This window comes from Acinetobacter sp. SW-226 (genome assembly GCF_055632855.1).
Map to the genome: position 1 here is coordinate 1,491,216 of NZ_CM145752.1, position 57,671 is coordinate 1,548,886.

Annotated in this window: 54 protein-coding genes and 1 pseudogene (2 of these 55 cut by a window edge); 30 read left to right on the forward strand and 25 right to left on the reverse strand. The window is 41.1% G+C overall.

Annotated features, from left to right (window positions below; all coding sequences use genetic code 11):
* A protein-coding gene (locus ACZ8ZH_RS07225; RefSeq protein WP_010326969.1) for a LysR family transcriptional regulator crosses the window boundary here: on the forward strand, positions 1-832 show its 3' portion. It extends 59 nt beyond the left edge of the window; 832 of the gene's 891 nt are visible here — the last part of the coding sequence; its start codon lies beyond the left edge, outside the window; it ends in the stop codon at positions 830-832.
* A gap of 68 nt (positions 833-900) precedes the next feature.
* On the opposite strand, the gene ACZ8ZH_RS07230 is transcribed toward ACZ8ZH_RS07225, so the two are convergent.
* Entirely contained in the window at positions 901-1,299 is a 399-nt protein-coding gene (locus ACZ8ZH_RS07230; RefSeq protein ID WP_119062816.1) for an internalin, read from the reverse strand.
* Positions 1,300-1,525: 226 nt separating this feature from the next.
* Here ACZ8ZH_RS07230 and ACZ8ZH_RS07235 point away from each other — a divergent pair, with 226 nt between their 5' ends.
* The 6 genes from ACZ8ZH_RS07235 (at position 1,526) to rodA (ending at position 7,744) form a co-directional block, all read left to right on the forward strand.
* Positions 1,526-3,166 carry a CTP synthase gene (locus ACZ8ZH_RS07235; RefSeq protein WP_086208223.1) on the forward strand — a complete coding sequence of 547 codons (1,641 nt, stop codon included), beginning with the start codon at positions 1,526-1,528 and terminating at the stop codon, positions 3,164-3,166.
* Between the two features lie 31 nt (positions 3,167-3,197).
* Positions 3,198-4,055, forward strand: a complete 858-nt coding sequence (kdsA, locus tag ACZ8ZH_RS07240) for a 3-deoxy-8-phosphooctulonate synthase (protein WP_086207586.1) — start codon at positions 3,198-3,200, stop codon at positions 4,053-4,055.
* A gap of 60 nt (positions 4,056-4,115) precedes the next feature.
* Positions 4,116-5,405 (forward strand): phosphopyruvate hydratase, encoded by a 1,290-nt coding sequence (gene eno, locus ACZ8ZH_RS07245; protein WP_110974122.1) that lies wholly within the window; start codon positions 4,116-4,118, stop codon positions 5,403-5,405.
* 7 nt (positions 5,406-5,412) lie between these two features.
* Entirely contained in the window at positions 5,413-5,814 is a 402-nt protein-coding gene (locus tag ACZ8ZH_RS07250) for a septum formation initiator family protein (protein WP_086207584.1), read from the forward strand.
* Entirely contained in the window at positions 5,783-6,493 is a 711-nt protein-coding gene (gene ispD / locus ACZ8ZH_RS07255) for a 2-C-methyl-D-erythritol 4-phosphate cytidylyltransferase (RefSeq protein ID WP_395578789.1), read from the forward strand. The genes ACZ8ZH_RS07250 and ispD overlap by 32 nt, the downstream gene beginning before the upstream one ends.
* Positions 6,494-6,607: 114 nt before the next feature.
* Positions 6,608-7,744, forward strand: a complete 1,137-nt coding sequence (gene rodA, locus ACZ8ZH_RS07260) for a rod shape-determining protein RodA (RefSeq protein ID WP_086207582.1) — start codon at positions 6,608-6,610, stop codon at positions 7,742-7,744.
* Positions 7,745-7,835: 91 nt separating this feature from the next.
* On the opposite strand, the gene ACZ8ZH_RS07265 is transcribed toward rodA, so the two are convergent.
* The 6 genes from ACZ8ZH_RS07265 to betI all read right to left on the reverse strand — a co-directional run bounded on the left by ACZ8ZH_RS07265 (position 7,836) and on the right by betI (position 15,729).
* Complete coding sequence (locus ACZ8ZH_RS07265; RefSeq protein ID WP_119062814.1) at positions 7,836-8,321, reverse strand: hypothetical protein; 486 nt, start codon at positions 8,319-8,321, stop codon at positions 7,836-7,838.
* Positions 8,322-8,377: 56 nt separating this feature from the next.
* The gene (locus tag ACZ8ZH_RS07270) at positions 8,378-9,652 is read right to left on the reverse strand and encodes an MFS transporter (protein WP_119062813.1); all 1,275 of its coding nucleotides are present in this window, start codon (positions 9,650-9,652) and stop codon (positions 8,378-8,380) included.
* 73 nt (positions 9,653-9,725) lie between these two features.
* Positions 9,726-11,360: a malate dehydrogenase (quinone) gene (gene mqo / locus ACZ8ZH_RS07275; RefSeq protein ID WP_119062812.1), complete on the reverse strand. Its 1,635-nt coding sequence runs from the start codon at positions 11,358-11,360 to the stop codon at positions 9,726-9,728.
* Between the two features lie 492 nt (positions 11,361-11,852).
* Complete coding sequence (gene betA / locus ACZ8ZH_RS07280) at positions 11,853-13,517, reverse strand: choline dehydrogenase (RefSeq protein ID WP_470247892.1); 1,665 nt, start codon at positions 13,515-13,517, stop codon at positions 11,853-11,855.
* 120 nt (positions 13,518-13,637) lie between these two features.
* Complete coding sequence (gene betB / locus ACZ8ZH_RS07285) at positions 13,638-15,110, reverse strand: betaine-aldehyde dehydrogenase (protein WP_119062810.1); 1,473 nt, start codon at positions 15,108-15,110, stop codon at positions 13,638-13,640.
* Positions 15,103-15,729: a transcriptional regulator BetI gene (gene betI, locus ACZ8ZH_RS07290; RefSeq protein ID WP_470247893.1), complete on the reverse strand. Its 627-nt coding sequence runs from the start codon at positions 15,727-15,729 to the stop codon at positions 15,103-15,105. The genes betB and betI overlap by 8 nt, the downstream gene beginning before the upstream one ends.
* A gap of 536 nt (positions 15,730-16,265) precedes the next feature.
* Between betI and ACZ8ZH_RS07295 the strand changes: the two genes are divergently transcribed.
* Together ACZ8ZH_RS07295 and ACZ8ZH_RS07300 are read left to right on the forward strand one after the other, a co-directional pair.
* Complete coding sequence (locus ACZ8ZH_RS07295; RefSeq protein WP_119062809.1) at positions 16,266-18,326, forward strand: choline transporter; 2,061 nt, start codon at positions 16,266-16,268, stop codon at positions 18,324-18,326.
* A 12-nt stretch (positions 18,327-18,338) separates the two neighbouring features.
* Positions 18,339-18,953: a MarC family protein gene (locus ACZ8ZH_RS07300; protein ID WP_086207574.1), complete on the forward strand. Its 615-nt coding sequence runs from the start codon at positions 18,339-18,341 to the stop codon at positions 18,951-18,953.
* Positions 18,954-19,001: 48 nt separating this feature from the next.
* Here ACZ8ZH_RS07300 and ACZ8ZH_RS07305 read toward each other — a convergent pair whose 3' ends face one another.
* From ACZ8ZH_RS07305 to ACZ8ZH_RS07340, 8 genes and pseudogenes are all read right to left on the reverse strand, one after another.
* Complete coding sequence (locus tag ACZ8ZH_RS07305; protein WP_086207573.1) at positions 19,002-19,304, reverse strand: cyd operon YbgE family protein; 303 nt, start codon at positions 19,302-19,304, stop codon at positions 19,002-19,004.
* A gap of 3 nt (positions 19,305-19,307) precedes the next feature.
* On the reverse strand, positions 19,308-19,409 hold the full coding sequence (cydX, locus tag ACZ8ZH_RS07310; RefSeq protein WP_002120988.1) for a cytochrome bd-I oxidase subunit CydX: 102 nt from the start codon (positions 19,407-19,409) through the stop codon (positions 19,308-19,310).
* Between the two features lie 24 nt (positions 19,410-19,433).
* A pseudogene (gene cydB, locus ACZ8ZH_RS07315) lies at positions 19,434-20,580 on the reverse strand (cytochrome d ubiquinol oxidase subunit II).
* Positions 20,577-22,157 (reverse strand): cytochrome ubiquinol oxidase subunit I, encoded by a 1,581-nt coding sequence (locus ACZ8ZH_RS07320; protein WP_110974113.1) that lies wholly within the window; start codon positions 22,155-22,157, stop codon positions 20,577-20,579. Before ACZ8ZH_RS07320 ends, cydB begins: the two are co-directional and overlap by 4 nt.
* Positions 22,157-22,348: a cytochrome oxidase putative small subunit CydP gene (gene cydP, locus ACZ8ZH_RS07325; RefSeq protein WP_086207570.1), complete on the reverse strand. Its 192-nt coding sequence runs from the start codon at positions 22,346-22,348 to the stop codon at positions 22,157-22,159. Before cydP ends, ACZ8ZH_RS07320 begins: the two co-directional genes overlap by 1 nt.
* 545 nt (positions 22,349-22,893) lie before the next feature.
* Positions 22,894-23,511 carry an OB-fold-containig protein gene (locus ACZ8ZH_RS07330; RefSeq protein ID WP_086207569.1) on the reverse strand — a complete coding sequence of 206 codons (618 nt, stop codon included), beginning with the start codon at positions 23,509-23,511 and terminating at the stop codon, positions 22,894-22,896.
* Positions 23,512-23,529: 18 nt separating this feature from the next.
* Entirely contained in the window at positions 23,530-23,841 is a 312-nt protein-coding gene (locus ACZ8ZH_RS07335; RefSeq protein WP_171264395.1) for a Rieske (2Fe-2S) protein, read from the reverse strand.
* Between the two features lie 14 nt (positions 23,842-23,855).
* Positions 23,856-24,860: an adenosine kinase gene (locus ACZ8ZH_RS07340; RefSeq protein ID WP_119062808.1), complete on the reverse strand. Its 1,005-nt coding sequence runs from the start codon at positions 24,858-24,860 to the stop codon at positions 23,856-23,858.
* 138 nt (positions 24,861-24,998) lie between these two features.
* On the opposite strand from ACZ8ZH_RS07340, the gene ACZ8ZH_RS07345 reads away from it, so the two are divergent.
* The 4 genes from ACZ8ZH_RS07345 to ACZ8ZH_RS07360 all read left to right on the forward strand — a co-directional run bounded on the left by ACZ8ZH_RS07345 (position 24,999) and on the right by ACZ8ZH_RS07360 (position 30,691).
* Positions 24,999-25,451, forward strand: a complete 453-nt coding sequence (locus ACZ8ZH_RS07345) for a GNAT family N-acetyltransferase (protein WP_086207566.1) — start codon at positions 24,999-25,001, stop codon at positions 25,449-25,451.
* Positions 25,452-25,629: 178 nt separating this feature from the next.
* A complete protein-coding gene (locus ACZ8ZH_RS07350; protein WP_110974111.1) occupies positions 25,630-26,421 on the forward strand; it encodes a COG4705 family protein in 792 nt (263 codons plus the stop codon).
* A 173-nt stretch (positions 26,422-26,594) separates the two neighbouring features.
* Positions 26,595-29,534, forward strand: coding sequence for an insulinase family protein (locus ACZ8ZH_RS07355; RefSeq protein ID WP_470247894.1), 2,940 nt, complete (start codon positions 26,595-26,597; stop codon positions 29,532-29,534).
* Positions 29,535-29,551: 17 nt separating this feature from the next.
* Positions 29,552-30,691, forward strand: a complete 1,140-nt coding sequence (locus ACZ8ZH_RS07360; protein WP_086207563.1) for a phospholipase A — start codon at positions 29,552-29,554, stop codon at positions 30,689-30,691.
* Between the two features lie 62 nt (positions 30,692-30,753).
* Here the strand turns inward: ACZ8ZH_RS07360 and ACZ8ZH_RS07365 are convergent, their stop codons facing one another.
* Entirely contained in the window at positions 30,754-32,103 is a 1,350-nt protein-coding gene (locus tag ACZ8ZH_RS07365; protein WP_110974109.1) for a TrkH family potassium uptake protein, read from the reverse strand.
* Entirely contained in the window at positions 32,100-32,753 is a 654-nt protein-coding gene (locus tag ACZ8ZH_RS07370; RefSeq protein WP_086210236.1) for a potassium channel family protein, read from the reverse strand. The genes ACZ8ZH_RS07365 and ACZ8ZH_RS07370 overlap by 4 nt, the downstream gene beginning before the upstream one ends.
* Before the next feature lie 148 nt (positions 32,754-32,901).
* Here ACZ8ZH_RS07370 and ACZ8ZH_RS07375 point away from each other — a divergent pair, with 148 nt between their 5' ends.
* Positions 32,902-33,270, forward strand: coding sequence for a hypothetical protein (locus tag ACZ8ZH_RS07375; RefSeq protein ID WP_228199355.1), 369 nt, complete (start codon positions 32,902-32,904; stop codon positions 33,268-33,270).
* 65 nt (positions 33,271-33,335) lie between these two features.
* Entirely contained in the window at positions 33,336-34,283 is a 948-nt protein-coding gene (locus tag ACZ8ZH_RS07380; protein ID WP_470247895.1) for an IS30 family transposase, read from the forward strand.
* A 203-nt stretch (positions 34,284-34,486) separates the two neighbouring features.
* On the opposite strand, the gene ilvA is transcribed toward ACZ8ZH_RS07380, so the two are convergent.
* Positions 34,487-36,025, reverse strand: a complete 1,539-nt coding sequence (ilvA, locus tag ACZ8ZH_RS07385) for a threonine ammonia-lyase, biosynthetic (RefSeq protein ID WP_119063367.1) — start codon at positions 36,023-36,025, stop codon at positions 34,487-34,489.
* 106 nt (positions 36,026-36,131) lie between these two features.
* Here ilvA and rpiA point away from each other — a divergent pair, with 106 nt between their 5' ends.
* The 8 genes from rpiA (at position 36,132) to ACZ8ZH_RS07425 (ending at position 44,064) form a co-directional block, all read left to right on the forward strand.
* Positions 36,132-36,803, forward strand: a complete 672-nt coding sequence (gene rpiA, locus ACZ8ZH_RS07390; protein WP_086210234.1) for a ribose-5-phosphate isomerase RpiA — start codon at positions 36,132-36,134, stop codon at positions 36,801-36,803.
* Between the two features lie 127 nt (positions 36,804-36,930).
* Positions 36,931-37,614 (forward strand): M48 family metallopeptidase, encoded by a 684-nt coding sequence (locus tag ACZ8ZH_RS07395; RefSeq protein WP_110974107.1) that lies wholly within the window; start codon positions 36,931-36,933, stop codon positions 37,612-37,614.
* Between the two features lie 182 nt (positions 37,615-37,796).
* Positions 37,797-38,909, forward strand: coding sequence for a GGDEF domain-containing protein (locus ACZ8ZH_RS07400; RefSeq protein ID WP_162900259.1), 1,113 nt, complete (start codon positions 37,797-37,799; stop codon positions 38,907-38,909).
* Between the two features lie 107 nt (positions 38,910-39,016).
* Entirely contained in the window at positions 39,017-40,072 is a 1,056-nt protein-coding gene (argC, locus tag ACZ8ZH_RS07405; RefSeq protein WP_171405790.1) for an N-acetyl-gamma-glutamyl-phosphate reductase, read from the forward strand.
* A gap of 79 nt (positions 40,073-40,151) precedes the next feature.
* Entirely contained in the window at positions 40,152-40,898 is a 747-nt protein-coding gene (locus ACZ8ZH_RS07410) for a DUF6776 family protein (protein ID WP_119063369.1), read from the forward strand.
* A gap of 17 nt (positions 40,899-40,915) precedes the next feature.
* A complete protein-coding gene (gene clpS, locus ACZ8ZH_RS07415) occupies positions 40,916-41,332 on the forward strand; it encodes an ATP-dependent Clp protease adapter ClpS (protein WP_086210230.1) in 417 nt (138 codons plus the stop codon).
* Between the two features lie 9 nt (positions 41,333-41,341).
* Positions 41,342-43,618 carry an ATP-dependent Clp protease ATP-binding subunit ClpA gene (gene clpA / locus ACZ8ZH_RS07420; RefSeq protein WP_086210229.1) on the forward strand — a complete coding sequence of 759 codons (2,277 nt, stop codon included), beginning with the start codon at positions 41,342-41,344 and terminating at the stop codon, positions 43,616-43,618.
* A gap of 92 nt (positions 43,619-43,710) precedes the next feature.
* Positions 43,711-44,064 carry a YnfA family protein gene (locus ACZ8ZH_RS07425; protein WP_086210228.1) on the forward strand — a complete coding sequence of 118 codons (354 nt, stop codon included), beginning with the start codon at positions 43,711-43,713 and terminating at the stop codon, positions 44,062-44,064.
* Positions 44,065-44,093: 29 nt separating this feature from the next.
* Here the strand turns inward: ACZ8ZH_RS07425 and ACZ8ZH_RS07430 are convergent, their stop codons facing one another.
* From ACZ8ZH_RS07430 to ACZ8ZH_RS07440, 3 genes are all read right to left on the reverse strand, one after another.
* On the reverse strand, positions 44,094-44,567 hold the full coding sequence (locus ACZ8ZH_RS07430; protein WP_086210227.1) for a hypothetical protein: 474 nt from the start codon (positions 44,565-44,567) through the stop codon (positions 44,094-44,096).
* Positions 44,568-44,657: 90 nt separating this feature from the next.
* On the reverse strand, positions 44,658-45,578 hold the full coding sequence (gene argF / locus ACZ8ZH_RS07435; protein WP_119063370.1) for an ornithine carbamoyltransferase: 921 nt from the start codon (positions 45,576-45,578) through the stop codon (positions 44,658-44,660).
* A 120-nt stretch (positions 45,579-45,698) separates the two neighbouring features.
* Complete coding sequence (locus tag ACZ8ZH_RS07440; RefSeq protein ID WP_086210225.1) at positions 45,699-46,349, reverse strand: TetR/AcrR family transcriptional regulator; 651 nt, start codon at positions 46,347-46,349, stop codon at positions 45,699-45,701.
* A 248-nt stretch (positions 46,350-46,597) separates the two neighbouring features.
* Between ACZ8ZH_RS07440 and prpB the strand changes: the two genes are divergently transcribed.
* The 4 genes from prpB (at position 46,598) to ACZ8ZH_RS07460 (ending at position 50,460) form a co-directional block, all read left to right on the forward strand.
* The gene (gene prpB, locus ACZ8ZH_RS07445; RefSeq protein WP_086210224.1) at positions 46,598-47,482 is read left to right on the forward strand and encodes a methylisocitrate lyase; all 885 of its coding nucleotides are present in this window, start codon (positions 46,598-46,600) and stop codon (positions 47,480-47,482) included.
* Positions 47,483-47,484: 2 nt separating this feature from the next.
* The gene (prpC, locus tag ACZ8ZH_RS07450) at positions 47,485-48,621 is read left to right on the forward strand and encodes a bifunctional 2-methylcitrate synthase/citrate synthase (RefSeq protein WP_086210223.1); all 1,137 of its coding nucleotides are present in this window, start codon (positions 47,485-47,487) and stop codon (positions 48,619-48,621) included.
* A gap of 204 nt (positions 48,622-48,825) precedes the next feature.
* Positions 48,826-49,287, forward strand: a complete 462-nt coding sequence (locus ACZ8ZH_RS07455) for a DUF2147 domain-containing protein (RefSeq protein WP_086210222.1) — start codon at positions 48,826-48,828, stop codon at positions 49,285-49,287.
* Between the two features lie 258 nt (positions 49,288-49,545).
* Complete coding sequence (locus tag ACZ8ZH_RS07460; RefSeq protein WP_119063371.1) at positions 49,546-50,460, forward strand: alpha/beta hydrolase; 915 nt, start codon at positions 49,546-49,548, stop codon at positions 50,458-50,460.
* A gap of 69 nt (positions 50,461-50,529) precedes the next feature.
* On the opposite strand, the gene ACZ8ZH_RS07465 is transcribed toward ACZ8ZH_RS07460, so the two are convergent.
* Positions 50,530-52,167, reverse strand: coding sequence for a long-chain-fatty-acid--CoA ligase (locus ACZ8ZH_RS07465; protein ID WP_119063372.1), 1,638 nt, complete (start codon positions 52,165-52,167; stop codon positions 50,530-50,532).
* Positions 52,168-52,767: 600 nt separating this feature from the next.
* Here ACZ8ZH_RS07465 and ACZ8ZH_RS07470 point away from each other — a divergent pair.
* Entirely contained in the window at positions 52,768-53,004 is a 237-nt protein-coding gene (locus ACZ8ZH_RS07470) for a hypothetical protein (RefSeq protein ID WP_086210247.1), read from the forward strand.
* Between the two features lie 69 nt (positions 53,005-53,073).
* On the opposite strand, the gene bioB is transcribed toward ACZ8ZH_RS07470, so the two are convergent.
* A complete protein-coding gene (bioB, locus tag ACZ8ZH_RS07475; RefSeq protein ID WP_086210219.1) occupies positions 53,074-54,063 on the reverse strand; it encodes a biotin synthase BioB in 990 nt (329 codons plus the stop codon).
* 301 nt (positions 54,064-54,364) lie between these two features.
* Positions 54,365-55,459 (reverse strand): tRNA epoxyqueuosine(34) reductase QueG, encoded by a 1,095-nt coding sequence (queG, locus tag ACZ8ZH_RS07480; protein ID WP_119063481.1) that lies wholly within the window; start codon positions 55,457-55,459, stop codon positions 54,365-54,367.
* Positions 55,460-55,481: 22 nt separating this feature from the next.
* On the opposite strand from queG, the gene ACZ8ZH_RS07485 reads away from it, so the two are divergent.
* Together ACZ8ZH_RS07485 and ACZ8ZH_RS07490 are read left to right on the forward strand one after the other, a co-directional pair.
* Positions 55,482-56,951, forward strand: a complete 1,470-nt coding sequence (locus ACZ8ZH_RS07485; RefSeq protein ID WP_119063373.1) for an NAD(P)H-hydrate dehydratase — start codon at positions 55,482-55,484, stop codon at positions 56,949-56,951.
* On the forward strand, positions 56,948-57,226 hold the full coding sequence (locus ACZ8ZH_RS07490) for an acylphosphatase (RefSeq protein WP_119063374.1): 279 nt from the start codon (positions 56,948-56,950) through the stop codon (positions 57,224-57,226). Before ACZ8ZH_RS07485 ends, ACZ8ZH_RS07490 begins: the two co-directional genes overlap by 4 nt.
* A gap of 64 nt (positions 57,227-57,290) precedes the next feature.
* Here the strand turns inward: ACZ8ZH_RS07490 and ACZ8ZH_RS07495 are convergent, their stop codons facing one another.
* Positions 57,291-57,671, reverse strand: partial view of an FKBP-type peptidyl-prolyl cis-trans isomerase gene (locus ACZ8ZH_RS07495; RefSeq protein WP_058951812.1) — the 3' portion only. The gene runs 102 nt beyond the window's last position; the window shows 381 of its 483 coding nt (coding positions 103-483); the start codon falls outside the window, past its right edge; its stop codon occupies positions 57,291-57,293.

The window sequence follows — 57,671 nt, forward strand, 5'->3', positions numbered from 1 at the left end:
TGTCAAAGCTGCGCAGCAGTTGGATCAAACCACATCGGGTGTTAGCCGTGCATTGCAACGTTTAGAGTCGAAGTTGAATGTGACTTTGCTGGAGCGAACGACACGGAAGCTCAAGCTGACTTATGAAGGGCAGCAGTTCCTGCTAAAGGCGCGTAAGATTTTACTCGATCTGACCGAAGCTGAAGAGAGTCTGCAAAATACTGATGCGGAGGCGTCTGGTTTGATTCGGATTGATTCAGCAACGCCTTTTGTACTGCATGTGATTGTGCCGCTGATTGAGGAGTTTATGCAGCGTCATCCAAAAATTGATATAGAAATTACCAATCATGATCAGGTCATAGACTTACTTGAACATAAAACCGATGTCGCGATTCGGTTTGGTGAGTTGGCAGATTCAAGCTTACATGCCAAGCTGCTTTGTAAAAGTCGTTTATATATAGTGGCAAGCCCTGAATATATCCAAAAACAAGGAATGCCGAAAAAGACCGTAGAATTAAGCTCACATACTTTGCTTGGTTTTAGCCAACCTGCACATTTAAATACGTGGCCTATTCAGCTTGAGGATGAGCCGTTGACCATTCAGGCGAAAATAAAATGTTCCAATGGTGAAACAGTCCGTCAGTTGGCACTAGAGGGTGTGGGCATTGCTTGTTTATCACGTTTTATGGTTGAAAAAGATATTCAGGAAGGGCGTTTTGTCGCTTTATTTGAAAATGAAATAAAAATACATGAACAAAAAATACATGCGGTTTATTATCAGCAAAATTATGTCCCCAAACGTATTCGCTTGTTTATCGACTTTCTTGCAGAAAAATTAAAAGACTATTTATAAGTTATCAGGCAACAATAAAAAAACCCGATTGAGATCGGGTTTTTTTATGATCATCAGTATTGAGATGATTAGTTTTCTAAAGCTGGCGTCGCTGCTGCAATGGCAGCTGCAACTGCATCATCTTCAGTTTGTGTATTTGGGTTTGTATTGCTTGGGCGCGCTTGCGTTGGTTTTTCTTCAGCCTTTGGTGCCTCTGCTTTAGGTGCAGGCTCTGCTGTTGGAGCAGGTGCTGGTGTTTCACGACGTATTTCAGTGGTGGTATTCGGCGTTTCTTCGCGAATCACTTCAACTTGTGCTGGAATCTCAGGTTCTGATGCTTCTAAGGGTTGAAGTTCAACAGGTTGTTGTTGCTCTGTTGTTACTTCAACTTGTTCTTGTTCATCTTCTTTAGGTGCTTCTTTCTTTACACATGCTGTTAATAGTAAACCTGCTGCAATTGCACCACAAATTAAAAGTTTTTTATTCATAATTACACAAAATTGAGTGTTTGAGGGATTTCACTAGTATAACAGCAAAATGCAAGATGAAAATCCTATGAACTTAGCTTAATTTTATCTGCCAAATGCTGATAGAATATCCAATTGTTTATTGTTCTATGAATTGATGCGGATTGACTTTGCTTTATTGGTGCAAGGTAAAGTAAAATTGCGCAACATTGCAGGCCGAATTAGGCTCGATTGTACGAGAAACCCAATGACCCATTTTATTTTCGTGACTGGTGGTGTAGTTTCATCACTAGGTAAAGGTATTTCAGCTGCTTCAGTTGCTGCGCTTTTAGAAGCCCGTGGATTAAAAGTAACCATGGTAAAAATGGATCCATACATTAATGTCGATCCAGGGACTATGAGCCCATTCCAACATGGTGAAGTTTTTGTCACAGAGGATGGTGCAGAAACCGATTTAGACTTGGGTTATTACGAACGTTTCTTGCGTCGTGCGAAAATGACCAAGTTAAATAACTTTACTTCTGGTCGCGTATACCAAGACGTTTTAAATAAAGAACGCCGTGGTGACTACCTTGGTGGAACTGTTCAAGTTATTCCACACATTACAGACAACATCAAAGAGCGTGTACTTCGTGCCGGCGAAGGTTATGACGTTGCGATTGTTGAAATTGGCGGCACAGTAGGTGACATCGAATCTCTCCCATTCATGGAATCTGTACGTCAACTCATGGTTGAGCTAGGTCATAAGCGCACCATGCTTATGCACTTAACTTTGCTTCCATATATCAAATCTGCGGCAGAGTTGAAAACAAAACCAACGCAGCACTCGGTAAAAGAACTGCTATCAATTGGTATTCAACCCGACATTTTAATCTGTCGTACTGAACACGATGTTGATGCAGACACGACCCGTAAAATTGCTTTGTTTACCAACGTTGAAGCACGTGCAGTTGTGGTGTGTAAAGATGCGCGTAGCATTTACCAAATTCCACGTACCTTCTACGAACAAAATGTTGATGATTTAATTTGTGAACGTTTTGGTTTTAACGACTTGCCTGAAGCTGACTTGACGGACTGGGATAATGTCGTAGAGGCATTACTTAACCCTGAATACACTGTACGTGTTGCAATGGTGGGTAAATATGTTGAACTGCCAGATGCTTATAAGTCTGTCAATGAAGCACTATTACATGCAGGCATTCAGAATCGCGTTAAAGTGCAAATTGACTATGTCAATGCTGAAGAACTTGAAAGCCAAGATGTAAGCGAAGTATTAAAAGATATGGACGCAATCTTGGTGCCAGGTGGTTTTGGTGAGCGTGGTACTGAAGGGAAAATGCAAGCGATTAGATTCGCACGTGAAAACGGTGTTCCATTCTTAGGTATCTGTTTAGGTATGCAGTTGGCTGTGATTGAATATGCGCGCAATGTTGCTGGCATTAGTGATGCAACGTCTACTGAATTTAACCGTTCAACAAAATCTCCATTAATTGGTCTCATTACTGAATGGTTAGATGAGCGCGGCGAAGTTCAACAGCGTAATGTTGATTCTGACCTTGGTGGTACGATGCGTTTGGGTGCTCAAAAATCAGAATTGGTTGAAGGCACAAAAACACGTGAAGTGTATGGTTCAGCAGACATTATTGAGCGTCACCGTCACCGCTATGAGATGAATAACCGTTTTATTCCTGCGCTTGAAGAGGCTGGGATGAAAGTTTCTGGTTACTCACCAGTGCAGCACTTGGTAGAAACAGTTGAAATTCCTCAACATCCTTGGTTTATTGCTGTACAATTCCACCCAGAATTTACAAGTTCACCACGTGATGGACACCCATTATTTGCTAGTTTTATTGACGCTGCTAAAACACAGCATAAAAAAGCAAAGTAATCTGGGTTAATAAATAAACTAGGAAGTTTAAATGTCACAATTAAAACCACAAGAAATTGTACGTTTAGGTGATATACAAATGGCAAACCACTTGCCATTTGTACTATTCGGCGGCATGAATGTACTTGAGTCTAAAGACTTGGCTTTTGAAATTGCAGAGACTTATGTCGATATCTGTAAGCGTTTGGAGATTCCTTACGTATTTAAAGCGAGCTTTGATAAAGCCAACCGTTCGAGCTTGAACTCGTTTCGAGGTCCAGGCCTAGAAAAAGGAATTGAGTGGTTAGCTGACATTAAAAAACACTTCAATGTGCCTATCATTACAGATGTACATGAGCCTTACCAAGCTGCACCTGTAGCTGAAGTTGCAGACATTATCCAACTTCCTGCTTTTTTGAGTCGTCAGACTGATTTGGTTGAAGCGATGGCAAAAACAGATGCCATTATCAACATTAAAAAAGCACAATTTCTTGCACCACACGAAATGCGTCATATCTTGCATAAGTGTTTAGAGGCAGGAAATGACAAACTCATTATTTGTGAACGTGGTTCAGCATTTGGCTATAACAATTTGGTTGTAGACATGTTGGGCTTTGACATCATGAAAGAAATGAATGTCCCTGTGTTTTTTGATGTGACTCATGCGCTTCAAACACCAGGTGGTCGCTCGGATTCTGCGGGTGGTCGTCGTGCGCAAATCACGACGCTCGCTCGTGCAGGTATGGCAACAGGTTTAGCTGGTCTATTCTTGGAAGCACATCCAGATCCAGAAAAAGCCAAGTGTGATGGTCCATGTGCATTACGTATGTCTCAGCTTGAGCCATTCTTAGCACAACTCAAAGAATTGGATACCTTGGTTAAAGGTTTCAAAAAGTTAGATACACACTAAATTATAAACTCATTGGTGCTATCTAAAGCATCTCGTTATTAATCTACTGAGGAATTGTTCATGAGCCAAATCGTTGACATCCGTGCACGTGAAATTTTGGACTCTCGTGGTAACCCAACCATCGAAGCAGACGTAATCTTAGCATCTGGCGTAGTTGGCCGTGCATGTGCACCATCTGGTGCTTCAACTGGTTCTCGTGAAGCTTTAGAACTTCGTGATGGCGACAAAGCACGCTATTTGGGTAAGGGTGTTAAAAATGCGGTTAATAACGTAAACACTTTGATCCGTGATGCTCTAGTGGGTAAATCAGTATTTGAACAAAAAGACATCGACAACACGATGATCGCGCTTGATGGTACTGAAAACAAAGAAAAATTGGGTGCAAATGCAACTTTAGCGGTATCGCTAGCTGCTGCACGTGCTGCTGCTGATGAAAAGAAAATTCCTCTTTTCCAATACATCGCAGACTTACGCGGTCAAACTACTTTGACTATGCCTGTACCAATGATGAACATCATCAATGGTGGTTCGCATGCAGATAACAACGTCGACATCCAAGAGTTCATGATTGAGCCTGTAGGTTTTACTTCATTCTCTGAAGCGCTTCGTGCGGGTGCGGAAATCTTCCATTCTCTAAAATCAGTTTTAAACAAAAAAGGTTTAAACACTGCTGTAGGCGATGAAGGTGGTTTTGCACCGAACTTACGTTCAAACGAAGAAGCGATCACTGTTATTCTTGAAGCGATTGGTCAAACTGGTTACAAAGCAGGTTCTGATATTATGCTTGCGCTTGACTGTGCATCTTCAGAATTTTACAAAAATGGTCAGTACATCCTTGCTGGTGAAGGCAATAAAGCATTCACAAGCAACCAGTTCTCTGACTATTTAGCGGGCCTTGTAAACCAATATCCAATTATCTCTATTGAAGATGGTTTAGATGAGTCAGATTGGGAAGGTTGGTCTTACTTGACATCTATCCTTGGTGATAAAATCCAGTTGGTGGGTGATGACTTGTTCGTTACAAACCCAAAAATCCTTCAACGTGGTATTAATGAGAAAGTAGGTAACTCTATTCTAATCAAATACAACCAAATCGGTACGTTGACTGAAACTCTAGATGCAATCTACCTTGCGAAAGCAAATGGTTACTCTACAGTAATCTCTCACCGTTCTGGTGAAACTGAAGATTCTACTATTGCGGATCTTGCGGTAGGTACTGCTGCTGGTCAAATCAAGACAGGTTCACTTTGCCGTTCTGACCGCGTAGCGAAATACAACCAATTGCTTCGTATTGAAGAATTGACAAATGCTGCTTACCGCGGTAAAGCTGAGTTTAAAGGTTTAAACTAAGCGACTGATGTCAATGTTCAATGTATTCGACTCGTTGATGAGTAAAGTACTACTAGGCCTTGCGATCATTTTGATCGCAGGGTTTCAGTATTTATACTGGTTTGGTGAGGGTGGTTATCAAGACCATTTGCAACTCACACAAAAAATCCAACAACAAACTGAAATTAATAACGATTTAAAAGAACGTAATCGTGTCTTAGCGGCAGAAGTGTATGATTTGAAGAATGGTATTGAGGCCATTGAAGAGCATGCGCGCTTAGACTTGGGTTTAATTAAACCGCGTGAAACGTTTATTCAAATGAGTACCATCAGTACTCAATATAAACCTGTTTATATTAATCCAAACGCCCAAATTGATTTGCGGACCAATGAAGACGATGAGCCTGAACTCCCTCCAGCTACCCCATAAATTGTGGGCGATTATTCCTGCTGCAGGTTCTGGAAGTCGTTTCTCTAAATCAGAGCTGAAACAATACCAAATGATTGGTCAAAAAACTGTGCTTGAGCATACAGTTTCTCGTCTAAATCATTTACCTTTACAAGGCTATGTTTTGGCGATTAGTTCAGATGATGATGTTGCTCAAAGTTTGCCTTTTACCAATATGGAAAAAGCACATTTCTGTGAAGGTGGTGCCGAGCGTGTAAACTCGGTGCTCAATGCGCTCAATTATCTTTCCACAATCGCTAATGCTGACGACTGGGTCTTTGTGCATGATGCAGCACGTCCATGTGTAACGCAGGATTGTCTATGGCAACTGGTTGATACTGCTATTCAGTTCAATACAGGGGCGATTTTAGCGATTCCTGTTAGAGATACTTTAAAGCGAGTGGTCTCAGCGCAAAATATTCAAGAAACGATTGACCGTTCACAGCTTTGGCAGGCACAAACCCCACAGATTGCTAAACTGGGTGTTTTGAAGTCAGCCATTGAGCATGCACTTGTAGCAAATGCAGTCATTACCGACGAAGCTAGTGCTTTGGAGTTTGTAGGTCAACCCGTTCAGGTTGTACAAGGCCGCTCCGATAATATTAAAATTACCTATCCTGATGACCTAGAGCTTGCACGCCTCATTTTAGCAGCACAATAAAAAAATAATTGGGTTTATTGGGTTAAAACTACAGAAATATGGGTTTGAATGATGTTATCTAAAACACTTTAAACTTATAATTTGCCCTGTCTTTAGCTCATTCAAATTACGCAAATGATACCATCACAACAGTATCGTTTTTTACGTCAGTCTTTACGTGACGGCAGAAGCATTAAACATGACTCATCTCGTTGGGCTAAACTACATTTAGATCCATGGCTTTTATGTTTTCTTATTTTAAATGCCATTTTGGGCTTGCTGGTAATCTATAGTGCCTCAGCACAAGATATGGGGATGGTATTTCGCCAAGCCACCAGTTTTGCTGTAGGCTTCATTGTGATGATTATCTGTGCGCAAATTCCACCCAAAGTCTATCAGGCCATTAGTCCTTATTTTTTCATCTTCGCAGTGATTTTGATGGTACTGGTCTTGGTTGTGGGTGAAACTCGAATGGGAGCAAGGCGCTGGATCAGTCTGCCGGGTATAGGCAGTATGCAGCCTTCTGAGTTTATGAAGTTTGCCATGCCTTTAATGATGGCGTGGTACTTCGCAGGTCGTGCTTTTCCACCGAAGTTTATGCACATTGTGATTTCGTTGGGCATCATGATGTTGCCGTTTTTATTGGCGGCTTTGCAACCTGACTTGAACTTAGGTCTCTTGATTCCTGGGGTGTGTGTCATTTTCCTCAGTGGTATTTCTTGGCGTCTGATTGCTTTGGCCTGTGGTGCTTTGGCTGTTGCTACACCTTTGCTGTGGATGTTCTTTTTACAAGAATATCAGAAAAAGCGAGTGCTAACTTTATTTGATCCTGAGTCAGATGCATTGGGTGCGGGTTGGAATATTATCCAATCCAAGATTGCCATTGGTTCAGGTGGCTTAATGGGTAAGGGCTTCACTGAAGGTACACAGTCACATTTGGGATATTTGCCAGAGCATCATACCGATTTCATTATGTCGACCTATGCAGAAGAGTTTGGTTTTATTGGGGTGTTTTTGCTGTTTAGCTTATTTGCCGCAATTATTATTCGTTGTTTGATTATTGGTATGAACAGCTTTCATAATTTTGGTCGTTTATATGCGGGTGCTGTGGGCTTAACGTTCTTTTTCTTCGTATTATTAAACTCAGGGATGGTGAGCGGAATTTTACCAGTAACAGGTGACCCTTTACCGTTGATGAGTTATGGTGGAACGGCGGTGATTACGATGTTGGCCAGTATGGGCATTGTAATGTCAATCCATACCCATCGCTAAAGTCTAAAAGAATCAAGCCAGCACTATTGCTGGCTTTTTTTGTATTTAAAACTTATGTCATGCTGAGAAAACTAGGCTGTATTTTTAGGTTTTATAAAGCACCATACTGTTGCCATGTTTCGCCTGTATGCAAGCTATTATAGTAGTTTTGTAGAGTGTTCAAGTCATGGTGTTGCGTATAAGCCAGTACAAACAGCCCAAAAATTAAAGCCAACTTCAATACATTTAAACGCAAATGTTGCCGTGAAAAATAGCCTAAGCTAAGTAGGGCGAGTATGACTGAGGGAAGAATCGCAATACTTTCATGCTGAAAAAGAAATGCCCAATGATGTAAATAAACCAGACATAAAATAAGTCCAATCAATCCCAAAACGTTATAGATCTTTTTATTTAATGATGCTTTAAAAACAAGGATGGTTTGAAAAATTAAAACCAGGCCACTAAAAAGGTACGCGCTTTTTCCACCAATAATCACACTATAGATTGCATTAAATAGGCAATAAGCCAGCAACACGGAGAGTAAGAAAGAATAGAGTCTGGCATAGAGAGTGTGTGAAAAGGGGAGAATCTGTTTCATAATTTGCTCTATTGAAAACTCACATCGTATTAAAAGAGGATTTGAAGCTTAACATGCTATTCGCTTCTTGTGGCGGTGGCATGCTTTTTCCGTGTTGGAGATACTCTGAGTAAATGTCGCGTACGAGTTGAACTTAGACCACAAATCATTAAGCATAGTGTCCCACCAATAAGGACGGCTGGCACCACAGAAAAATAACGTGTCATCAGGCTCATGTGTAGTGCGCCGAGTTGATTGCCTGAAGTCACTAAGATGCCATTTAAAGCTGCTACACGCCCTAATAGTGCTTTCGGTGGGAGCTGTTGTAATAAGGTTTGGCGAATGACCATGCTGATGCTATCAAAGGCGCCGATTAAAACAAGGAAGAAGACTGAGAGCCAAAGATGAGAGGATAGTGCGAAAGCTAAAGTGCACAAAGCAATGGCAAAACTACTATAGAGCATGTTTCTCCATGCATTTTGCATTGGAGAATAACAGGTCAGCACCAACATCATGATACAGGCACCCATCGCAGGTGCAGCTCTGAGTATGCCTAAGCCTTCAACGCCTAGATGCAGGATATCGTGTGCAAAAATAGGTAGTAAGATAATAACACTACAAAAAAGCATGGCGCTGAGATCCAGCAACATGCTCCAAAACATCAGTGGATGTTTAAAGATAAACACATAGGCCTCTTTTAAGCTTTTGCTTAAATGCTGTTTATGCGGGCTAGGGAATTGACGAGGACTTAATCCGAATAAGCAGATGCTACCCATGCAACATAAGAAAAAAACAATAAAGAGGGTTTTTTCAAGCCCAAGTTGGCCGAGTAAAAGTCCTGCACATAAGGGTGCTAAAATTCCGCCCATTTGCCAAATGAGTGCCGTCCAAGCGGCTGCATTGCTATAGGCTGGCTCTGGGGTGAGAAACGGGCGTAATGAATTAAATGATGGGCTGTAAATGCCTCTAAGTATGCCTAAGCAAAAGATGAGGCTATAAATGCCACATAAAAGTGTATTTTGTTGAATGTGCTGTCGTTGGTACTGAGAAAAAAGAACAATAAATAGTAAGGGAATTAGAGTGCTACAGCTAAAACTCCACTGCACAATTTTTTGTCGGTTATAGCGGTCAGCCCAGTCACCACTAATCAGGGAGAGGCAAATGAACGGCAGTAACTCAATTAAGGCAATCATACCGAGGCTCAGTGGATTCTGAGTGAGTTGGTAAACGCTGTAAGCAATGACGACTTCTTGAATCATGATGGCTAGAATTAAGCACAACTGATTGACACTCAGAAGTGAAAAATCACGTGAACGAAAAGCCAAAAAAGCGTTGGAATGGAAAAGAGACATAAACAGAATAATTTTAAATATGACTTAAAAAAAGGATGGCGCAAAGTCCATCCTTTTTAGGGTTTAAAGCAGATTACTGTGCTTTTGCTACCGCAGCAGTTTCGTCATTTGCAGCTTTAGCCATAGGTGTGTATTTCAAACCTAGGGTTGTGCTGGTGTATTGGCGAACTTGGTCAAGAAGTACAGGATTGGTGCTGAGTTCTTGTTGGTACGATTTTACAATTTCATGTAATTTCGGATTCCATTTACCTGCTACTTGCTGAGGGAATGCTTTTTCAAGCAAGCTCAACATAATATAAGGAGAGGTCGAAGCACCAGGGGACGCACCTAATAGGGCAGTAACAGCACCGTCCTGTGAGGCAAAAATCTCGGTACCAAATTGCAAGCTTGCGGGTTTGCCTGGTTCTTTCTTAATGATTTGAACACGTTGACCACCTTGATTCATGCGCCAGTCTTCTGGTTTTGCATCAGGATAGTATTTTCTTAATTCATTAAAACGGTCTTCATCGGTCATCATGACTTGGCTAACTAAGTATTTGACCAAATCAAGATTTTCCATGCCCACAGCAGTCATGGGTAAAACGTTGTTCTTAGTGGTTGATTTCAATAAATCAAGCTGAGAACCTTGTTTTAAGAACTTGTTTGAATAAGTCGCAAATGGGCCAAACAACACATATTTTTTACCGTCGATATAACGAGTATCAATATGTGGAACAGACATTGGAGGTGCGCCTAATTCAGCACGACCATAAACTTTTGCAGTATGGCCTTCGGTGACTTTCGGGTTGTCGGTCATTAAGAACACGCCACCTACAGGGAAGCCAGCATATTGCTTTGCTTCTGGTAAGCCTGTCATTTGTAAAAGTTTAACCGCTGCACCGCCTGCACCAATAAAGACAAAGCGCGTTTTCACGTGATCTGTTTTACCTGTAGTGAGGTTTTTAAATGCAACAGTCCAAGTTTTATCATCGTTTTGACTAATACCAGTCACTTCAGTCGATGTTTGTAGTTTGAAGTTAGATTGTTTTTTAAGGTGATCGACCAATTGAGTGGTGATCGAACCATAGTTTACATCCGAGCCTACATCCATGCGTGTTGCAGCTACTTTCTGTGCAGTATCACGGCCATTCATCACCAAAGGTGCCCATTGTTTAATTTCAGCAGGATTCTCAGAGAATTTCATACCATAAAACATTGGGTTTTTAACCATTGCAGCGTAACGTTTTTCGAGGAAATTCACGTTATCGCCCCAAACGAAAGCAATGTGCGGTACAGGGTTGATGAAACTATTGGGTTGTCTCAAAACACCTTCTTTGACTTGATAAGACCAGAACTGTTTTGCAACTTCAAATTGTTCAGCCACTTTTACAGCTTTGGTAATGTCCATTTTCCCATCTTTTTCAGAGGTGTAGTTCATTTCCATAAAGCCAGAGTGACCTGTGCCTGCATTGTTGAAGCCATTAGAGCTTTCTTGTGCAACTTTGTCTAGGCGTTCATACATGCGAATTTGCCAGTTTGGCTCAAGTTCACTAAGGTATGTGCCTAGGGTTGCACTCATGATGCCACCACCAACTAAGACTGCGTCAACAACAGGCTCGTTGCTGGTGGTTTGAATTTTTTTAGACGTGACGGGTCTAAATAAGAAAATTACGACTGCAATAATAAGCAGTACGATTAATACCAAAAGGTATTTTAAAAATTTGTTCATGCGATTATGACCTTGGGGACAGGTTTTGGATCGCTTTATAGCGAAGAGAAAATAACAATTATGGTGATAGAGATGCTTGTAAAAAATTAGCTTGGCAGAATTGAAGTAATACTTAAAAGCTCAAGCAGCCAAAGATTAACTTTTTAAGCTATCACGCATTTTTGATTTATGGGTATTTTAGACTAAATATGTATTGACTTAGTAATTTTTATTGTAAATGAGTTCGGTTAAATTATAAATATCAGTGATGTTTGTTTTTATTCATTGTTTTTATTGAGTTTTATTTAGGTGTAATTTCTGTATTTAAAATACAGATGTTGAATATCTATACAAGAGTCCAATTTTTTTAACGTTTAAATGTATAAGTTGAGTTGGAAAGTAAGTCCTAAAAATAAAGTAAGTTGTGATTATGTTGTTTTAGAAAATATGAATAATTGCCTGACCTTATTATCCTAAAGTTAAATAAAAGGTCAGGTTTTACGCCATTAAGATTTATGCGATTTCGGCGCGATAAAATGGAGCAGTTGAACGTGGTAAAGCTTGGTGACCACGTATTTGATCCGCGATTTTCTCAGCCATCATAATGGTCGTTGCATTTAAGTTACCTGTGATAATGAGCGGCATAATCGACGCATCAACAACACGTAAATTTTGCATCCCGTGTACACGACCTTGTCCATCGACTACCGCCATATCATCTTCCCCCATTTTACAACTACAGGATGGATGATAAGCCGTTTCAGCATGATTACGTACAAACTCGTCCAATTCAGCGTCGGTTTGTATCTCTGTTCCAGGGCTGATTTCTTCGCCTCGATAAGGATCAAGCGCAGGTTGTTGCATGATTTCTCGAGTAATACGGATGGCATCACGAAATTCCTGCCAGTCTTGTTCTGTCGACATGTAGTTAAATAAAATACTTGGATGGTCGAAAGGATTCTTAGAGGTCACATGTACTCGACCGCGTGAAGGTGAGCGCATCGAACCGACATGGGCTTGGAAGCCATGTTCTTTGACAGCATTGCTACCATTATAGTTAATTGCAACAGGTAAAAAGTGATATTGAATATTTGGCCAAGCAAACTCTTTGGATGATCGAATAAAGCCACCTGCTTCAAACTGGTTGCTTGCTCCAATCCCAGTACCGTTAAATAGCCACTCTGCACCAATCGCAGGTTGGTTTTGCCATTTTAAAGCAGGGTAGAGAGAAACGGGTTGCGTGCACTTATATTGTAAGTACATTTCTAAATGATCTTGCAAGTTTTCACCTACACCCGGTAAGTCGTGTACAACTGGAATGTCGAGAGATTGAAGTAAGGTGCTTGAACCCACACCTGAACGTTGCAAAATTTGCGGTGATGCAATCGCACCGGCACAAAGTAGAACTTCCTTATTGGCATAGACCTGAAGCAAGTTGTTTTGATTCGCTCCTTGAATATATTCAACACCAATCGCTTGTTTGCCATTAAACAAAATTTGATTGGTCATGGCATGGGTAGTAATAGTTAGATTCGCGCGACCTTTGGCCATATCCAAATAGCCACGTGCGGTGCTTGAACGTCGACCTTTGGGGGTTACGGTTCGATCCATTGGGCCGAAACCTTCTTGTTGATAACCATTTAAATCATCGGTGCGTGGATAGCCTGCTTGCACACCCGCTTCAACCATGGCGTGGAATAAAACGTTATTGTCTGCTTTAGGCGTGGCAACAGAAACAGGGCCAGCATCACCATGATAATCATTGCCACCAATATCACGGGTTTCAGCCTTTTTGTAGTAAGGAAGACAGTCCGCATAGCTCCAGTCTTCAAGACCTTTAAGGGTTGACCACTGTTCTAAATCAATGGCATTTCCACGGATATAACACATGCCATTAATTAGGGATGAACCGCCTAAGCCTTTACCGCGTCCACATTCCATACGACGGTTGTTCATGTGGGGTTCTGGGTCGGTTAAATATGCCCAGTTATAACGACGCCCTTGCAAAGGATAAGCCAAAGCAGCGGGCATTTGGGTGCGAAAGTCGAGACGATAATCAGGCCCACCCGCTTCGAGTAAGAGCACCGAAACATCTGGGTCTTCGGTTAAGCGAGCAGCCAGTACATTACCTGCAGAACCTGCGCCAATAATAATATAATCGTAGTGTTGAGAATGCATAATGATCCTTTTTCTATGGCAGGGCCACGTTGCATGAGAACGTGACCACATGTTGAGTTGAGGATGAAAAAAGAATAAATAAAAAAGGAAGTAAGGATTTAGATAGCTAAAATTCAGACTTTAAAAAATACTTTGGTATTCGCCCAGTTCAACTTGAACCGATTTGATGCGGGTATAGTGTTCAAGTGTGGTGATGCCATTTTCACGTCCAACGCCCGACTGTTTATAACCACCTACAGGCATTTCAGCAGGGGATTCGCCCCAAGTATTGATCCAGCAAATACCTGCCTCAAGCTGATGAATAATTCGATGCGCTTGGGAAATATCTTGTGTGACCACACCCGCAGCTAAACCATAACTGGTGTTGTTGGCACGTTGAATGGCTTCTTCAATACTGTCATAGCTTAAAATGCTCATAACTGGACCAAAGATTTCATCTTGCACGATGTGCATGTCGTCGTGACAGTCGGTAAACACGGTTGGTAATACATACGCACCTTGAGCAAGTGTTGCTTTGGTGGCACGTTGTCCTCCCATCAATAAGGTTGCACCTTGTTGTTTGCCTGACTCAATATAAGACAAGACTTTTTCCATATGGGGAAAGCTGACTAAAGGTCCAAAGTTGGTTTCAGCTTGCATAGGGTCCCCCATACGGATACGTTTGACACGTGCAATAATGGCTTGTTCAAATGCAGTCTTGAGGGTTTGCGGTACAAACACACGGGTGCCATTGGTACACACTTGACCTGAACTAAAGAAGTTCGCCATCACCGCAATATCGGCTGCGCGGTCAAGGTTGGCGTCGGCACAAATAATCAGAGGTGATTTGCCACCGAGCTCCATGGTGACTTCTTTGAGACTAGAAGCCGCAGCACTCGCCATGACCTTTTTACCCGTTGCCACACCACCTGTGAACGAAATTTTTTGAATGTCTGGGTGTTCAGTCAACCATTGACCGACGTCAGCACCAAAACCTTGTACAATGTTGAAAACCCCAGCGGGTACGCCCGCTTCAGTATAAATCTCTGCTAGTTTTAAGGCGGTAAGAGGGGTCACTTCGCTGGGCTTAAAAATCATGGCATTCCCCGCAGCGAGGGCAGGAGCTGATTTCCATAGCGCAATTTGAATGGGATAATTCCAAGCGCCAATGCCTGCCACCACACCTAAAGGTTCACGGCGCGTGTAGAAAAAACTACTTTCACGTAATGGCACTTGCTCACCTTGAATCGCAGTTGCAAGTCCCGCGTAGTATTCTAAAACGTCTGCACCAGTGACAATATCGACAGTAGAGGTTTCACTGAATGCTTTACCTGTATCGAGTGTTTCTAGGCGAGCTAACTCGTCATTACGAGCGCGTAAAATATCGACTGCACGACGTAAAATACGGGCACGTTCGACCGCAGTTTTGGCAGCCCATTCACGCTGTCCTTGTACAGCACTTTGCACGGCTGCATCGACATCAGCTTTGGATGCTTGTTGAATGGTGGCAATGACTTCACCTGTAGCAGGGTTGATACTGTCAAAGCTTTGACCACTGGTGGCATTGAAATATTGTCCGTGAATATAAAGCGAGTGAAGCTGTACATTACTCATTTTGTTGTTCCTGCCGTATCTGTTGAATTAAGCGAAGTTGCATATCGACATAGTCGTATGCAATAGAACGTGCCAAATCACGATCAAATGCTTGATGACCACTTAAACTTCCACGTAACCATAATCCATCAATCAGTGCTGCTAACCCTTTAGCTGCTTGGCTTGCCTGTGGTCTCGGCATGAGTTGCAAGAAATGAAACTTCAAATTTGAATAAAGACGTTGATCATTTATTCGTTGCAGGCGACCTAAGTCGGCTTGATGCATACTGGCAGACCAAAAATCTAGCCAAACCCGCATAGCAGTGTTGTTGACCTGACTGATGTCAAAGTTGGCATCAATAATGGCTTTGAGCAAATGTTCTGGATTGGGTTGCACGACCTTTGCCTTATAGCTTGCCGTGGTCTCGGCTAAGACATTGAGCATTTGGCGCATGCAGCTGTGAATAAGACCTTGTTTATCGCCAAAATAATGGCTCACAATGCCCGTAGAAAGCTGTGCTTTTTTCGCAATTTGAGCAATGGTGGTGTTGGATAAGCCTACTTCGTGAATGACTGCATAGACAGCATTGATAATTTCTTCACGACGCTCATGCTCAGGTTTTACTCTACGTTTATTCATCACAATCCAGAACAATTTGCCTTAAATTTAAAGGCGTTAGATTCAATAACTTACATGGAAAGTATCATAGCATTTTTTTATGATACTTATTATTGATTGAACGTTCAATCAATAATAAGTACACTGGTGCTTAAATTCACAGCAAGCGTCAGCAATTTGGCGGTTTGGTTTTTAGCTAAATTTATATTTATCAGGTAGATAAATGGTATGAATAGCTGTAGTTTTATTTTGTGTAAATTTTAAGCAAATTACGGTTTTATACTTTTTAAGGATGGCAAAAGCTCATATAGTCATTTTGTGGGGAGAAAGATACAAGTTTCCTATTGGGATATAGATGAAAAGGGAACGGGTTTACATATTTTAATATGTACCAATAAACCGACCCAATAAATGATTTAGACCTGTGGGTTTAAAAGAGATAGCATTTTTATTGCATATAAAAATACTGTCGTTTTCGTTAGTCGATTTTTAAGCTCTCGACCACGAGAAGTTTAAAAATTGGCTTTTGTCTTTTTATTTACTTTCTTGAGGATTGTATGGCAACAGATAATCCAAGAGCAGTTGATGATCAAACATTAGCGCCTAAAGACCGTTTAAATGGTGTGGTCTTTTATATTTCAGCTCTCATTATTTTAATTTTTTCTCTTACCACCATTTTGTTTAATGACTTTGCCAATCGAACCTTAAATACGGTCTTGGCTTGGGTGAGTTCTACCTTTAGTTGGTACTACTTACTCGCAGCCACCCTATACATGGTGTTTGTGATTTTTATTGCCTGTTCACGCTATGGCAACATCAAATTAGGCCCCAAACATTCCAAGCCCGAATTTAGCCTTTTAAGTTGGTCTGCCATGTTGTTCTCAGCTGGGATCGGCATCGACTTGATGTTCTTCTCGGTGGCGGAACCTTTATCCCACTATATGCATCCACCTGTGGGTGAGGGGCAGACCCTAGAAGCGGCACGTCAAGGTATGGTGTGGACGCTATTTCACTATGGCCTCACTGGATGGTGTATGTATGCTTTGATTGGCATGGCATTAGGGTATTTTAGTTATCGTTATAATTTACCCCTGACCATTCGCTCAGCACTCTATCCAATTTTTGGGAAAAAGATTCATGGCCCAATCGGTCATAGTGTCGATACCGCTGCGGTGATCGGGACTATTTTTGGTATTGCGACCACCTGCGGGATTGGGGTGGTACAGTTGAACTATGGTTTACATGTGCTGTTTGACTTACCTGAGAACCTCTGGATGCAAGCGGCATTAATTGGGGTGGCGGTTGTCATGACCATTATCTCAGTGACGTCAGGAGTCAATAAAGGACTGCGTGTTCTCTCCGAGATCAATATCTATGTCTCTGTTGGGTTGATGCTGTTTATTTTGTTTTTAGGCAATACTGAATTTCTACTAAATGCTTTTGTGCAAAATATTGGGGATTACATTAACCGTTTTCCAAGTATGACATTGGAAAGTTTTGCCTTTCAACAACCGAAAGAATGGATGAACAGTTGGACCTTGTTTTTTTGGGCATGGTGGGTGGCTTGGTCTCCATTTGTAGGTTTGTTTTTAGCACGTATTTCGCGTGGGCGAACCATTCGTGAGTTTGTCAGCGGGACACTCATTATTCCTTTATTTTTCACACTCACGTGGTTATCAATATTTGGAAATAGTGCGCTACATAGTGTGATTTTTGATGGCAATTTAGCCCTTGCACAAAGTGTGATTGCGAATCCTGCACATGGTTTTTATGACTTGCTGGCACAGTATCCGTGGTTTCCGTTTATTGCAGGTGTAGCCACAATTACAGGCTTATTGTTTTATGTGACCTCGGCGGACTCTGGTGCACTGGTATTGGGTAATTTCACTACTCAATTTACCAATGTCGACCATGATGCACCACGCTGGTTGAGCGTATTCTGGGCTGTAGCCATTGGCTTATTGACCCTTGCCATGCTGATGGCTAATGGGATTACGGCACTGCAAAATGCCACGATTATTATGGGGTTGCCGTTTAGTTTTGTGATGTTCTTGGTGATGGCAGGTTTGTATAAATCACTGCGGTTAGAAGACTACCGACAAGCAAGTAGCAGTTTAAATGCAGCACCCGTGGTGGGCAATGTCGACATTCTCAACTGGAAAAAACGCTTGTCCCGAGTCATGCACCATCCAGGAACAACCGATACTCGGCGTATGCTAGATGATATTTGCCGACCGGCAGTGATGGCGGTTGCAGAAGAAATGCAAAAACGCGGTATCGACATCGGTGTTCAAGAGAGTGCTTTAGAAGAAGACCCAAATCTGTATCATTTAGATTTGATGATTCATTTGGAAGAAGAACAAAACTTTGTCTATCAAATTTGGCCAGTACGTTATATCGCGCCGACCTTTAGTGAACGCGGAAAACTGGGTAAACGCTTCTATTACCGTCTTGAAACCTATTTGTATGAAGGCTCTCAAGGCAACGACCTAGTCGGCTATACCAAAGAGCAGGTGATTAATGATGTGCTGGATCGTTATGAACGCCACATGACTTTCTTACATATCAATCGAATCAGTCCGGGGAATCGTCCCTTATTTCCAGATCCTCAAGGATAATTAGGAGGAACCATGTTGACCTCATATTTACATGCTTTTGCTTTGTTCTTCTCATTGTTGAATCCGTTTTTAATGAGTATTTACATGATTGGCATGATTCGGAACTCCGAAGCCAAAGTGTTTAATAAGGCCTTGATTCAGGGTTGTCTCATTGCCTTTGTGGTATTTATGCTGTTTGCATGGGGCGGAGAAGCGATCTTTAGTAAATATTTAAATGTACGCTTTGAAGCCTTTCAAATATTTGGTGGTCTGATCTTCTTGGTGATTGGTTATCGCTACGTGTTTCAGGGGGCAGATACCATTGGTGAAATGCGTGGTGCACCTGAGCATTTGGCAGGAACCATTGCGATGCCTTTTATGATTGGTCCAGGTACGATCAGTGCTGCTGTGGTGACAGGTATATCTTTACCGATTGGTGGCGCAGCCATGATTATTTTCTTAACTTTAACGTTAACCTGCGCATTGATGATTTTAATGAAATTTGCACATGATCATTTGCGTTATAAGCATGCTAAATATATCGACCGTTATGTTGATATCGTTGGGCGACTGTCGGCCTTACTGATTGGAACCATCGCGGTCGATATGATTATCAATGGTATTACAGGTGTGATTGCAGATATGTAATTGTCATATGCAAATAAAAAAGCCCTCAATAAATGAAGGCTTTTTTATTTAACTGAAGAACCAAGTGTAATAACCCCAGAGCATTAGTGGCCACGATAGAAACGGGCTAAACAGCCATTTCCAAATCCAGTGGCGTGGCACGAAGCCAACGCCGTGGATAAAGCCACCTGAAATACCAATCATGATATACATCAGTGCGCTGTGGCTGTAGTGACCATTGTCATCCAACATAGCAGCAGGATGAACTAACAACACCGCTGCAAGTGGAAAGGCCAACAGGCAGGAAATTAGCATCGCAATTTTGTTCGGCTTTTTATCTACAGTTTGGTTTTCCATAGCAACGTCTGTCATGGTTTATTCCTCATCAAGGTCTTGATGATGTTCAATATATAAAGCACTCAATACGCCAGCAAAGCAAGCCATTAAAATGCCGAGAATCCATGCAAAATACCACATAATTTGATCTCCTTAGACACAACCTTAGTAAAGGCTGTGTGAATTCTCTTTAATGTGAGTGTTGGTAATAACACCCCACATTTTGTAGTAACACCAAGTGGTATAACACAAAATAAGTGGGACAAAGATACAGGCTGCAACGGTCATTACAGTCAACGTCGTTTTACTTGAAACTGCATCCCACATGGTCAAGCTTGCAACAGGGTTGATGCTTGATGGCATAAGGAATGGGAATAGTGCAAAACCAGCAGTCAAAATTGCACCAATAACAGCTAAGCTTGAACCTAAGAAACTTAAGCCCGCTTTATTTTTGCTTGCAGCAAGAACGACGATTAGACCACCTAAGATGCCTGCAATAGGTGCAATCATCGTGATTGGGTAAGTTGAATAGTTATTCATCCAACCTGGATTGGCATTGGTCACCACTTCTTTGGCTAATGGGTTAGCAACACCGTTGGTATCAAATGGCGCCACTAGGGTATAACCTTCGATCCCACCAAAATACAACCAAGCACCAGCACCTAAGAAACGAGATGAGGTAAACAATACCCATCAGTTTGGTTGCTTGTGCTGAGCGGTTACGTAAGTCACCGTCAGTACGGAGCATGAGCCATGCACCGCCGTGGGCACACAGCATAGATAAACTGACTAGGCCGCAGACCAAAGCAAATGGGTTGAGTAGAGCAAAGAAGCTACCTGTGTAAGTTGAGCGTACTGTTTCATCTAAATTGAATGGAACACCCAAGAACATATTGCCAAAGGCTACGCCAAAGACTAACGCAGGCACAGCACCACCAACTGCTAAACCCCAGTCCCATGATGTACGCCATTTGGTATTTTGTAGTTTGGAGCGGTAGTCAAAGCCTACAGGTCGCAAGAATAGGGCAAACAGAACTAAAAGTAGCGCCCAATACATGCCTGAGAATGCGGTTGCATAAACCATAGGCCATGCTGCAAATAATGCACCACCCGCAGTAATGAACCAAACTTGGTTACCATCCCAGTGCGGAGCAATCGTGTTGATGGCTGCGCGACGTTCTTCATCTGTTTTGCCTACAAATGGCATGATCGCCATAGAGCCCATATCGAAGCCATCGGTGAGGGCAAAGCCAATCAACAGGACGCCGACTAAAACCCACCAGATAATTTTGAGTAATTCATATTCGATCATGCTTGAGTCTCCTCATTGCGAGCTGCTTCAAGTTTTTCAAAATGGTATTTACCTGTGTGAAGCGAACTTGGACCAAGACGTGAGAATTTGATCATTAAATACATTTCAATAATCAAAAGTACAGTATAGAACGCAGCTAAGGCAGCGATAGAACCCCATACATCACCTGTGCTTAAGCTTGATGCTGACAAGTGTGTAGGTAAAACCTCACCAATCGTCCAAGGCTGACGACCTACTTCAGCAACGTACCAACCTGTTTGCGCAGCAATCCATGGTAGAGGCAGAGCGAAAAGTGCAAATTTTAGTAGCCATGGTTTGTTCTCTGCATTGCGTTTTGCAACAGCAAAGGTTGCTAGGGCAAATAACAACAGCATTAAGAAACCAGACGCCACCATGGCACGGAATGCCCAGAATAAGCTTGGTACATGCGGAATTGTATCTTTTGCGGCAGCTTTAATTTGATCTTCAGATGCGTCTACAACATTTGGTGTATATTTTTTCAAAAGTAGACCGTAGCCTAAATCTTTTTGAGAATGTTCGAAGGCTGCTTGAAGTTCGGGTGATGTGTCACCTGCACGAAGCTTTTCTAGTTGAGAATATGCAACCATACCATTACGAATACGGACTTCATGCTGTGCGATTAAGTCTTTAATGCCTGTTACTTGTTTGTCCAACGAGCGTGTCGCAATAATGCCCATCACATATGGAATTTTCACGGCATAATCTGTGGTCATTGTTTCTTTATTTGGAATACCAAACAAAGTAATGGATGCAGGTGCAGGGTGTGTATCCCATTCCGCTTCAATGGCAGCAAGTTTAGTCTTTTGTACATCACCAATTTCATAGCCTGATTCATCACCGAGTAAAATGACAGATAAGGTTGATGCCAAGCCAAAGATGGCTGCAATAGCAAATGAACGACGGGCAAAAGGAACGTCTCGTTTTTTCAGTAAGTAATAACTGGAAATAGCGAGAACGAAAATCGAACCAGTTACATAACCTGCAGATACAGTATGTACAAATTTAACTTGAGCAACGGGGTTGAAAATGAGGGCACCAAAATCGACTAGTTCCATACGCATGGTTTCGTAGTTAAATTTAGAACCAACAGGGTTTTGCATCCAGCCGTTAGCAACCAAAATCCAGAGGGCTGACATATTGGAGCCAAGCGCAACCAACCATGTCACACCCAAATGCTGGACTTTGGAAAGACGATCCCAACCAAAGAAGAATAGGCCAATAAAAGTGGACTCTAAGAAGAAAGCCATCAGGCCTTCGATTGCCAATGGTGCGCCAAAAATGTCGCCTACATAATGTGAGTAGTACGCCCAGTTTGTACCAAACTGGAACTCCATTGTTAAACCTGTTGTTACCCCAAGTGCAAAGTTAATGCCGAAGAGTTTTCCCCAGAATTTGGTCATGTCTTTATAAATTTCTTTGCCAGAAATCACATAAGTGGTTTCCATAATGGCAAGAATAAAAGCCATACCAATAGTAAGTGGAACAAAAATAAAGTGATACATCGCGGTCATAGCGAACTGGAACCGCGAGAGATCGACCACGCTTTCAGAAATCATCAACGTGTCTCCTTGATTGGGGATGGATTGCCAGCAATACGCTCAGCAACTTGATTGTCAAAATTTTTAGGAATCGTTGGGGCGTCGAACCAGATGTTCTTAATGACCATTAAAATAATCACTTTAATGATTAAAATGGCAATAATCTCTCTGGTGACTTTTTGATTGAGATTTTTGGGGACTAAGCTCATTTCATAAAGCCTATTTTTTTAACTTGCTTTATATTATTAAACAAAAACATACAAAAAATAAATAGCCTTTAAACTTAAATAAAAAATATATTATTAATTTGTTTATATACAAATACTTAATGATTCTATGTGATGAAAAATAAACTAATATTTAAGCATTTTAAAGTTGACTAAAATACTTATATTTATATTTAAAAACCTGACTGAAATACTTGTATATATTTATTTTAAATCCGACTAAAACGCTTATATTTAAAAAAATTTCATTTTATCGAGAATTCGTCTTAAAATTATAAAATTGATAGGTCTTTTAAATCATTGAAGAATAGCTGGTCGAAGCGATAGCCCTTTTGCCTCGAAACTCTGGTGTAGCTTTGCTTTAGGCAGCATCATTTTTGAAAGGTTGAGTGATACAAGGTCATATTTAAATATTGTTATTCTGTATTGATCTGAGAATATTACAATGATGGCGCAAGCAAAGCCGATACACTGAAAATGTGTAACAGACCAGTAGTGGAGCTCAAGTGGATGTTTGAGAGTCGTATTTAGTTGCTGATCTCACCACTAAACAGTTGGTTAGATTTTGAAATTCTTTTGGCGATGTAATGTGATTTTTTTAGTCGAATCAGAATAATTTGCGACTGAAATTCGAGCTCGCCAAACTCAGGTTCAACTTGGACATAGTGTAGTTGACCATACTCATCGCGCACACGTGCTTGAGCTGAAAAGCCAGGACGGGCATTGCCACTGGAAATAGTGGCAAGGCGACCCAATAAATTGGTTTGTCTTTTGATGGGTCTGGGTTTAATCACCTGATCTAAACAGTGAATCATAAAAACGGTGAAGAAGATCGCAATAATCAGGGCTGGCAGGATGAGGTAGTATGCGGAGGTAAAGGCTTGTTCCTTTGCATAAATACAAAATTGAAGGAAATAACCCGCGACACTGAAGTTCAGCAAAAGAAAAACCACAATCAGGGTTTTTGAAAATTTCACGTCTAATAATGGAGATTGTGTGAGCTTTTGTGGAGATAGTTTTTTGAGAAAGTGACTTGGGCGTGAATTAAAAAAATAGCCAAGGGTTTCCACCATGCTGAGTAAAAGCAAAGCCAATAAACTGAAATGAAAAATCATCAAATCAGGGTGGTGTAGCAGCTCATACATGGTGAAAGTCCAAATATATTATTCTTCTGTGAGGTAAATTCCACCATCAGAATGCACGGTAATCTGCACTTTTTCAAGTGCTTCACCTTGGCAAGGCCCCGAGATGCATTCACCTGTTTCAACTACAAATAATGCACCATGCGTTGAGCATTCAATAAATTCTTGGTCTCGATCTAAAAATTGATTTTCCAAAAACTCCAGTTCAACTTGGAGGTGAGGGCAGATATTTTGATAGGCAAAAAATGCACCGTCACGTTGAGTGATAAAAATTGTATCCCCATTGGGTGTCTCAAAGGAGCGTGCTTCACGTTCTGGGATGTCTTCCGTCATGCAGATTTTGTGCATTATGCGCATTCCTTTTGCAATTGTTGGAACAATTCAGTGTAATCCGCGATATCTAGGCGAGGACCAAATTGAGCGACCACTTCGCTTGAAATCAAAATAGCCAGTTGCGCTGCGGTATGTAAGCCTAAGCCTGTATTCACAGCGTACAAGAAAGCACCTGCAAAGGCATCGCCAGCACCGTTTGCATCGACAGCATCAACTTTACGGCCTGCGACACTAAATGTTTCTTGCGCATTTGAAATAAGGGCACCTTCAGCGGAAAGGGTAATGACCACGTGTTGACTGAACGTTTTGAGTTTTGCCAAAGCTGCCTCAACCGTTACCGTTTCGGTGTACATCATGGCTTCTTGCTGGTTACAGAATAATAAGTCCACACCATCTGCAATCATTTCATCCAATCCATGACGTGCATATTGCACCATCGCTGGATCAGAGAGGGTTAATGCAATTTTAACACCATGTGCTTTGGCAATTTCACGCGCTTGTTTAACAGCTAAACGTGCGCTATCGCTGGTTGAAAGATAACCTTCGATATAGAGCCATTTAGCTGTTTTTAAAGGTTCAAAATCTATCTGTTGTTCAGTCAACTCAGCGGTAATACCCAAATAAGTGTGCATCGTCCGTTCAGAGTCTTCACTGACTAAAACCATACACGTGCCTGTGACGCCTTCGCTGATTGATTTCTCAGTGTTTTTAATCCCTGCTTCGTGCAAACCATTGAGGTAAATTTTACCCAATTCATCATTACCTACACGACATGCATAAAAGGCTGAACCACCTAAGGCACTAAAGGCAACGGTAGTATTTGCTGCTGAACCACCTGATGCTTGACCTTTATAGCTTTGTGTTTCTTTTAATTTTTTATACAGATCTGCTTGTGTTTCACCATCAGTTAACTGCATAGTGCCTTTTTGCAAATTTTGTTGAATAAGGAAGTCGTCAGAGACTTTAAATTCTTGGTCGATTAGTGCATTACCAATTGCAAAAAGATCAACAGTTGCCATGTGTTTTTCGTCACGTATTGAAATTAAAGCGACATTTTACACTAATGCTCATAATTGCTGTAGTTTGTTGAGTAAAATTCATTTTATTTACATGGTAAATGTAGTGAAATGGCTGTGGTTATATTCAAGGAAGTTTAGATGGAAATTTTAATTCAAGCGGCAGAACAATTACCTCCTCAAATGCAAGCTTTGGCGCAACTGGCAGCAAAAGAAGGATATGAACCGTTGACCCGCTTGATCGAAGAATATCAAAGTGGGAAAAATCGTTTTAATCAAAAGGGTGAAGTGCTGTTGTTGGCTTATGATCAAGATCAGCTTATTGCGTGTGGTGGATTAAACCAGCAATGGGGTGAAAACGAAATCGAGGCACGTATTGGTCGTGTACGTCGTTTCTATGTGCATCCTAAATATCGTAAAAGTGGTGTGGGACGTCAACTATTGGCACATTTGGAAAAATATGCACGTCCGAATTTCTCTGCGTTGTGTTTAAACACAGCAGATTTATCTGCTGTAAGTTTTTATCAAAAGCAAAATTATGTTTTTGTTGAAAATCATCCGAACTATAATTATTTCAAATACCTGATTGGTTAATCAGTATAGCGAACATTGTCTTCATGAACAGCTGTATTGTCGCCGCTTGTGATACAGCTGAATGCTTCGATGAGAGCTAAAATTATAATGGGCTATTACACCGATTAGGTCTTATTTTAATCTGATCTTAAGCCAATAAGCTGACAATGGGCATCTGTTGTTTATTGGGGTGTTAATAATGCCTATTGATGTGAATTCCTCCGCAAGTGTACAAGATGTACATCAGGTATTAATGAAAGTGCCACAAATCACGGCTCTTTTTTGGATAACTAAAATTTTTGCAACGACATTTGGTGAAACGGCGGGTGATGCTGTTTCAATGTCGATGAACTTGGGTTATTTACTCAGTACTTTTATCTTTTCACTCGTTTTTATTGTTGCTGTATTTTTTCAAATCAGATCGAAGAGTTATCATCCCTTTTTATATTGGTTCGCCATTATTGCCAGTACAACTGTGGGGACAACTTTAGCTGACTTTGTTGATCGCTCATTAGGCATTGGTTACGTGGGTGGGAGCGCATTATTATTAAGTTTGGTCGGGATTTCGCTTTTTATTTGGCATAAATCTGAAGGCAGTATTTCACCGCATGTGGTGAATCAGCCACGAGTTGAGCTTTTCTATTGGTTAACGCTGACATTTTCCCAAACTTTAGGTACTGCTTTAGGTGATTGGTCTGCAGACACAGCAGGTTTAGGTTATAGCGGTGGGATTGCACTATTTAGTGGACTGATTTTATTTATTTTACTTTTGTATAAGTTGAGCCACATTTCGAGGACTTTTCTGTTTTGGTCCGCTTTTATTTTAACGCGTCCTTTAGGGGCGGTTGTTGGTGATTTCTTAGATAAACCTTTAAGTTCTGGTGGTTTAGATTTGAGTCGTTTTGGCGCATCTGCAGTGTTACTGATCGCAATAGTGCTTTGTGTATGGTGGGCAAAAAAAACCGAAAAACTGGTTAATGATCCTGTCTAATCGTTATTGATTCAGTATTTGCGGGTGGATTCAGTTGGGTATAGGTCCCATCAGTTCAACGCTTTTTAAAAGTTGGCCAAGTTACTTGGAAAATTGTCAATGAATGAGTCTTGTTCTTGATTTTCAGGTTATACTTGAAACATTTAGAAAATGCTTTGAATTGAGGAGATCACATGACTGTAGATGTCACTGAAACCATTTCACAAACTGTACATCCTGCGTTTCAGTTGGTACGTCAACACCATGTTGAAGCTTTAGACATCTTAGTGTCTGAATATAAACATAAAATCACTGGGGCAGTGCATTATCACTTAGCCACCAATCACGATGAAAATGTATTTTTGGTTGCATTCCGTACTCAGCCTATGGATTCAAAAGGCGAAGCGCATATTTTAGAACATACTGCGCTTTGTGGTTCAGAAAAATTCCCTGTGCGTGATCCGTTCTTTTTAATGATTCGTCGTTCATTGAATACGTTTATGAACGCTTTTACAGCAGCGGATTGGACGGCTTATCCATTTGCGACGCAAAATAAAAAAGATTTCCAAAATTTATTGGAAGTGTATTTAGATGCGGCTTTTGCGGCTAATTTAAATCCGCTTGATTTTGCTCAAGAAGGTATTCGTATTGAGCTTGAAAATGGTGAACCTGTCTATAAGGGTGTGGTTTTCAACGAAATGAAAGGGGCGATGAGTTCGCCTTCAGACCAGTTGTATCATCAGCTTGCACATCACTTGTTTCCAGAAACGACCTATCATTACAATTCAGGTGGCGACCCGAAAGATATTCCAGACTTGACTTATCCTGAGTTGGTGGATTTCTACAAGTCGCATTATCACCCAAGCAACGCAGTTTTCATGACCTTTGGTAATGAGCCTGCCTATAATTTGCAGGAGCAATTTGAAACTTTGGCTTTGGCTAAATTTTCTAAAGGTGAAACGCTTTATTCTAAAGAAGAACGTCGTTTAACAGCACCCGTAGAAGTGACTGAAACCTATGCGGTAGATGCAGAAGATTTAAAAGATAAAACTTATCACATTATTTCGTGGTTATTGCCTAAAGCTAGCAATATAAAGCTTCGTTTAGGTATGCGATTGGTTGAAGGTGTGCTTTTAGAAGACTCAGCTTCACCACTGCGTCATTATCTTGAGACTTGTGGTTATGCACAGTCTACAGGCCCGATTATGGGTGTAGATGATTCGAACTACGAAATGACCTTCTACTGCGGTGTACAGGGTTCAAACCCTGAACATGCGGCAGAGTTTAAAGCAGGTGTCTTTAAAATCTTAGAAGATGTGGCTGCAAAACCTGTCGATCAAAACATGGTCGATGCGATTTTACATCAGATTGAATTGCATCAACGTGAAATCAATGGCGACGGTATGCCTTATGGTCTAAGCCTGATTTTAAATGGTTTGGGTAGTGCGATCCACCACAGCGACCCAGTCACTGTTTGGGATGTAGACTCAGCTATTGCTGCGGTGAAAGAAGAATTAAAAGACCCGATGTGGTTATCCAATCTCATCAAGACGCATCTCATTGATAACTCACACCGTGTACAAATGACTTTGGTGCCAGATGCCAATAAATCTGCGGTGGAAGCAGCAGATGAGAAAGCACGTTTAGCTGCAATTGGTGCGCAACTTACAGAAACTCAAAAAGCAGAAATTGAAGCACAGACTGAGGCATTGAAAGTCCGTCAGGATACACCAGATGACTTAAATTTATTGCCAAAGGTGGGCTTGGAAGATGTGCCAGCTGAATTGCAAATTGTACAAGGTCAATTGCGGGAGATTATCTCTAATCGTACTGATTACCCGCTCAATCTCTATCATGCAGGCACGAACGGTATTTACTACAACCAAGTGCTGATTGAGATTCCACAAGATGTGGTGCAGTCACCATACTTTAACTTACTGTCTGTTTTGATGGGTGAAGTGGGGGCAGGTCAGTACGATTATCTTGAGCTACAACAACTGCAAACTGCTGTAAGTGGTGGTTTAGGAATGGGTGCGTCGTTACGTTCTCACGTGAATGATAAAAACCAAATCAGTGCGTGGCTCACGCTGACTACAAAATCGCTAGTGAGTAGTTTAGAAAGTATTAACTTGTTGAAATTGGCGTTTGAGCAGTTACGTTTCGATGAAAAAGACCGCATTATTGAACTCTTGCAACAACGTAAAACACGTTGGGCATCACGTCTTTCAGGCTCGGGTCATAGTTATGCTATGCAAATTGCAGGGCGTAACCACAGTGCTTTAGCTAATCGTGATTATCACAACACGGGTTTAGGTGCATTAAACTGGTTGGGTGAGTTGATTAGCCGTATTGAAAAAGATGAAGTTGCTTATGAAGATTTCATTCATGAATTAAAAGCCATTCATTTAAAACTTTTACAAGCACCGAAACAGTTTTTGTTGGTGTGTGAAGAACACCAATCTGAGCGCTTGCTAGAAGAAGTTCAAAATGTCTGGGACAAACTAGAGGTTTCTGAGCAAGTTGTGAGTCTTAAAGCTGTGGAGCAGGAAAACACAGATACAGATGAAGCATGGTTAATTCAGGCCAATGTTCAATTCTGTTCATCGGCTTACCCAGCAGTTGAAGTTTCACATCCAGATGCAGCAGCACTGATGGTTCTTGCTGCATACTTACGCAATGGATTCCTACACAGTGCGATTCGTGAAAAAGGCGGTGCGTATGGTGGTGGTGCAAGCTATGATGGCAATGCATGCTCATTCCGCTTCTATAGTTATCGTGATCCACGTTTAGCGGAAACTTTCAGTGACTTTGAAGGGAGTGTGCAATGGTTACTCAATACTGAGCAAAAACCACATCAACTTGAAGAAGCGATTTTGGGTTTAATTGCAAGTATGGATAAGCCAGGTTCGCCAGCGGGTGAAGCCATTACTGCATGTTATGCACTATTACATGCCCGTACTCCAGCCTTCCGCAAGCAGTTGCGTAGCCGTCTTCTAGCCGTGAATTTTGAAGATTTAAAGCGTGTTGCGGTACAATATTTGCTTGAACAAAAACCAACGAAAGCAGTGGTTGCACCTATTGCGAAGCGTGATACCTTGATTGAGCTAGGTTTCAGTATTCAACAAGTTCAGTAAAATAATAAGAGGGTCGTATGGCGTTTAAACCATTTGAGCGTTCAACTTTAGCACTGAGCGTAAGTTTGCTCAGTGCTTTGGCTGTCGCTAAAACGCATGCACAAGTTTCAGAGGTGCCTGCGGCTCCCGCAACAGCTGAGGCATGTGTAGCATTAGAGTCAAATGCAGACCGTTTGGCTTGTTATGATGCATTATTTAAAATTCCTCCAGTAGCAAAGCCGCATATTGTTTCTGAACAACGTGCAGCGATGGAAATCGCGCCAGCGCCTGAAAATATCTCAGGGAAGATCGCACAAGGCGTTAGCTCTGTTTTTGCCTCGGAAGGTCCTAAAATAACGCCCAATTTATCTCTTATGGATAGCCGTTGGGAGCTTTCTCCAGAAAGTAAACTCGGGACATGGAATATTCGTGCCTATCAGCCTGTGTATTTAATGCCAGGCTTTTGGACGACGGATAAAAATGAGTTTCCTCAAAGTCCAAACCCTTCCAATACAGTGGATGAAGATCAAAACTTAAATTCAATGGAAGCAAAATTCCAACTGTCTTTAAAAACGAAAGCTGTTGAAAATCTGTTTGGGGACAATGGCGATGTCTGGTTGGGGTATACCCAGTCTTCACGTTGGCAAGTCTACAATGCGGATGAATCCCGTCCATTTCGTGAAACCAACTATGAGCCTGAAGCCAGCTTGGTCTTTAGAACCAATTATGAATTGTTTGGTTTAAATGGTCGCCTATTAGGGCTGACTTTAAACCATCAGTCCAATGGTCGCTCTGATCCGCTTTCTCGTAGCTGGAATCGTGTCATTTTAAATCTTGGATTTGAAAGAGATAACTTTGCTCTCATGCTGCGTCCATGGTATCGAATAGAAGAAGATGCAAAAGATGACAATAACCCAGATATTAAAGACTATATTGGACGCGGTGATTTAACGGCATTCTATCGTTGGAATGAGCATGATTTTTCGCTTATGTTACGACATAGTTTAAAAGGGGGAGATGACTCTCGTGGCGCGGCACAGTTTGATTGGGCTTTTCCTATCTCTGGCAAACTACGTGGGCATTTTCAACTGTTTGACGGTTATGGTGAAAGTTTGATTGATTATAATCACCGGGCAACTTATGTGGGCTTGGGTGTATCTTTAATGAATTGGTACTAAGCCTCTGTAGATAAAAAAACCACGTTTCAAACGTGGTTTTTTTATGACATTGTTTTTAAGGATTAACCAATTTGAATATCTGTGGTTGGGTGTTTAAGCCGGCTTTTCTTCGGTGTTGCAATGAGGTATGCCAATGTTAATGGCCCTAAACGGCCTGCAAACATCAGAAGCATTAGAACAAATAAACTGGCAGGTTGAAGTTCGCCTGTAATCCCGCGGGACAAACCAACTGTACAGGCTGCGGAAATGGTTTCAAATAATAAGTCTATAAACTCATGATTCGGTTCAATTAACGTCAAGCTAAAGATGCCTAAAAAAACCAGAGTCGCGGTAATAGAAACAACAGCCATTGCTTTGAAGGATGTTTTTTCAGAAACAGCATGATTAAAGACACGAATTTCATCTTCACGTCTTAAAAAACTAATGACACTAAGTAAAACAATAATAAAAGTACCTACTTTAATCCCGCCTGCGGTACTCATTGAGCCGCCGCCTATGAACATCAGTAACATGGTCACGAGGGTCGAAGCATCTTTCATTTGTGCCAAATCGAGACTGTTAAAGCCCGATGAGCGAGGAACGGTTGCATGGAACCATGCATTGAGTGCCTGGTCACCTAAACTCATTGGCGCTAAGGTAAGGGGGTTGTTGGATTCAATTGCCCATAAAAGAATAAAGGCGATGATGTTTAAGCCTGCAATCGTAGACAAAATAAGTTTGCTGTTGGTACTTAAGCCTTTCCAGCGTTTACTACGTTTAATATCCATCAGTACCACAAAACCAATCCCACCAATAATGTATAACATGCTGATGGTAAAGGTAATGAGATATTGACCTGAGAAGCTCATCAAGCTGTTCGGGAAGAGTGAAAACCCGCCATTATTAAATGCTGAGACACTATAAAAGGCAGCATAGAAAAAGGCTTGATTGAAGTTATAGTCTTCCATCCATGCAATGGTTAAAATAACAGTACCAATGGCTTCAAAAAATAAGGAATAAAGCAGTACGCCTTTAATGGTAAAAGATACTTTGGATAAACTGGTTTGACCAATGGTTTCTTGCGCCATGATTTGTTGTTTTAAGCCCAACTTGGCCGATAGGCTTAATGCCGCCAAAATTGCAAAGGTCATAAACCCCAAGCCACCAATTTGAATTAATAGCATAATGATGACTTTACCAGTTACGGTAAAAGTTTCCCCCACATTCACCACAGATAGTCCAGTAATGGTCACAGCAGATGTAGCTGTAAACAAAGAGTTGAGCCAGCTGAGTTCACCATGGTGTGAAATAGGGAGTTTTAATAACAGCGTACCAAGAATAATAAAACTTAAAAAACCCAAAGCTAATAAGCTAGGCGGGCTTAAATTAATTGTATTTTGCGGGTTGGGTTGCCATTCTTTTAGATTTTTCATGATTTGAACCGTGCTGAAAGACGACGTAATGTTTCAAGGACTCCTTCAACAACTAAAATATCACCCACTTGTAAAATTAAATTGGGATCTATGCTGTACAAAACTTCTGTACCACGCTTATGGAGTAATGTTTTTACATCAGGTGCTTGATCCATGAGTTGGCGGAAGCGTGTACCTTGCAATTTTTCGTCAATTTCAATTTTGACGATATAGTGATTATCTTCAAGCGCCATGTAGCGACTGACCATCGGGTAACATAAAGATTGTGCAATCCGAACGCCCATGTCTTCTTCGGGGTGAATAATTTTACTGATGCCTAAATGGCTCAAAATCATATGGTGTGATTTGGATTTGGCTTTAACCCAAATTTTCTCGACCCCAATATTTTTGAGGTGTAATACACATAAAATACTGGCTTCAATATTTTCACCAATTGCGACGACAACCGCATCGCAGTTTTTAATATTGAGTTCATCGAGCACATGTTCATCCGTTGCATCGGCAATAACGGCATGGGTTACTTGTTCAGAGATATTTTCAACATACTTTTTTTCACTGTCGATGCCAATCACATCATGCCCGAGTTCAATAAGTTGAGTTGCAACTGTGGCTCCAAAGCTTCCTAAACCAATCACTGCAAATTGCGCCATGTCATCTTTTCCTTAAATTTTTTATACGTCGATTGTTAACGCATGTTGTGCCGAATTTCACAAGATGTCATCTTTATACAGACACACTTTTTTGATCAATCATTTTTGAGTTATACCGAATATATCACTCATACAGAGGAGTATATAAATGCGGAAGACACTATATGAATCCCTTAGAATTGCCTTTCCAGAACTAAATGATACCGCAATTCCTGAAGAACAAGATGAGTTCGAGCACTTTGTTCGTTGGTTAAATACCTATTATTCAAATATACAAAAAATAGCACTCGATGATTTTCAGCAAAATGGTATTGATGAATGCCACAGACTACAACAACTTGGGGTTGATTTAGATCAGCTGAAAAATCAAATCAACGATGATATGGCTTCTTTTTACCATATGTACGACAGTGATGAACTTAAAGAAAACTCAGATATGCACAGCTATGATTTTGAGTTTAGTTTTGATGTGATTTTTAACCACTTAGATTCTCAAATGAAGTGCAACAGAGATTAAATTATTGGAAAGAAGCAAGATGAGCTAGCATTTTGCTTCCGACCGACCAAAGTCAAAGTTGCATCATGAACTATACTCATCTTACCCAAGAAGAACGATATCAGATTTATACATTGTTACGTGAAGGTTTTTCTAAACGTTATATCGCTTGGAGACTGAATCGTTCACCTTCAACCATTTCTAGGGAAATCAAACGTAATCGAGCTAGAAATGGCTATTTCGCTAAACATGCCAATAAAGTAGCTCGAAGACGTCACTGCTCCAATCCTAAAAGAATCCCTTGTGAAATGTGGGCACATGTCATCTCTTATCTTGATCTTCAATGGAGTCCTGAACAGATTGCTTCTCATGTTCCAGTCAGTTTGCATTCAATTTATCGCTTTATACGACAGGATAAAAACAATGGCGGTACACTCTTTCATCACCTACGTTTCAGAAATCAAAGAAAGAGGAAATACGGCTCTCCTGAAACCCGTGGTCAGCTGAGTAATCGTAAAAGTATTCATGACAGACCTATCGAGATTGAGCGGCGGAATCGCTTTGGTGATCTGGAAATAGATACGATTGTTGGTAAGAACCATCAGCAATCATTGGTCTCTATTGTGGATCGGAAGACAGGTTATTTATGGCTGAAAAAGTGTAGCTCACGCAAGGCAGAGGAAATTTGCCAAACAACTATCAGCCTTCTTAAGCCAATCAAAGATCAGCTAAAGACTATTACCGCAGATAATGGTAAGGAGTTCAGTCTGCATAAGTATGTTGCTCAAGAATTAGAACTAGACTGGTATTTTGCTGATCCTTATAGCGCTTGGCAACGAGGCAGGAATGAAAATACAAATGGTTTAATCAGACAATACATTAAAAAAGGCAGTAATTTAAATGCCTATACGGATGAATATATCTCAGAAATCACTCAACGTTTGAATCATCGCCCAAGAAAAAGACTCAGCTTTAAAAGTCCGAGTCAGGTATTATGGCAACAACATGGTGTTGCACTTCAAATGCTAATCTAAGCCACATTAAGATTTTTATTGAACCTTATGAACTTAGCCTGTTGGTGATAGAGCGAGAAAATCCATATTGGCTGTTGGTTCCGCATAATGATGAGCTGATCGACAGAATCATTGTGACATATAACCATACGTTTGGTGATGAAGAGCCAATCCAGCTCATAGAATAAAACCGCCTCGAAGGGCGGTTTTATGTATTGAATCTTTTATTTTAAGAAACGTTGATAACCTAAGTTATTGGTAATTTCTTCGTATGGATATGAAATACTTTCTAGAGTTTCAACCAATCCGTCTGGGTTCTGTTTTGCATCACTTGCTTCTAAACCAACCAGTACACGACCTTCAGCAGCGCCGTGGTTACGGTAGTGGAACAAGGTGATGTTATGCGTTGGGCCAAGACGTTCAAGGAACATTAATAGTGCACCTGGACGCTCAGGGAACTCAACACGGAATAAACGCTCATTTTCAATGTCTGCATGCCCACCAATCAGGTAGCGAATATGTAATTTCGCCACTTCATCATCAGACAAATCATCGACATCAAACTGCGTTTTCAGTGCTTCGAAAATATCGAGACGTTCTTTTTCGCCACCTTTTAAGCTAATGCCGACAAAGACTTGTGCTGCACTGGCATCGCTCGCACGGTAGTTAAATTCGGTGATGTTGCGACCTTGTAACGCACGACAGAAATTCAGGAATGAACCTTTTTTCTCTGGAATGGTCACAGCAAAAATAGCTTCTTTGCGTTCACCTAATTCAGTACGTTCTGCAATATAGCGCAAACGGTCAAAGTTCATGTTTGCACCGCAAACAATAGAGACGATGTTTTTGCCAATCAGCTCATGGGCTTCAACATATTTTTTAATGCCTGCTAATGCCATTGCACCCGATGGTTCAACAATACTACGACATTCATCATAGGTATCTTTAATTGCCGCACAAATTTCGTCGGTATTGACTAAAACTACTTCACGTTCAACGATTGGGCCAGAGTTATCTGATTTTTGCAGTTGAATCACTTCAAATGGTTTTTCACCAATTTGCGCGACAGCCGTACCATCGGCAAATAGTCCGACTTGAGGCAGTACTACACGTTCACCTGCCTCAAATGCAGCTTTTAAGCAAGCAGATTCATCGTATTCAACAGGAATCACTTTGACGTGCGGTGCCACATCACCTAAGTAAGCGGCAACACCAGCAATTAAACCGCCACCACCCACAGCCACGAAGACATAATCAATATCGCGCCATTGACGTAAAATTTCATTACCAATGGTTCCTTGACCTGCCATGACTAATTCATCGTCATAAGGCGGAATGAATGTCATACCATCATCGGTTGCACGTTGAATCGCATATTTATTTGCAACATCAAAAGAGTCGCCATGTAGGACTACTTCACCGCCTAAACGCTTCACTGCCTGTACTTTGATATCTGGGGTGGTTTTCGGCATGACAATAATGGCACGAATGCCGAGCTTTTTACCTGACAGTGCTACGCCTTGGGCATGGTTGCCAGCAGATGCAGTAATGACACCACGTTCGAGTTGTGCTCGAGGCAATTGACTAATGCGGTTATAAGCACCACGTAGCTTAAATGAAAAGACTGGTTGTAAATCTTCGCGCTTAAAACGAATGTTGTTATTGAGTTTCTCACTAATTCGAGGTGCCGCTTCGAGTGGAGTTTCGATTGCAACATCATAGACTGTTGCTTGTAATATTTGTCGAACCAAACGAGACAGCATGTTAATTTCCCATTTAACAGTTTAAAATAGGGGATCATTGTAACAAACCCCTGTACATTTGGGCTGTAAAATCAGCAACAAATGTCAAAAATAGTTGAGCCAAATTATGAGTCTGTATGCTACCCAAGATGAAAAAAAGCAAGCTGCTGCAAAAGCTGCCTTAAAGCACTTACCTAAAGGTGGCATATTAGGGGTGGGTACAGGCAGCACCGTCAATTTCTTGATTGAACTTTTACCTGAGCTTCAGCTTGAAGCGGCTGTGGCAAGTTCAGAAGCAACGGCTGAGCGCTTAAAGAAATTAGGTATTGAAGTGGTTGATATGAACTCTGTTGGCGGTTTAGATGCTTATGTAGATGGGGCAGACGAAATTGACCGCCATATGCATATGATCAAAGGCGGTGGTGCCGCACTGACTCGCGAAAAAATTGTAGCTTCAATTGCGAAAAAATTTGTCTGTATCGTGGATGACTCAAAATGGGTCAATCAGTTAGGTCACGACTTCCCACTTCCGATTGAAGTGATTCCAATGGCACGTTCTGCTGTAGCACGTAAAATTGTGGCACTTGGTGGAGATCCAGCTTACCGTGAGGGTGTAGTGACCGACAATGGCAATGTGATTTTAGATGTTTATAACCTGAACATCTTAAATGCACTTGAGCTTGAAAAGACCATCAATAACATTCCTGGTGTGGTATGTAACGGTATTTTTGCGATCAATAAAGCGGATATTGCTGTGGTTGCAACGGATAACGGGATTGAAGAACGTACCGCAGTTTAATTTTAAATTTCCCCAAGTCTCTCTTAAAAAAATGAGGGGCTAAAAGCAACAGCATTTTTATGGTGTTTTTCTCCCTCCTTTAACAAAGGAGGGCTGGGGAGGATGATTCAATAAAAGAATAATCTTAATGACCTTAACAGACCTACCCGAAATCCAAATCACCCATCATGCACGTGCGACCCGTTTACGACTGCGTGTTGAACCGACTCAAATTCGTTTAACCGTGCCTAAGTTCTGTAGTAAACGACAAATTCAGGAATTTTTAAATCAGTCTGAGCAATGGATGGTTGAAACTTGGCAAAAGCAGCAAGTGAGCCTTGTACAAGTCGATCGAACCCTACCGTCAGAATTACATTTATTTAATCGACAGCATGCATTAACGATCAGCTATAAAACACAAAGACATGCTTATCTTTTTGATGAGCAATCTAACCAACTATGGGTTAGTGATCGCCAGCCTGAAAGTTATTTAAAATCTTTTGTAATCGCATATGCCAAACAGCACTTGCCTGCCTATTTGCAACAGATTAGTCATGAAACAGGTTTAAAATTTGTACAATGCGCGGTTCGTCAGCCTAAAACCCGCTGGGGAAGTTGTAGTGTAAAGCATGATATTATGCTGAATAGTGCTTTGGCTCTGTTCCCTGAAGCGATTACGCGTTATGTCTGTGTGCATGAGTTGGCGCATACACGGCACTTTGACCACAGTGTACGTTTTTGGTCGGAAGTCGAGAAACATGATCCAGCGTTTCAACAACATCGTAGAACGCTAAAAACAACGGCATTGCCGCATTGGTGGTACCAAAAATAAAAGCAAGTTTTGACCAAAAAATATAAAATATATTTCTTGAGACTGATTGAGATGCCATTAAAAAATGCTATAAACCTCATGCAGTAACATCAATATTTACCAATTTCAGTCGACAGACATTTAATGTGAATTTTGCAGATATCCACTATTTTATATTAATTGTTCCAGCATGCCTGATTTTAATGGGTAGCTTACTTTTAATATGTCATTTTGTTTTTAAGGCTCCTGCATATCTTTTGTGGTTGGGTCTAGGGTATATCGTGCCGTCTTTTTCTGTGGCTACGCAGTGTTTCATGTCGAATAAGCAACTAGCATTGTTCGCTCCGATTTTGGGATCATTTTATTTGTTCGGGGCATGGTCTAGTGCTTATGCTATGGGGCTAAGAAAAAGAGCCAACGCACATTCGTCTGGATGTGCGATATTGATTGCAATCACATTGGTTTTGTTGAGCTATTATTCTTATATTGACGATCAGTTGTGGATCCGAATGCTCGTTTTAAATATATCCATTGCTGTGGTTGAGTCATTGGTGTTATTTTCAATGTTTAAAAATTATCAAAATGTTGATTTTCTTAATAAAATAGTTGATTTCTCCTATTTATTCATTGTGCTTTATACTTTCGCGCGTGGCATCATCATTTTTTTCTTTTTAAAAAATATACAAGCAGATATGTTGGCAACTTCTGTCTGGTGGTTAATGATGCTTGCTGCCAGCATTATCTTGAGCATGTGGTTTGCTATTGTTTTATTGGGTACTTTAGTCCGAGATATTATCCATCAACTGAATGATGAGCGTTTAAGAGATCCACTCACACATTTATTTAATCGACGTGGTTTTAATGAAGCAGCCAAAGTAAAGCTACATTGTTTATCTCAACAATCTTATTTTTTACTGATGTGTGATATTGACCATTTTAAAAAAATTAACGACCGCTATGGACATTTGATTGGAGATCAAATTTTACAGCAGGTGAGTCAAATTATTGGGCAAAACGTGTGTGGTCATGATCTTGTTGGACGTTTCGGTGGAGAGGAATTTATTATTTTATTGCAAGTAGATGATCTAGAGTTGGCTTATAGTATTGCTAATCGTATTCGTTTACGCATTTCGGATACTCAATTATCTTCAGAAAATATAACTGTGACAGCGAGTTTTGGACTCGCTGCAGTGCATCAACACAATTTAAAATATGCTATAAATGCTGCCGATCAATTGTTATATGATGCGAAAAATTCAGGACGAAACCAAATTTGTTTTGAGCCATCACTGACTGTATTAGATGCGCAACATTAAATGTCTATAGCACCAAAAACGCATAAATTCCAAGTAAAACAGTTTAGAAAGCAGAAACTTCCTGTCATACTAGGCAGCTACAAAGTGGATAGTTTAAGTTTGAGGTAATACACGTGATTTCAGTTGGTATTGTCGGCGGTACAGGTTATACAGGCGTTGAATTGTTGCGTCTTTTACTACGACACCCAAATGTGCAAGTAAGCGTATTAACATCGCGTACAGAAGATGGTCGCCGTGTAGATGATATGTTTCCAAGCCTACGTGGACATACCGAACTCAAATATTCAGATTTGAATATTGATGAACTGAAGAAATGTGATGTGGTGTTCTTTGCAACCCCGCATGGCGTTGCCATGAAGCATGCTGAAGAATTAGTCACTGCAAATACCAAAGTGATTGATCTTGCTGCAGACTTCCGTCTACAAGATTTAGAACAGTTCGAAAAATGGTATGGCATGCAACATGCATGTCCTGAACTATTAAAAGATTCAGTTTATGGTTTATCTGAGTTAAACCGCGAACAGATTAAACAAGCGAATGTCATTGGTAATCCAGGTTGTTATCCAACGACAGTGCAACTGGGTTTAGCGCCGTTATTTAAGCAAAACGACACATTAGTTAAACCTGAAAGTATTATTATTGATGCGAAATCTGGTGTGTCTGGTGCGGGACGTAAAGCCAGCCTTGGTATGATCTATTCTGAAAATGCGGATAATTTTAAAGCTTATGGCGTTGCAGGTCACCGTCACCATCCTGAAATTGTGGAAGCATTGGAAAATATTTCAGGCTTAAAAAATGTGTTTAATCACATTTTATTTGTGCCACATTTGGTGCCTATGATTCGTGGCATGCTCAGTACGATCTATGTGGATTTAACTGATGCGGGTGAAGCTATAGATGTACAGAGCTTATATGAGCAGTTTTATGCCAATGAAGCTTTTGTCGATGTCATGCCTGCGGGAAGTTCACCAGAGACACGCTCTGTGCGTGGTGCAAATCAATTACGCATTGCTTTGTATAAGCCGCAACCGAAAAAATTGGTGGTAATTTCTGTACAAGACAATTTAGTTAAAGGTGCAGCAGGTCAGGCTGTTCAAAACATGAACTTAATGTTTGGATTTGTCGAAACTGCGGGTCTAGATGGAATTGGTTTATTACCATAAAAAACGTTTTAAAACTTCACACACATTTAGATTTCGATTTAAATGTGTGTTTTGAATTGAATCAAAATAAGAGATGACGATGCCGAACACTGACACAAATATGACGTCACAACAGCCTGAACCTGCAAAGCCGTTTTTACAGACCAATAAGCCCTTGGCAATTGGTGCAGTAATATTGGTTGTTGCGAGCGGATTATTGGGTTATACCGTTGGACATCGTCAGGGTTTAACGGTCGTAGGTTTTGATGCTGATGCTGAGCAACTGGTCGAAGTAGTACAAAAGCAAAAGACCAGTCTGGATGCTTTAAATAAAAACTATAATGCTGCTGTTCAGGAACGTGATGTCGCTGTCACTAATTCAAACGAGCTATATTTGTCTTTGCAAAAAGCGCTAGATCAACAAGCACAGTCTGAAACGACAGCAGTCATTTATCGTGAGGTTTTACGTCAACGCGGCGGTATTCCTTTGGCTGTTCAGCATATTACGATCAAACCTTTGCCTGAAAATGCATTTGAATACCAACTTGATTTGGTTCAAGTCAGTCCCTCAAAACGTGCAGCCTCTGGTACCGTTGAGCTCAGACTGATTCGTGGTACAGAAGTTTTGGTTGTTCCTTTGGAAGACAAAAATTTTAACTTTGAGAACTATGAGCGTTTAACAGGGCGTTGGACGATGCCTAAAGGCTTTACGCCACAGTTTATCGAAGTCCGTTTAACAGGCAGCACGCCAGTGACACGACGCTTTAGTTGGTCACGTGGTGAGGCCGTAGAAAGTCAATCTGCATTTGTCACTGAAATTCCTCAGGCAGAGGCGAATGCACAATAATTGTGAATTGTAAGTTTATGGGTATTTCTAAGCGTTCAACGTGTTTAAACGAAATTAAGCAGTCTTTTCATGAGTCTGGCTATGTCGATTGGCATATCAGCCCGCGCTTGAGCAATGATGAACCGCATGAAGACGAAAATAGTGATGTCGCTGTCCAAACAGCGCCACCTGAATTGAAACGTCCGCCACTTTATGCTGTCGTTTTAATGAACGATGACTATACCCCAATGGACTTTGTTATTGAAATTTTACAACAATACTTTGCTTTGAATCTTGACCAAGCCACTCAAGTAATGCTAACTGTACATTATGAAGGAAAGGGTGTTGCAGGCGTTTACCCGAGAGACATCGCGGAAACAAAAGCAAACCAAGTCAATAATTACGCTCGGTCTCAAGGTCATCCGCTACTTTGTCAGATTGAGCCGAAAGATTAAGGGGGTTCCATGCTCAGTCGTCAATTAGAAGTATCCTTACGTTTGGCTGTTAGTATGGCTCGACAAAAGAGACATGAATTCCTAACAGTAGAACATTTGTTATTGGCTTTACTTGATAATGATTCAGCCGTGAATGCATTGAAAGCATGTGGTGCGGATATTATTTTGCTTCGTAAAGAGCTCGAAGAATATGTAGAGCAACATACCCCTAAATTGGGCGAGAACAGCGACCAAGCACCGCATCCAACTGAGAGTTTTGACCGTATTTTGCAACGTGCGATATTCCATGTGCAATCGAGTGGTGGAGACCGTACAGTTGAAGGTGCAGATATCCTTGTCGCAATGTATTCTGAGCGTGATTCTTTTGCTGTTTATTTATTAAAACGTCATCAAATTAATCGTTTAACCTTAACTCAGTATTTAGCACATGGTACTCGTAAAGACGAAGTGCAAGTTGAAGAAGAAGTTGAAGATTTAGATGGTGAGTCGAGCAGTTCAAGTAATGCTGGCCCGTTAGAGCTTTACACAACCAATTTAAATGTTGAAGCGCAAAAGGGAAAAACAGATCCTTTAATTGGTCGTGAAAAAGAAATTGAGCGTGCAGCACAAATTCTATGCCGTCGTCGTAAAAATAACCCGTTATTGGTGGGTGATCCTGGTGTCGGTAAAACATCTATTGCAGAAGGTTTGGCTTGGCTTATTGTCAATGGTAAAGCACCTAAACCATTGGCAAATGCAGAAGTGTATAGTTTAGATATTGGGGCGCTGGTTGCAGGAACAAAATATCGTGGAGACTTTGAAAAGCGCTTAAAACAATTGTTGAATGCCTTAAAAAAGAAACCAGAAGCGATTTTATTTATTGATGAAATCCACATGATTATTGGTGCAGGCTCAAGTATGGGCAGCACGATGGATGCGTCAAACTTGATTAAACCCGCTTTGGCCAATGGTTCATTGCGCTGCATAGGTTCAACCACGTTCCAAGAATACCGCCAAGTCTTTGAGAAAGACCATGCTTTGTCACGTCGTTTCCAAAAAATTGATGTCAATGAGCCATCTATTTCAGAAACGATTGATATCCTACGTGGTTTGAAGAGCAAATTTGAAGATTTCCATCATGTTAAATATGATGACAAAGCTTTAATTTCAGCGGTTGAGTTATCTGCGAAGTTTATTAATGACCGTTTCTTGCCGGATAAAGCCATTGATGTCATTGATGAAGCAGGGGCACAACGTCGTCTGAAAGCTGAACAAGATGATACGCTTATTACGGTGGAAAATATTGAAGATATCGTGTCGAAAATTGCACGTATTCCACCAAAAACCGTATCTAAAGATGACAAGACTGTTCTTGAAAATCTTGAGCGCGATTTAAAACGAGTGGTCTTTGGTCAAGATGAAGCCATCGAAGCTTTAGGCTCAGCAATTAAGCTGTCACGTGCAGGTTTAAAATCACCTGATAAACCTGTAGGTAGTTTTGTTTTTGCGGGTCCAACTGGGGTAGGTAAAACAGAAGTTACCAAACAACTTGCGAAATTATTGGGCGTTGAGCTGGTTCGTTTTGATATGTCGGAGTATATGGAGCGTCATGCGGTTTCACGTTTGATCGGTGCGCCTCCCGGTTATGTGGGCTTTGATCAAGGTGGTCTGTTGACCGATGCGATTCATAAGAATCCGCACTGTGTATTATTGCTAGATGAGATTGAAAAAGCACATCCAGACGTGTTCAACTTATTGTTGCAAATTATGGATCATGGTTCATTGACCGATAACAATGGTCGTAAATCAGACTTCCGTAATGTGGTGTTGGTCTTAACTACAAATATTGGTGCGGAAAGTATTTCTCGTGTGAGTATTGGCTTCATGGATCAAGACAACAGCAATGATAACCAAGATGCGATGAAAAAAGCGTTCTCTCCAGAGTTCCGAAATCGTTTGGATAGCGTAATTCAGTTTAAAGCGCTGCCTACTACTGTGATTGAAAATGTGGTAGATAAGTTCTTAACTGAATTACAAGCGCAACTGGACGAGAAAAAAGTCATTCTTGAAGTGGATCAAAGTGCACGTGAGTGGATGGCCGAAAATGGTTATGATCGTCTAATGGGTGCTCGCCCAATGCAACGATTGATTCAAGAGCATTTGAAAAAACCACTGGCTGAAATGATTCTATTCGGTGAGCTTGCAGAACATGGTGGCAATGTTGCGGTCTCTGTGAAAAAAGAAAATGGTAAAGCGGTTGGTTTGAAACTCGAAGTTTTTGAAGACCAAACGGCTGAACCTGCTTAAAGATTTTTACATCATCTAAAAACCCGTGTTCGCACGGGTTTTTTATTGAAAGCAAACGATTTAAAGACCAATAGCGAGTAAAAATAGACTGTATGGATATTCAATTCACTAAGATTTTTAGTACATTTGTACTGTTTTTAATTACAGCAGTGATGGAAATATTAGGCTGTTATTTTCCTTATTTGATTTTAAATCAGGCGAGAAGCCATTGGTTGTGGATTCCTACAGCTTTAGCGTTAGGTGCTTTTGTGTGGCTGTTGACTTTACATCCGGCTGCGTCAGGACGTATTTATGCGGCTTATGGTGGAATCTATATCTTTACCGCATTGCTGTGGTTGCGTTATGTCGATCAGGTTCAGCTTTCCCGTTGGGATATAATGGGCGGTGCAGTAGTTTTAATTGGTGCTGCTATGATTATTTTGCAACCACAAGGATTGGTTCGCTAGAGCAGAGAACCAATCACTATAAGGCATTATTATTTGATACCACAGTCTTTCTGTTTTAGCTCTAAATCGTAGCTGTTTTTTTCGGAGTTAAGCTGTAGTTTTACAATGTAGGGATTATGGCGCTGATATTGATGCTCGAAGAAAATATTGCAGTTTTGCAGGACATTCTTTTTAATCACTTTTTGAACTTCTTTTTCACCTAAATCTTGTTCAAACTGGGCGAAATCTGGGGTAATGATCATCCCTTTAAGTTCGGTACGGTCTGCATATAGATTAAATTGTTCAATGATGGTGTTATTATCAATTTCAATGGGAAGTGTTCTGGAGTCTTCTGCGGTTAATACCGTTAATATTTCATTCAACGTTTCAGGTTGTTGAATTTTAAAATTTGCATCAATAATTTGTTTGGATTGTAGGTAGTCATCGAATTCAGAAGCGTGAACCTGACAAAATGTAGTACTTAGGAGTGTAGCAAGGCACAGGCCAGTCTTTTTGAAATGCATGGAAAGTGTCGCTTATAAAAATTATGTTCCAATTATAGCTTTGCACGTATAAAAAAAGCACCCTTAGGTGCTTTTCTTTGGAAAAATAAATCAGTCTTTTTTTGCATTTTCATTGATTAAAAATTCAACCAATGCTTTTTGTGCATGTAAACGGTTTTCGGCTTCATCCCAAACCACAGCATTTTTATGGTCGAGCATTTTTTCAGAAATTTCTTCGCCGCGATGTGCAGGTAAACAGTGCATAAATAAACAATCAGGATGAGCAAGATCCATCAGGCGTTCATTCACTTGATAGTCAGCAAAAGCTGCTTCACGAATTTTTTGCTCTTCTTCTTGGCCCATGCTTGCCCATACATCGGTCACGATCAGGTCTGCATTGACAGCAGCATCTTCAGCAGAGTTAACCAGTTCTACACAGTGTGCAAATTCACTTAAAAATTCTGCTTTGGGTTCATAACCTTTAGGTGCTGCAATTTTGAGCTTGAAGCCCCACATGTGCGCTGCTTCAATATATGAATTACACATATTGTTGCCATCACCAATCCACGCTACAGTTTTACCTGCGATAGGTCCACGGTGTTCAACAAAAGTTTGAACATCTGCAAGCAGTTGGCAAGGGTGGTGATCATCGGTCAAAGCATTAATCACAGGAACTTTTGAATAAGACGCAAAACGTTCAACAATGTCATGTCCGAAAGTACGGATCATCACAATATCCAACATGCTTGAGATCACACGTGCTGAATCTTCAATCGGTTCACCACGACCCAGTTGCGTATCTCGTGGAGAAAGAAAAATTGCGCTACCACCGAACTGGCTCATGCCTGCTTCAAACGATACACGGGTACGAGTACTCGATTTTTCAAAAATCATACCCATAACTTTACCAACAAAAGGTTGGAAGACTTCGCTATTGTGCTGTTTACGTTTCAGTTCAATACCGCGTTGCACAACTTGGTTAAGTTCTAAAGTAGATAAATCGCGTAAGGTAAGAAAGTGACGTAGAGCCATTGTTACTCCACAATAATTGCTGAAAACTGAAATAAAAACAGAACAACAATTAGTTGTTGGTTGGTTAAAAGAAAACGAGAGTTGATTAATATACTATAAGCAAAGGAAATTGCAAAAAAACTAGAGTTTTTGATGACCTGCTAAAAAGCGGTCTACACAATATTCAATATGATTGTTGAGTTCTTCACGATCAAGAACAAGATCGACCCCCAAAATAATTCGCCACTCATAGTCGCGCAAAATACCGAAATACAGCATGGCTGAATTGTTGGGTTGGGGGCAATTGAGTTGTCCCTTTTCATGTGCTTGAGATAAGGCTTGAGCAATAGTTTTTTGAATCATTTGTGCACCATTTTCATGGATGTATTGTGCAAGCGCAGGATCTTTCTGTGTTTGATTGAGTATTAAACGAATAAAGGCAATGTTTTTAGGTTGAATGATGTGTTTGAGGAAGTTGGTTAAAATACGAATAAGATAAGTGCGTAATTCCTCAGTCTCACAGATACAAGTCAGGGTAATATCGCGATAAAATTGATCACGCCGATAATCACAAATTGCTTTAAACAAGCCTTTTTTGTTCCCAAAATATTTATAGATTGAGGCTTTTGATCCGCCTGCATGATTCACAATATCATCCAGTGATACAGCTTCATAACCATGTTCTAGAAAAAGATTAGTCGCACTCTCTAAAAGCGCTAAGCAACGTTCATGACCACGTTTGGTTTGTGGTGTATCCCGCGTTAGTGGTTCAAGTTGAACAGAAGTGTGCATAATAACTAAAAACAGCCTAATAAAATGTGTATCTCTAGTTGCTATCATAGCAAAAATATGCACACATTGTCTTTTTGAGGTGTATCTGTTTAGCACTAAAGGTCTGCTTATGGAAGAAAATTACACAATAAAAACGTGAACCATGGGACTAAAGTTTTAGAGTGATCATTCTAAAATGTCATAGCCAATTGGAACATTATGGCTATACTCAAAACTCGAAAATTAAAGTAAATGCCGTGGAAAGGACTATGACAGAACAAACGTCTGCAGGCTTAAGATTTAGACAAGCACTGGAAGTGGAAAAACCATTACAAATTATCGGTACAGTCAATGCTTATGCAGCAATGATGGCGAAACAGGTGGGTTACAAGGCCATCTATCTTTCGGGTGCTGGTGTTGCGAACTACTCTTACGGTCTTCCTGATTTGGGAATGACCAGCTTAGACAATGTCTTGGAAGATGTACGTCGTATTACCGAACGTGTAGATACACCACTACTGGTTGATATTGACACAGGTTGGGGTGGGGCATTTAACATTGCACGTACCGTGAAACAAATGATTGCTGCTGGAGCTGCTGCTGTCCACATCGAAGACCAAGTGGCACAAAAACGCTGTGGTCACCGCCCAAATAAAGAGATCGTGACCCAACAAGAAATGGTCGATCGTGTCAAAGCTGCTGTTGATGCCAAAACGGATTCAAACTTTGTGGTGATGGCACGGACTGATGCCCTACAAAAGGAAGGCCTACAAGCAGTGATTGACCGTGCATGTGCTTGTGTGGAAGCAGGTGCTGATGCGATCTTTGCCGAAGCAATGACAGATATCACGATGTACAAGACCGTCTGTGATGCAGTCGGTGTCCCTGTACTGGCGAACATTACCGAATTTGGCGATACTCCATACTACACCAAAGAACAACTTGCAGAACAAGGCATCTCGATGGTGCTGTATCCGCTGTCACCGACCCGCGCTATGCAAAAGGCAGCACTGGAAGTGATGCATGCTATTCGCAATGACGGTACTCAGGTCAATGTACTGGATAAAATGCAACAACGAAAAGAACTCTATGAATTTCTCGATTATCACACCTTTGAAAACACATTAGATAAGCTGTTTAAACAGGAGAATTAAAAATGGCAGAAGGAAAAGTCCTTACAGGCGCAGGATTGCGTGGACAAGTTGCGGGAAAAACGGCACTTTCAACTGTAGGTAAAAGTGGCGCAGGCTTAACCTACCGTGGTTACGATGTGCAAGATTTGGCAGAAAATTGTCAATTTGAAGAAGTCGCTTATTTGATCTTCTTTGGTGAACTACCAACAGCAGAACAACTTATAGCCTACAAAGCGAAACTTAAATTACTACGCCAATTACCGCAAGCGTTGAAAGAAGTGCTTGAGCGTATTCCTGCAGACTCACACCCAATGGATGTGATGCGCACAGGCGTGTCCATGCTGGGTAATCTAGAAACGGAACACTCTTTTGCCGAACAACAAGATGTTGCTGACCGTATTCTTGCAACACTGCCTGCGATTATTTGCTACTGGTATCGTTTTAGTCATGATGGCGTGCGTATTGAAGAAAATACTGATGATGATTCAATTGGCGCTCAATTCCTGCATTTACTGCATGGTGAAAAGCCAAACGAATTGCATGAGCAGGTAATGAATGTATCTTTGATCCTTTATGCAGAGCATGAGTTCAACGCCTCTACATTTACTGCACGTGTGTGTGCTTCAACTTTATCCGATATGCATTCATGCATTACAGGTGCAATTGGTTCACTACGTGGTCCATTACACGGTGGTGCCAATGAAGCTGCGATGGAAATGATTGAAAACTGGACATCAGCTGACGAAGCTGAGCGTGAAATGTTGGGTAAACTGGAGCGTAAAGAAAAGATCATGGGCTTTGGTCATGCAATCTACAAAGACAATGATCCGCGCAATGGCATCATTAAGATTTGGTCAGAGCGCTTAGCCAAAGACGTAGGCGATACAGTGCTTTATCCAGTATCGGTACGCTGTGAAGAGGTGATGTGGCGTGAGAAAAAATTGTTCTGTAATGCAGACTTTTTCCATGCATCGGCATATCACTTTATGGGTATTGCAACCAAATTATTTACCCCAATCTTCGTGATGAGTCGTGTAACAGGCTGGGCCGCACATGTGATGGAACAACGTGCGGATAACCGTATTATTCGTCCGAGTGCAGACTATACTGGGCCTGAGCTACGTAAAGTTGTGCCAATTGAAGAGCGTACAGCTGCATAAGTGAGTCAACAAAAAAGCCTCTTCGGAGGCTTTTTTTATATCAATATCTGTTTCAAAAAAGTGCTTAGATGTCTGGACTGCTGTGATTATTTTTTAATTTCATATAAATGTTTAATTTTCATGAAATATTTTATAAATAGAAAAATATAGTTGCTATAATTGCGACCGTTTTCATTCTTATTTTTCTCAATTGTAATTGATTTTATGAAGCTTAAATTTTTGTGTGCATCTGCACTATGTTTTGGGTTGTCTAACTCTGTCTTTGCTATGCCTTTTGACCCACTGATTGGGACGTGGAAGGTTATTGATGACCGAACAGGTTCTTATATTTCAGATATTGTGATTCGTAAGAACTCAAAAACAGCACAATATAGCGCAGTAGTGACGAAATATTATCCTTTGGCTGGCGCACCGATCAGTGATGTTTGTACAAAATGTCAGGGTGGGCTCAAGGATAAACCAATCTTTGGTATGCAAATTTTAAGCGGTTTAGTAGCTGATAAAACAGGCCAGACGTTTGCAAAAGGCGTATGGATAAATCCTCAAGATGGTCGTACATATAATATCAATACGGCACAAATCAACGCAGGTAAAGACCAACTGAAAGTACAAGCTTCAGCAAAAGATGCGAAGGGTGTGAGCAACATGACTTGGAAAAAGTTGTAAAAATCTCAAGATAAGGTAAAGATCGCCATCACACTTGAATGTGGTGGCTTTTTTGTAGGAAATCGCTCGACGTATGTGCTTTATAGGAAAGCTGACTACGCGTATTTGGAAGGGTGACCTTGAAAGTATATTTTTAAGAAGTCGAACTGACCACAATATATTGTTTAGGTGAATATTTATTAAAATGGATTACTCATTGAAAATGATAACCATTATTATATGTTAATATTCGTTATCACATGATTTTGTACATGAAAAATGACTCATTTTTATAGAAAGACTTTCAATATTGTATTGGCTTCGTTATCCCTGTTGGGGTTTAGTTCAGGTTTATATGCAAAGCCAGAAATGAAACCTCTAGCTGCGAATATCGCAGAAGTGGGCTCTGAGTATTATAATTTTAAAATTAAAGAGTTTGTATCTAAAGACCCACAAAAAACATATAGAGTGTGGTTAGGTATTCCTAAAACAGCACAAAATGAACAAAAAGCTTATCCATCTGTTTTTATGTTGGATGGGAATTCTGCGATGTCTCATTTGAATGAGGATGTGCTGAAATCTTTACTGGAAAATGATGCGCCTATATTGGTTGCTATAGGTTATAAAACCAATTTGCCATTTGCCACAGCATTTCGCTCGCTCGACTATACGCCAGCGGATCTATCGACTGGAAAACCTGCGCATGATCCTAGAAATCCAGAGCGAATGAGCGGGGGGAGTGCTGATTTTAGAAATGTGATTTTGAGCGATATCGCGCCTTGGGTTGAGCAAAATGTAAAGCTTGATGCACAAAAAAGAGCACTGTGGGGACATTCATACGGTGGTTTATTTGTCCTTGATAGTTTGATTGATGGGCGTTACTTTAGTCATTTCTTTGCCGCAAGCCCGTCTCTATCTTGGGCTGATCAGCGTATAATGAAAAAAACTAAGAACGCAAAAATAGCCCAAGATTCGAAAAAGCATCTATTACTGATGGAAGGTGATCTTTTAGCAAATGTAGGCAGCCAGCAGAGTCCTAATTTTGATGCAAGTGGTATCAACAACAATAGAGAGGTGCTTGCTATAACTAAGCAACATGGAGTGGATGCTAAATTTTTAATCTATCCAAATTTAAAGCATGGTGAGGTGTTTAAGGCGTCTTTATTAGACGTGCTTTCAAATCAATGGTATTGATGGCATTTAAACCATCCGAACATGAAAAAGCCTGATCGTATATGATCAGGCTTTTTATTTTAAACAACGTTAAACAGGGTTTTGTTCTAGTAGCACTTGGCCATATTGGGCGCGGAGTTCACGTTTTAGCATTTTACCCGTGCCACTCAGTGGAATACTGTCGACAAAAATCACACGGTCGGGAATCTGCCATTTCGCAATTTTGTCGGTATAGTACTCCAAAAGGTCTAGTTCAGTGATTGTACTTTCAGGTCGTTTCACCGCAATCACAATTGGACGCTCATCCCATTTTGGATGTTCTGCAGCAATGACAGCCGCCATAAGAATGTCTGGATGACCCATTGCAAGGTTTTCAAGCTCAACCGATGAAATCCACTCACCACCAGACTTAATCAAATCTTTAGAACGGTCACTGATGTATAAGAAGCCATCTTCATCTAAGGTTGCGATGTCGCCTGTATCAAACCAGCCATCGGTTGTGAGTGCGGATTCAGCTTTACCAAAGTAGCTGTCAATAATCCAGTGACCCTTAATTTGTAGATTGCCAATCTGCTCGCCATCACGTGCAATTTCGTTGTTGCCTTTTTCCTCATCAGTAAGACGTAAATCCACGCCAAAAGGCGGACGACCTTGAGATAAGCGCAGTTGGAAACGTTTTTGTTCAGAGAGCTGTTGATGTTTGGCTTTCAGTTGGTTGGCAGAGCCGAGTGGACTGGTTTCGGTCATGCCCCATGCATGGATAGTTTCACAGTTATATTCGTTTTTAAACGCCGCTAACATGGAGGGTGGGCAGGCTGAACCACCCACAACGTTGCGGTTCATACTTGTCAATTGACTACCTAATTGTTTTGCTGCTGCCAGTAAACCTTGCCAAATGGTTGGAACACCCAAAGCCACAGTAACTTTATACGAGTCAATCATATTCACTAGACTCGGCCCATCTAAACCAGGTCCAGGCAATACAACTGTACAACCCACCATAGCCGCGGCATAAGGTGTACCCCAAGCATTGACATGGAACATGGGCACTACAGGCAACATGATGTCATTTGCAGACAGATTAAGTGAGTCGGGTAGGCTGATGGCAAAACTATGCAAAATGGTGGAGCGGTGGCTATATAGCACACCTTTTGGATTTCCTGTTGTACCTGAGGTATAGCACAAAGAGCTTGCGGTTTGCTCATCAAAGCTTGGCCATGTGAACTGTTCAGACTCTTTGCTGACCAAGTCATCATAAAATTTCACATCGGCGATTTTTTCTGTAATAGCCTCATCTGAGGCATCTAGGCAAATAAAGTGTTCAACATGCGGTAAATGTGCTTTTACCGCAGCAATGAGTGGCGCAAAGGTTTTATCAAATAACACCACACGATCTTGCGCATCATTGATAATAAAAATCAGTTGTTCTGGAAACAAACGTGGGTTGATGGTATGGCAAATATAACCACTGCCAGAGATGGCATACCAAGATTCTAGGTGACGATGATTGTTCCATGCGATGGTCGCCACACGGTCGCTTTGCGAAAGCCCTAAACCTTTAAGCACATTGGCAAATCGTTTAGAGTTGGCTGCGACTTTGGCCCAGTTGGTTTCAGTAATACTGCCGTCTGTATTTTTAGAAATAATGGCTGTGTCGGCATGATAGCGTTCTGCGTGATCAATCAGATTGCTAATCAATAGCGGTTGAAACATCATACGTCCAAGCATGTATAAATATCCTTATCGTTGCTTTTTTATCAAATTATTTATTGGTTTCTCAAAACATCTGCTTTGAGCATTCATTGTATTTTTATCCTAGCTTGATCCAAATTTAAATCAAGTTTTGTTTCATCTTCTGCCGCATTTTTAAAAGTGATGTGAACCAAAACTACAAGTAAATGAAAAGCATCATTTAAAAAAGTAAATGACCATTGATCACTTTATGCTGTTATTCGACAAAAGGCACTTGAAATTTATAAAAAGTATGTTTAAAAATGTGTATAGCTCATGAAACATGAGTTGTGGGTATTTCAGGACGATATACTCGTTTTAAGAAGCTAATTTTTAAAAAATCACTTACAGGAGTTAAAAATGCTTCAGTTGTTTAAAAAATTATTTTGCATCCACGTTTATGAATATGAACAAATGACTGAAATCGGGGAGCATATGGAATGCCGGAAGTGTGGGGATTCTAAAACCGACTAAATTAAGTAAAAAAAGTGAGCGCAGGCTCACTTTTTTAATGTCTATATTTTATGGCTTAGTTTGACTGAATGCAGTCAAAATTGCTTACAATAGCCTGATCACAGTGTTTAGCGTACCTAGATGATGACTAAAAATTTTCAAGCACAGACTTATATTGTTGATGATAATTTGAGTGATACCTTAAGCTGGCTGTGTCAGCATCAAGAGTGTTTTGATTCTTTTCACTATGATGCGATTCGCCAAACATTAATTGTACGCCATGCCAATGGTGAAGATGAGATCTTCCAAGGCGATTATCTGAATGCCAGTTATGGTATTTTAATTACTGCACATAATTTTGCTCAGTCATCTGAACGTTAAACAGATAGAGATTAAAAAAGCCCCTTATTGAAATAAGGGGCTTTTTTTGTGCTTAGCAAATCTTGGGAATTAGCTTGCCATGGCATCTAGGCTCAGGTCTGCCACTGTCGGTTTTGGCTTTTCAGCCACTAAACCTAATTTGCTGAACAGTTGACGGTCTTTACCTTCGCCTGCATTTGGTGTTGTTAGTAGTTTCTCACCCGAGAACAATGAGTTTGCACCCGCCATAAATGCAAGCGCTTGGTCTGAGTCAGAAAGTGCTTCACGACCTGCAGACAAGCGGATATAGCTGTGCGGCATGATAATACGTGCAACAGCAATAGTACGAATCCATTCTGTCACATCGAGTTTTTCGACATCTGCCAATGGCGTGCCTTCAATTGGAACCAACATGTTGATAGGTACAGATTCTGGGTGAATTGGCATTGTTGCAAGTTCTTGCAATAAACCAATACGGTCTTCTTTCTTTTCACCTAGACCAACAATACCACCGCTACACACCTTCATGCCTGCTTGGCGGACATATTCTAAGGTATTTAAACGGTCGTCAAAGGTACGTGTACTAATAATATGTGAATAATACTCGCGTGAAGTGTCGAGGTTATGGTTGTAATAATCTAAACCTGCATCTTTTAAACGTCCAGCTTGAGACTCATTCAGCATCCCTAAAGTCATACAAGTCTCTAAACCGAGTGCTTTTACTTCTTTAACCATTTCTAGTACATAAGGCATGTCGCGCTCATGTGGATTACGCCAAGCTGCGCCCATACAAAAACGAGATGAGCCTGATGCTAACGCTTCTTTTGCCTCAGAGATGACTTTGTCTACAGCAATGCGTTTTTCTGCTTCAAGTTTTGAGTCATAACGTGCTGACTGAGAGCAGTATTTACAATCTTCAGGGCATTTGCCTGTTTTAATCGACAATAAAGTACTTACTTGAATGGTATTGGCTTGGAAATGTTGGCGATGTACGGTCTGCGCTTGAAAGACGAGATCAAGAAAAGGCTGATCATACAAAGCTTCGATTTCTTCACGCGTCCAATCATTGCGTAGGTTCATAATGGCGATCCATTTTTAATTCTAACTTGTATACATCATACATTTAACGTGCCAACTTAAAAGGCATTATTGCTCAGTTTTAATAGTATCTCCCGATTATGTTTCTAATTTTATCTTTTTATGAGATTATGGAAATAGTTGCAAAGTTGAGCACTTTTCTCGAAATTTGGCTGCAAAATTCTATTTCTATGAATCTGTGGATGTGTTGAAAATGCAGCTAAATAGATAAAATAGATAAAATTATGCAAGCAACTGGCTGTTTGATTAAACCCTTTTGGATGGAGGGTGTTCGAAGCAAGTTTTACGACTTTTTCATCAGTTGCTCTTGGATGGCCCAGTCAATATGGACTTGCACAATATCGTTAAGCTCTGAGCGAGAAGTGTGTAATTGTTGCAAAATTTCATCCGAAAATGGTGCGTTGCCCAAACCAATCGCAACATTACGCATAAAGCTTTGATAGCCTGTTCGCCGCAGAGGACTCCCTTCAGTATTTGCCATAAAGGTACTTTCATCCCATTGCCAAAGGTCAAGCAGTTGGATGTCATCCAAGCCATGACGCGGGTTAAAATCATCAATCGGCGTGGTTTTGGCAAAGCTATTCCATGGGCAAATGAGCTGACAGTCATCGCAACCAAACACACGGTTGCCGATACCACGGCGTAGTTCTACAGGGATAATGCCTTGGAACTCAATGGTTAAATAGGCAATGCATTTACGTGCATCTAGCAAATAAGGTTCAACAATCGCTTGAGTCGGGCAAATATCAATACATGCGCTACATGAGCCACAGTGTTTGGTGGTGGCTTGGTCAAAAGGTAACTCTAAAGAGGTAAAGAGTTCGCCTAAGACAAAAAATGAGCCTGATGTTTTATGGATGAGTAAGGTGTGTTTACCCACCCAGCCCATACCTGCATTTTCAGCCAATGATTTTTCAAAAATGGGTGCTGAGTCTGCAAAGGGGCGAGATTCAAAATCACCCACTTTGGCTTTGATTTTCTGCGAAAGGGTCTTTAAACGTCCACGCATGACTTTGTGATAGTCACGTCCACGTGCATAGCGCGCAATAATGGCACTATTTGGTGCAAAAGGCACAAGACGGGGTTCAGGCACGGCAACTAAATAATCCATACGCACACAAATAATACTTTTGGTGCCTGGAACAAGCAGGGTCGGATCTGCACGTTTTTCTAAGTTTTCAGCAAGAAAATGCATGTCACCATGATAACCAAGCTCTAAATATTTTTTAAAACGCGGCAATTCAACTTGAGCATCTGGTTTGGCGATGACACAATCAGAAAACCCCAAAGCCAGCGCTTCAGATTTAATCCAAGCCTTAATTTGCTCTGGATCATATTGATCTACAGGGATTTTTGAGGAAGATATGAGTGTTGTCATAACCAAGAACAAAGGAAAAATCATGCATCAGCAAGTGTACCACAGCAGTGAGATTCAAGCATGGGAAGGGCGTTGGTTTGCGCAGCAAAATAGTGCTTATGGGTTGATGCAACAAGTCGCATGGTCAACAACTGAGCAGGTGCTTCCTAGGCTTAAACAGCAGCAAGTCAAAAGTGTTGCGGTGTGTTGTGGTCAAGGCAACAATGCAGGTGATGGTTACTTAATTGCATCGTATCTAGCCGCGCAAGGTTATGATGTTGAAATTTATGCAGCGGCTTTGGGTGCATCTACATCACTGCAACAAGCACATGCAACGGCTGTGCAACAGGGGATAGTGATTCATACAGGCTTTGCTTTTCAACGTGCTTATGATGCGTATATTGATGCTTTGTTTGGGATTGGTTTAAACCGTGAACTCAGTTCAGACTGGCAAGCAGTGATTCAGAAAATCAATAGACAAGCAGGTTTAAAAATTGCCATCGACCTTCCGAGTGGTTTACATGCCAACACGGGGCAGGCTTTACCTTGTGCTATTGTCGCTGATTATACTTTTACGGCTCTCGGTTTAAAGGCAGGTTTATTTACTGGACAGGGGAAGGCTTTTGCGGGGGAAGTCATGCTTATTTCACTGCTTCCAGTAGACAGCGAATTAAAGCCTTTAGCGTCACTTGCTCCACAGCATGTGCAGCTTGAACGGCGTCAAGCCTTTGGGCATAAAGGAAGTTATGGGCATGTACTCGTGATTGGAGGGCATGCACAGATGGGCGGTGCAGTGATGCTGGCTGCAGAAGCTGCCTTTCATGCGGGTGCAGGTAAGGTGACGGTGGTGTGTGATGCAAAACACCATACTGCAATTTTAGCCCGTGCACCGAATATTATGCTGCGCGATATTAACCAAATGTCGCTCCAAGAACGTGAAGCGTTGCTGGCACATGTGGATGCAGTCAGTTTTGGTATGGGGTTGGGACGAGACTCGTGGGCTCAACAGCAGTTTGAGGCATGGTTTCCACTCATTCAGATCAGTGCTTTACAGGTGGTGCTAGATGCAGATGCCTTATGGTTTTTGGCCTCAAAGCCAGTAAAGCTTGGTAAACAGGTCTACGCAACACCGCATCCGGGAGAAGCGGCGACTTTACTGGGCATAACTACTTTGGCGGTAGAATCTGACCGCATTGCAGCTATTTATGCCTTACAAGAAAAATATGCAGGGCAATGGGTGCTGAAAGGGTCGGGAAGCTTGATTTTAGATACGCAACTTTGGATTTGTACCGCAGGTAATCCAGGGATGGGGACAGGTGGAATGGGGGATGTATTGACAGGCATGATTGCCAGTTTAAAAGCACAGTTGCAAGATGACATTGCGTTACATCAAATTGTGACTTTACATGCCCAAGCAGGCGACCTCTTGGCTCAGCAAGGTGAGCGTGGTTTACAAGCACAGCACATGAGTCAGGCTATTTATACGGTCGTGAACCGAGAGTATACGGTATGAAAGCAGTAAAACTGACTATATCGGGAAAAGTTCAGGGTGTCGGATATCGACGTTGGTTTGCACAACATGCTGTTGCTTTAGGTTTAAAGGGTTATGTACTGAATCTGGATTCAGGTGCAGTTGAAGCATTGCTTTTGGGTGATGATGGTACGGTTGCCGAACTGGTGAATTTTGCTAAAGTCGGGCCAACTCATGCGTTAGTCAAGGATGTAGTCATCGTAGAACTGGCTTCAGAACAGCAATCATTTACCGCTTTTGAAATACGTCGCGAATGACTAAGTATTCAAAATAAAAAAGGCGGAAGTTTAACTTCCGCCTTTTTTCTAAGCGTGTTAAATCTTAGTGATGGTGACCACCAGCACCGTGCGCATGGCCGTGCTGTAATTCGTCTTCAGTTGCATCGCGGATTTCTACGATTTCAACTTCGAAAGTTAAGTCTTGACCAGCAAGTGGGAAGTTCGCATCAACAATTACGTTTTCGCCTTCAACTGCTTTTACAGTGACGATTTGAACGCCATCATCAGTTTGAGCTTGGAACTGCATACCCGCTTGGATGTTGTCAACGCCTTGGAACATTTGCGCTGGAACTTCTTGAACAAGTTCAGGGTTGTATTCGCCATAACCTTCAGCAGCAGGAACAGTAACAGTGAATTTTTCACCTACAGTTTTGCCTAGCAATGCATTTTCTAAACCTGGGATGATGTTACCTGCGCCGTGCAA

What these genes read in the sequence shown, in the direction of transcription:
- ACZ8ZH_RS07375 (WP_228199355.1), top strand. Translation starts at nt 32,902, where the DNA reads ATGCGGAAGACACTATATGAATCCCTTAGAATTGCCTTTCCAGAACTA.
- mqo (WP_119062812.1), bottom strand. Translation starts at nt 11,360, where the DNA reads ATGAACAAATTTTTAAAATACCTTTTGGTATTAATCGTACTGCTTATT.
- ACZ8ZH_RS07320 (WP_110974113.1), bottom strand. Translation starts at nt 22,157, where the DNA reads ATGATTTCTGAAAGCGTGGTCGATCTCTCGCGGTTCCAGTTCGCTATG.
- ACZ8ZH_RS07305 (WP_086207573.1), bottom strand. Translation starts at nt 19,304, where the DNA reads ATGACAGACGTTGCTATGGAAAACCAAACTGTAGATAAAAAGCCGAAC.
- clpS (WP_086210230.1), top strand. Translation starts at nt 40,916, where the DNA reads ATGGGTATTTCTAAGCGTTCAACGTGTTTAAACGAAATTAAGCAGTCT.
- kdsA (WP_086207586.1), top strand. Translation starts at nt 3,198, where the DNA reads ATGTCACAATTAAAACCACAAGAAATTGTACGTTTAGGTGATATACAA.
- ACZ8ZH_RS07410 (WP_119063369.1), top strand. Translation starts at nt 40,152, where the DNA reads ATGCCGAACACTGACACAAATATGACGTCACAACAGCCTGAACCTGCA.
- ACZ8ZH_RS07470 (WP_086210247.1), top strand. Translation starts at nt 52,768, where the DNA reads ATGACTAAAAATTTTCAAGCACAGACTTATATTGTTGATGATAATTTG.
- ACZ8ZH_RS07430 (WP_086210227.1), bottom strand. Translation starts at nt 44,567, where the DNA reads ATGCATTTCAAAAAGACTGGCCTGTGCCTTGCTACACTCCTAAGTACT.
- ACZ8ZH_RS07270 (WP_119062813.1), bottom strand. Translation starts at nt 9,652, where the DNA reads ATGTCTCTTTTCCATTCCAACGCTTTTTTGGCTTTTCGTTCACGTGAT.
- ACZ8ZH_RS07400 (WP_162900259.1), top strand. Translation starts at nt 37,797, where the DNA reads ATGGGTAGCTTACTTTTAATATGTCATTTTGTTTTTAAGGCTCCTGCA.
- ACZ8ZH_RS07380 (WP_470247895.1), top strand. Translation starts at nt 33,336, where the DNA reads ATGAACTATACTCATCTTACCCAAGAAGAACGATATCAGATTTATACA.
- rpiA (WP_086210234.1), top strand. Translation starts at nt 36,132, where the DNA reads ATGAGTCTGTATGCTACCCAAGATGAAAAAAAGCAAGCTGCTGCAAAA.
- cydX (WP_002120988.1), bottom strand. Translation starts at nt 19,409, where the DNA reads ATGTGGTATTTTGCATGGATTCTCGGCATTTTAATGGCTTGCTTTGCT.
- ACZ8ZH_RS07335 (WP_171264395.1), bottom strand. Translation starts at nt 23,841, where the DNA reads ATGACGGAAGACATCCCAGAACGTGAAGCACGCTCCTTTGAGACACCC.
- ACZ8ZH_RS07490 (WP_119063374.1), top strand. Translation starts at nt 56,948, where the DNA reads ATGAAAGCAGTAAAACTGACTATATCGGGAAAAGTTCAGGGTGTCGGA.
- ACZ8ZH_RS07300 (WP_086207574.1), top strand. Translation starts at nt 18,339, where the DNA reads ATGTTGACCTCATATTTACATGCTTTTGCTTTGTTCTTCTCATTGTTG.
- ACZ8ZH_RS07235 (WP_086208223.1), top strand. Translation starts at nt 1,526, where the DNA reads ATGACCCATTTTATTTTCGTGACTGGTGGTGTAGTTTCATCACTAGGT.
- ACZ8ZH_RS07455 (WP_086210222.1), top strand. Translation starts at nt 48,826, where the DNA reads ATGAAGCTTAAATTTTTGTGTGCATCTGCACTATGTTTTGGGTTGTCT.
- ACZ8ZH_RS07395 (WP_110974107.1), top strand. Translation starts at nt 36,931, where the DNA reads ATGACCTTAACAGACCTACCCGAAATCCAAATCACCCATCATGCACGT.
- ACZ8ZH_RS07365 (WP_110974109.1), bottom strand. Translation starts at nt 32,103, where the DNA reads ATGAAAAATCTAAAAGAATGGCAACCCAACCCGCAAAATACAATTAAT.
- ACZ8ZH_RS07485 (WP_119063373.1), top strand. Translation starts at nt 55,482, where the DNA reads ATGCATCAGCAAGTGTACCACAGCAGTGAGATTCAAGCATGGGAAGGG.
- argF (WP_119063370.1), bottom strand. Translation starts at nt 45,578, where the DNA reads ATGGCTCTACGTCACTTTCTTACCTTACGCGATTTATCTACTTTAGAA.
- queG (WP_119063481.1), bottom strand. Translation starts at nt 55,459, where the DNA reads ATGACAACACTCATATCTTCCTCAAAAATCCCTGTAGATCAATATGAT.
- ACZ8ZH_RS07350 (WP_110974111.1), top strand. Translation starts at nt 25,630, where the DNA reads ATGCCTATTGATGTGAATTCCTCCGCAAGTGTACAAGATGTACATCAG.
- prpC (WP_086210223.1), top strand. Translation starts at nt 47,485, where the DNA reads ATGGCAGAAGGAAAAGTCCTTACAGGCGCAGGATTGCGTGGACAAGTT.
- clpA (WP_086210229.1), top strand. Translation starts at nt 41,342, where the DNA reads ATGCTCAGTCGTCAATTAGAAGTATCCTTACGTTTGGCTGTTAGTATG.
- ACZ8ZH_RS07460 (WP_119063371.1), top strand. Translation starts at nt 49,546, where the DNA reads ATGACTCATTTTTATAGAAAGACTTTCAATATTGTATTGGCTTCGTTA.
- ACZ8ZH_RS07340 (WP_119062808.1), bottom strand. Translation starts at nt 24,860, where the DNA reads ATGGCAACTGTTGATCTTTTTGCAATTGGTAATGCACTAATCGACCAA.
- ACZ8ZH_RS07355 (WP_470247894.1), top strand. Translation starts at nt 26,595, where the DNA reads ATGACTGTAGATGTCACTGAAACCATTTCACAAACTGTACATCCTGCG.
- ACZ8ZH_RS07330 (WP_086207569.1), bottom strand. Translation starts at nt 23,511, where the DNA reads ATGTATGAGCTGCTACACCACCCTGATTTGATGATTTTTCATTTCAGT.
- ACZ8ZH_RS07250 (WP_086207584.1), top strand. Translation starts at nt 5,413, where the DNA reads ATGTCAATGTTCAATGTATTCGACTCGTTGATGAGTAAAGTACTACTA.
- rodA (WP_086207582.1), top strand. Translation starts at nt 6,608, where the DNA reads ATGATACCATCACAACAGTATCGTTTTTTACGTCAGTCTTTACGTGAC.
- ACZ8ZH_RS07465 (WP_119063372.1), bottom strand. Translation starts at nt 52,167, where the DNA reads ATGCTTGGACGTATGATGTTTCAACCGCTATTGATTAGCAATCTGATT.
- ACZ8ZH_RS07440 (WP_086210225.1), bottom strand. Translation starts at nt 46,349, where the DNA reads ATGCACACTTCTGTTCAACTTGAACCACTAACGCGGGATACACCACAA.
- ACZ8ZH_RS07295 (WP_119062809.1), top strand. Translation starts at nt 16,266, where the DNA reads ATGGCAACAGATAATCCAAGAGCAGTTGATGATCAAACATTAGCGCCT.
- ACZ8ZH_RS07265 (WP_119062814.1), bottom strand. Translation starts at nt 8,321, where the DNA reads ATGAAACAGATTCTCCCCTTTTCACACACTCTCTATGCCAGACTCTAT.
- ispD (WP_395578789.1), top strand. Translation starts at nt 5,783, where the DNA reads ATGAGCCTGAACTCCCTCCAGCTACCCCATAAATTGTGGGCGATTATT.
- bioB (WP_086210219.1), bottom strand. Translation starts at nt 54,063, where the DNA reads ATGAACCTACGCAATGATTGGACGCGTGAAGAAATCGAAGCTTTGTAT.
- ACZ8ZH_RS07425 (WP_086210228.1), top strand. Translation starts at nt 43,711, where the DNA reads ATGGATATTCAATTCACTAAGATTTTTAGTACATTTGTACTGTTTTTA.
- cydP (WP_086207570.1), bottom strand. Translation starts at nt 22,348, where the DNA reads ATGAGCTTAGTCCCCAAAAATCTCAATCAAAAAGTCACCAGAGAGATT.
- prpB (WP_086210224.1), top strand. Translation starts at nt 46,598, where the DNA reads ATGACAGAACAAACGTCTGCAGGCTTAAGATTTAGACAAGCACTGGAA.
- ACZ8ZH_RS07370 (WP_086210236.1), bottom strand. Translation starts at nt 32,753, where the DNA reads ATGGCGCAATTTGCAGTGATTGGTTTAGGAAGCTTTGGAGCCACAGTT.
- ACZ8ZH_RS07230 (WP_119062816.1), bottom strand. Translation starts at nt 1,299, where the DNA reads ATGAATAAAAAACTTTTAATTTGTGGTGCAATTGCAGCAGGTTTACTA.
- ACZ8ZH_RS07360 (WP_086207563.1), top strand. Translation starts at nt 29,552, where the DNA reads ATGGCGTTTAAACCATTTGAGCGTTCAACTTTAGCACTGAGCGTAAGT.
- ACZ8ZH_RS07345 (WP_086207566.1), top strand. Translation starts at nt 24,999, where the DNA reads ATGGAAATTTTAATTCAAGCGGCAGAACAATTACCTCCTCAAATGCAA.
- betB (WP_119062810.1), bottom strand. Translation starts at nt 15,110, where the DNA reads ATGAGTAATGTACAGCTTCACTCGCTTTATATTCACGGACAATATTTC.
- ilvA (WP_119063367.1), bottom strand. Translation starts at nt 36,025, where the DNA reads ATGCTGTCTCGTTTGGTTCGACAAATATTACAAGCAACAGTCTATGAT.
- betA (WP_470247892.1), bottom strand. Translation starts at nt 13,517, where the DNA reads ATGCATTCTCAACACTACGATTATATTATTATTGGCGCAGGTTCTGCA.
- betI (WP_470247893.1), bottom strand. Translation starts at nt 15,729, where the DNA reads ATGAATAAACGTAGAGTAAAACCTGAGCATGAGCGTCGTGAAGAAATT.
- eno (WP_110974122.1), top strand. Translation starts at nt 4,116, where the DNA reads ATGAGCCAAATCGTTGACATCCGTGCACGTGAAATTTTGGACTCTCGT.